Consider the following 57,671-nt stretch of genomic DNA (forward strand, 5'->3'; position numbering starts at 1 on the left):
GCTCTTTCTATACTTTTTGGATAGGTTTCCGCAATTCATTCAACCAGATTGGCTGGCTTTAAGTGTTTATATTGATGATTGATTATCCTCATTTTTATCTAACAATAGCTGAAATACATAATTAAAAAATGAATAGCCTAATGAAATTAAAAATAGGTGAATGGGCTTGATCCTCTTTAATTTATACAAATGGATTTTTTCAAAAAACTTATTCAACGGATAGGCAAGTGTATAATCGAGAACTAAGTTGATTAATGTGTAAAGCCAAAATTTTTTGTATGTTAAATGAAATATCCAGAGGTTGCCAACGAAATATGGGCCAAATATAAAGGTTAGCCCATTATTGACGATTGTTTTTATGCCGCCCTTTGCTTTCCACCAGTTATGAGGTATACCAAACAAATATTCCGTTAAGAGAACCGAAGTTGATAGAAGGGTAACAGGTAGGTATTTAAAAAAGGATTTTTTCGGAAGGAACTTTACAGTGAACCATGATATTAATATTAAACTAATTCGAATAAAGGCTAAAAACATCATTTTTCACTCCTTGTTTTCCTTTATTATTATCTGAAGAGGCAGTAATTATGCAAAACAGCATGACCTTATGAATAGAGGTATTTTTTTGTTTAGTCATTTCCGCTAGATAATTCAAATATGAGAAGGTGGCAGTATGATTAACTTTTTAGGAACACCGAAATTAGATACTAAGCGATTAATTCTTAGAAGGTTTGAACTGAAAGATGTTCAAAGTGTTTTTAATCATTGGATTTCAGACGAAAGAGTAACAGATAATCGTATCAATGCTGCACATAAAGAGGTTTCGGAAACATATGAAAGAGTGGCTAAGATTGTAAAAGATTATAGCAGTGATGATTTTTGCTACTGGGCGATTGAGATGAAAGATAGCAATAATCTAATCGGAGAAATCGATTTATATAATTTTGATAATAATACCGGCAACTGTGAGGTAAGCTATTCTCTTGGATATAACTGGTGGAATCACGGCTATGGGACTGAAGCGTTAAAAGCAGTTGTAGAGTTTGGTTTTGGACAGATGAATGTTCATAAAATATCCGCAGCTCATAACATAGACAACCCAGCTTCCGGTAAGATCATGATGAAAGCTAGAATGGCACAAGAGGGAACGGTTAGGCATATGATTCGCAATACGAAGGGCAAATATAAGGATTGCGCTCTATATGGAATTCTCCAAAAAGATTATAATGAGTCTAAATCTATACTTAAGCAGGAGATAACAGTTTTTGTTAATAAAGACAAAAGGGAGTAGCCGGATGGATAAAGTACAGCGTTTTTGGCGTGAGTTTTGTAGATTAAACAATAAGAAAGGAATCGAATTTAAAGATGCTTTTCAATTTGGAGCATCTGCTGATTGGTTAGCCAATTTAGTTGTTGAGGGGAAGAAAACAGCTACCACTTCAGGTTTTGAGTTTTATGAGCTGGAAAATGAAGCAATTCCTCAAGCAGGTGAATATTATATTGTTTTAAATAGTCAGGAAGAGCCAGTCGCAGTTATACGCATTGAATCCGTTGAAGTTGTTCCGATGAATGAAGTAACAGAAGATTTTGCTTTAGCTGAAGGTGTAGGAGATTACCATTTTTGGTGGGATGCACACGAGCAGTTCTTCACGAAGCTATTAAAAGATTATCATAAAGAATTTTTACCAAATATGTTAGTAGTTTGCGAACGTTTTAAAAAAGTATATCCCCGAAATTAACTAATGAACATTTAAGGAGCCTTCTGGATGTATAACGAGGAAGGCTCTATCTATTAAGAATGATCGCCGATAGAGCTTTTTGGAGCTTCCCTACTTAAAATTTTGATTCTCTTCCTCCTGAAAATCAAAATTAATTGCGCCTTTCGCAATAATACCAATCATTGCATTACCCGAACGCCAACGATTAAAAACATCATCGTAAATACCTTCCGTAAGTTTATGACAGGAGTAAATCCTGTTTCCACACTAGTACGAATAAGATTTACAACCGAAAAATATATGGCATCTAAAGCTGTCTATCCTTCTACATTTGTATAAAAAAAGGACCTGCCTACGAGTTCGATTAAAAGAAAGCACCGGATTCTCATCAAGAAGCCCGCTTCCGGAGTCAGGTTAATTAAGAAAACCTAATGGGCTTTATGGTGAATGCTTAACTACCGTTTGCAACTGTTAATCTAACGAAGAATGAAATACTGGAAGGTGATTTTTTTCAATACAAGTTGATTGCTGGACAAGAATATAACTTTTAATAGTTCGAACCAAATAACTAGGAAGGATTTTATTAATTCAGTAAAGAATTGTAATTAGTGGTAACTACCGCAGATAGGGGGAGTCATGCAAAAGGTACAACAATATATAAAGTGGTGTGAATGAAGAGGAAGAGGTTCTTTGAAAATATTATATTGATGTTCCAAATCAAGCGAAGCTTTTTTGCGGCGTGTAAATGAAATGAAATCAGTTTCCAATAAAAAATAATGAGGTGCATAGTCATGAGTATTAGAGCCGATAGAACTTATATTAATTTACCTGTAAAAAATTTAAAAAAATCAGTAGACTTTTTTACTAAGGTTGGGTTTGAATTTGACGCTAATTTTACAGATGAAAATGCTACTTGTATGGTGATTAATGATCATACATTTATCATGTTGTTGGTTGAGGATTTCTTTAAAACTTTTACAAAAAAACAAATTTCCGATTCTGCTAAAAATACAGAAGTAATTGTAGCATTGTCAGCAGAAAGCAGGGATAAAGTGGATGAGATTGTTAATAAAGCGCTGGCAGCAGGAGGGAAGACATCTAATGAACCGATAGATCACGGCTTTATGTACGGCTGGAGTTTCGAGGATATAGATGGGCACCTTTGGGAGGTTGTTTATACAGCGGAAAATGGAGAATAATTTGTATTGTTCAGCTTGAAATATTGCAGACTTTCTAGGTAGTGTTCTGCTGGTGTTTGCTATAAACTTTAATGTATTTTTAAATATGTGCTTGACATAAACTGTATTCAGCGTTAATATTTCTAACGTGAATAAAAAATATATTACAAAACCTTCGTGGATTTTGTGGACTTTTCAAGAGAGGCATACTCTCTTTTTTCGCCACACATTTATGTTCTCATAAGTGTGTGGCTTTTTTATTTTGTTGCAAGGGAATTCCGAGCCTAAGGAATAAAACTTCCTGAGGAGGAATCATTAGCAAATTGAATGTTTTAAAAGGGAGAGATTTGTATGAATCAGTGGATTTATCCATTGGCTGTTTTTTTAGGAGGCGCCTGCTTTGGAGTGTTGTCTACCTTTGTAAAATTGGCGTATGGGGAAGGATTCGTTTTAGCTGAAGTTTCAGGCAGCCAGTTTATAGCTGGTACCTTATTGATTTGGCTGCTTTTACTTTTTACTAAAAAGAAAAAAATAAGTGTAAAAAGGTTTCTTTTTATCGCATTAAGCGGTATACCTATGGGCTTGACTGGGATTTTTTACTATCAATCATTACAAACGTTAGAAGCTTCACTGGCAATTATTTTCTTATTTCAATTTGTATGGATAGGTACATTGCTAGAGTATTTAATTGATCATAAAAAGCCTACAAATCAAAAATTAATCGCTATTTTTATCTTACTAATCGGTTCAATATTAGCTGCTGGGGTTTTAACAAATGGCTTTAGCAATCTTTCTTTATCAGGTGTGGCATGGGGCTTACTTTCTGCTTGTTCATTTTCTGCCTTCGCTTATATTAGCGGAACAGTTGGGAGAGAGCTGCCGCCGATCCAGCGCAGTGCGATATTCGCGCTTGGAGGATTATTGATTACGATGGTTATTTTTCCGCCAGTCTTTTTATTTGATTTACAAACTGTAACGGCGATTGCTCCTTATGGTCTGTTTCTAGGGCTTTTTGGTGTCATGCTGCCGCCATTGCTATTTGCAATTGGAATGCCTCACGTAGGAGCAGGGCTTGGTACTATATTAACTTCATCAGAATTGCCAGTTGCATTATTTATGTCGCTAGTCTTTTTAGGAGAAAATTTACAGCTGGTTCAGTGGATCGGGGTTTGCATTATAATAGTTGGAATTATATTCGGTAATTTTCCAGTGTCAAAGCGTAAAGAAAGGTCCATTACTGAAACAAGCGAAAAACTAAATGCTAGTTAATAGCTTTTGAAGAAACTCCATTCGTTTTATGACGAATGGAGTTTTTTATTTTTTCCTTAGAGGGTCAGAGAGTAAAAAAAACTTGAAATATAGAAAAAAACTTTGTTATAGTATTAAACAGACCGGTTGGTATGGTGGAGGTGTACTACGGGAATGGAAACAAAATCGCTGATAATCGACATCGCGACTACACTTTTCCAGCAAAAGGGGTTTATTGGTGTAGGCATCAACGAAATTTTGAACGCATGCAATCTTTCGAGAGCTTCGTTTTATCATCATTTTCCTAAAGGGAAAGAAAAAATAACCAAGATTTCTTACAACCATAGAAGCCACACGGGCAATGGTTTGGGAGGGACAATAACTGGCTGTTTAACAGCACAGTCAGTGAAATAGACAGTTCTAAATGCCTGCTTATCATTATGATTGTGTATACAAGTATATATGCGAACAAATTTATAACTGATGAGCTTCAGAAAGTAACTGCTCATTCAATTGCAGTGTTGATGACGGCTTTTATTGAAGAAATACTTAATTATAGAAGGAGCATTAATAAATGTATCAACAAGTTCAATCAGATTCAAAAATGAAAAAACAAATTAAAACAGGACCAATAATGGCTGCGCTATTAGTAGCGGGTTTTGTTGGACTATTTAGTGAAACATCGCTAAATATCGCTTTAGGAGAATTAAGCCAAATCTTCGATGTAAATGTTACGACCATTCAATGGCTGGCGACAGGCTATTTTCTTACTTTAGGTATATTCGTGCCGGTAACAGGAATTTTGATGCAAAAATTTACAACACGTCAAATGTTCATCGCTTCAATCTCCCTTTCCATTATCGGAACAATTTTAGCAGCAGTAGCGCCAGCTTTTGGCTTGCTATTAGCGGGACGAATTATCCAAGCGGCAGGCTTAGCAATCAATTTGCCTTTAACGCAAAATGTTATTTTTACCATCTTCCCACCTAATAAGCGAGGTGGAGCGATGGGTATCATGGGCTTAGTCATGTTGGCCGGGCCCGCATTAGGCCCAACATTAGCTGGCCTAATTTTAGATACGATGTCATGGCATTGGATTTTCTGGGTGACAATTCCTTTCTTGCTTTTCTCATTTATTTTCGGATATGTTTATTTACCAAATGTAAATGAAATTCGCAAAGTGTCAATTGATGTATTATCTGTTATTCTTTCAACGATTGGATTCGGTGGAATTGTTTACGGAGTAAGTGTCGCCGGAGATTTCGGATGGTCAAGTCCAGCAGTTTATGGAACAATAATCATTGGACTTATTGCACTGATTATTTTTGGGATTCGTCAAACGACAATGGAAAATCCAATGCTGAATCTAAAGGCATTTAAATATCCACTTTTCGTACTTGGCGTTATCATGAGCTTTATTACATTCTTTAATATGTTATCAATGCTAGTTATCCTACCAATGTATATGCAGATGGCATTATTAGTAACTGCTTTTACAGCTGGTCTTATTCTACTGCCTGGCAGCTTACTTAACTGTTTACTAGCTCCAATTATTGGCCGTCTATTTGATAAGTATGGTCCAAGAGCAATTATTACACCAGGTACTATTTTAGTTGCCGCTGGTTATGCATTCTATTCTCAATTTGGTACTGATACTGCAATATGGATGGTTGTAGTCACTCACATTGTTATGATGCTAGGAATAGGAGCAGTGCTTGCTTCAGTTCAAACAAACACGTTAAACTCTCTTCCGAAACAATATTATCCAGATGGAATAGCTATTACGCAAACAATCCAACAAGTTGCGGGAGCAATTGGTATTGCCATTATGGTTTCCATTTTAACTTCAAAACAAAGCAGCTACTTAGCTACAGTTTCGAATGATCTTACACAAGCTGCAGCATCGGGAACCTCACTAGTGTTTACAGTTGGTTTTATATTAGCGATAATTAATTTTGTATTGTCTCTTTTCTTGAAAAAGCCAAATCATTAAACACAAAATTTCGGCATTTAAATATGGGGAGAAATTACTTTCAGATAAAAAATCTCGAAAAATCCGGTTTTCATATGAAACCGGATTTTGTTTTTAAACACTTTTAAGAGTGTAGACAAAGTTCAATCCAACACGCTGCATAAAAATTTTGTCTACAGCCTCAAAAGAGAAATTGAAAACACAAAACCTTGGAATATAGAAAAAATATTTGTTAGAGTAATAATCAGGTGTACAGTATGAAGGAGTTGTGTGATGGGGATGGATACAAAAACGTTGATAATAGACAAAGCGACTGCACTATTCCAGCAAAAAGGATATATAGGCGTGGGATTAAACGAAATTTTGAAAGCGTGTAACATTTCAAAAGGCTCGTTTTATCATCACTTTCCACTTGGAAAAGAAGATTTATTAATTACTTGCCTCCAAGACATGAATGAAATAATCACACAAGATATTAAAGGTATTTTCGAGCATTATTCTTCTACTCAAGAAGCCACACAATCAATGATAGAACAGTTAGTGGCAGATTTTAAACGAGAAGGTACGATCACTGGATATACGTTCAGCAGTATTGTCAGCGAAATGGCATTATTAAGTGAACCTGTCCGAAATGCTTGCTCTTCCTTATATTTGAATATGCAAGGAATATATGCCAATAAGTTAATGTCCGATGGTTTTTCAAAAGAAAGCGCCAGTTCCATAGCTCTTATGATGACTGCTTCAATAGAAGGCGGGATCATGCTATGTTTAACACAAAAATCAAGTAGACCACTAGAGGTTATTTCTCTAACATTACCAAAATTAATCACAAAAATTTAACGATACAGTTGGCGTTGGCGTTCTCTATATGGTATACAGTACTGCCAATATAGGCAGTGAGTTAGGGAAGTGGGATAACAACATGTCTCTTGAAAAATACATACATGTAAAATTAACTGATTATTTATTCTTATATACTTTAAGTAAAACCGGCTACTTTTTAATGTAGCTGGTTTTTATTATGAGCTAAATATTGGTGAAAATATCTAGAATTAATAAAAGGGAAATATGAACCTTCAACTATCAATAAATAAACGCTTTGTTATATTATATGGGATTATGCAGAGAATAAATAACAATAATATTTATTCTCTGGAGGGTACCTAATGACCGAACATAACACAAAACTAACTTCTGCTGAAATCGCTTGTATTTGGACTGCATATATGAATGACAGCATGTCAAAATGTATACTAGGCTATTTTCTTAAAGATGTAGAAGATACGGGAATTCGTCCAATCATCCAATATGCTTACGATCTTTCATTTACTCACATAGAAAAGCTTACTGAAATATTTCAAAAGGAACAACTGCCATTACCTAATGGATTCTCTAGTGATGATGTGAATATGGAAGCGCCTCGTCTATATACGGATACTTTTATGCTTGAATATATCGGACATATCTCCAGGGCGGGTTTAATTGCCTATGGCGGATTCATTTCCATGAGTGCAAGGGAAGATATTAGAGCGTATTTTACAGAAGGACTAAAGGAAGTATCGAGTTTATACAACAAAGGTGCCAATGTATCACTATCTAAAGGTCTTTTTGTAAGAGCGCCATATATTTCTTATGGGTCTGAAACAGATTACGTAGATAGTAAAAAATATTTAAGCGGATTAAATCCTTTTAGCCACAAAAGGCCTTTAAACGCTGTAGAAATAAGTTATTTACATATGAATACGCAAACAAATATTATCGGCGGAAGTATGGCACTTAGTTTTGCCCAAACCTCACCAACTAAAGATATTCAGAAATGGATGTTAAGGGGCAGAGATATTTCAAAAAAACATATCAAAATTTATACAAATATACTGGCAGATAATGATTTGCAGCCGTCTATTTCATCTGAAGTAGCGATAACTGATTCGACTGTTCCCACATTTTCTGATAAATTAATGCTGTTCCATATGGGTATATTAAGCGCCGTAGGAACTGGAAACTATGCTACAGCAGCATCTGCTAGCCAAAGAAGTGACCTTATCCTTAATTACGAACGTCTGTCAGTAGAAATTGCCCAGTATGCAAAGGATGGGGCAGATATTATGATAAAAAATAACTGGCTTGAACAACCGCCTGGCACTTTCGACAAAGAAAAGCTAGCAAAAAATAAAAACCAGAAAAGCTAAAGTTTTACTCGGGAAGAAATTGTAGTTTTATCGATAATCGAATGGAATAAGGCTGTGTTGATAAAGATGATCATGATTATCCTTGCCTTATTCTACTTTGGTTAATAATAATCTGTTTACATAAGTATAGTCTTCAAAGCTTTGAGGAATTGTATTGGATGCAATAGGAGGAGAGGAACAAAACTTAGAAAACTAAAAAAGGTGAGTATGAATACCCACCTTAGAATGAACACTATTTGTCATTTTCGTCCTTAATATTAGAGCCGGCTATATCTGGTTCTTCCCCAAACTCAGTAGAATAGTTTAGGTTTCTGCTTCCTTGGATGTCCTCAGTGCTCTCTGCCTCTTCATCCATTGGTGCAAATAATAGAGTTAAACAAACTAAACCGCTAATCCCTACGAGCGTATAAATAAGTCTGGCTAATCCGGAATCTTGCCCTCCGAATAATGAGGCAACTAAGTCAAATTGAAAAAGTCCAATCAAGCCCCAGTTGATCGCTCCAATGATTACTAGTGCTAATGCAATGCGCTGAATTATTTTCATGTATTTTACTCCTTATTTATTAAGATTTATCATGATTATATTTCCTAGTTAGAATAGAAAATATACAGCAATGTAAAAATTGGATAATACGTAGTAAGATATAGAACTAAAAAAGGCAAGGTGCTGCTCTTTTATTGGTAGAGGTGAAAAGATTGTATAAAAAAGAGCGGAAATTTTAAAATATTGGGAGGTCATTATTGTCAGAAGAGAAATTACAAAGAATTGGATAAATATGTAATAAGTGTTTGTTTTTTTATGTATAATCAGAACATATGTTTGTTTTTAGATATACAAAGGAAAAGAAGCTTTACTGTCAGAGCACGGCTAAGTAAAGCATAATCGCATCTGACTAGATAGCAATTATGCTTTAGGCTCCTGACATGAAAAACAATATAATAATCCATTAACAACGGTCCCATGTAAAAATCCATCCATACAATAAACATCTTTCTTACAGTTGCAGCAGTTACCAACTAATTCTTTCACTTATTTTCCTCCTCAGAATTGTTGTACAGTTTTGAACTCCAAACAAAAGTGGATTTTGTTGGTTTTCTATATATACTATTTTTCAATAAGAAGAAAGTAAAATCCTTTAAGTTTGTAAACAATGTTGATCAGGGTGTTGAGAAAGTGAATATTAGGAAATTTAGTTAGATTTGGAGAGGTGTCCACTCGACCGATGCAAGAGATGCAAGATAGTGGAGACACGATAGGCCTGCGACGAAACTCCACGACTCTCGCCCACGGAAAAAGGAGCGGCAAGCCTCGGAAATCCAAACTCTTTGACTGCGGTTTCTCTAAAAGCTGAGTCCCCTATAATAGGGGACCGTTATTTATTTTGCCTGCATGTCTGCTTCGTGCAGCAATAATAATTTATTAAATTGAGTCGTGCCAATCAGTTTTTTTATTTCAGCCAGCTTCTTTTCAGATGCATTCATTGGCACCATATGTAGCTGTACGAGTTCGACTACCTTTTGGATGAAATCCTGGTTGTAACCTAATAAATATAAACTAGATGAAGCAAGCTGAGAAGAAACAAATTCATGCCCGATGAAATTTGCATACTTCGTTTCTTCACCTTTGAAATTTGCAAAAGATTTACAAAAAGCCTTTCCAGTATCATGATACAAAGCCGCCCATAGCATCATCAGCTTGTCATCCTCAATGTAATGCTCCAATAAATAATGATAAACATGATAGGTATGCCTGCTTACAGAAAATGAATGATAGCTGGAATCTTGCGGAAGGTTTAAAATACCTTTAAACTCGTGCAAATGGAATGATAATCGATCAAATAAGTGGTCATGGCCAAGGTCATTGAGTAACAATGATTCCATTTCTAATCGAAAATTTTCTCTAAATGATTTCTTTTCGCCAATATAATGGACTTCATCCCAGCCTTCGCCCTTAACAGGGAGATGGACAGTTTTATACATCTTTTTGATAATCGCTTCATCAACTAGACGAGTGCGCATTTTATTTCGTTCAAAAATCAAATCAAAAGCTGTATTCATATAGAAAACAATCTTTCTATCGGCTTTTGCAATATGGTTCACAAGATGCATTCTACGTTTACGATTTAAATTTGTCGCATCATAGAGGACATTTCTCCCATCCAAAAGCAATGCTTTTGTTCTCCTTTCCATTTCTTTAAAAATAACATCGTTGCTGTCCTGATTACGCTCATCTCCTAATAATTCCTGACGGAGAAGGTCGGAGGAAAGAATAGCTGCATCGTATTTTTTTGCTAGCTCAACAGCCATTGATGATTTACCGCTAGCGGGCAAGCCGACCATTAAGATAAATAGACTCATTTTTACCTCCTAAATATATTCACTGTAGTTTTTATAAATATGTTCTTTTATATCTTTACTGGTCAATCGATTATCAAAAGCTTTAAAGACTAAATACCGTACATCCCGAGGGATGTTTGCATTTAAGTAATGGGCGAATGATTTTCGGTCACATGTATACTTGAGAGCATCTTTATATAAATTGGTTACTTTATTGCTTAGATTGTCAGCATGTTGATCTAATTTAAGTTGCATAGCCTCAATTTCAGCGCTAAATTCTTCAGGAACTTTTAATATGAGATTCTGTATCTCACCATTCTTCCAAAACTCTACTTTAAGTTTTGCAGATAAACCGTAGGCAAGCTTGTGCACTTCTAAATATTGATGACCCTTAATTTTTAGACGTCTTCCGTTAGCCCAGCGAAGGACCCAGCCTTCATTACTGCTGTCTATTGTGCTTTGTAATGCTACTGCTTCATCTAATGTAAGCTTCATCCTTTCGGTTACTCTCATTCCAAGAGCTTCACCTAGCTGCATTAAATCTTTAAAAGATAAGTCATCACCTGTGAAACGGTTAATAGCACCAATGATGATTAAATCTGATATCCCTTGATAATCTATGACAACTTTTGTAAGTGGATCAATAATCTCAGTAAGCAAGGTGATTTCATCGGGTATTTCTACGTTTGCATATTTTTTATCCCATATTCGTTGAGCAGCTTTAGCTTGCTCTGATTCAAATGAACCTCTTGTTGCCCAGTAGGTTTTCCCATTAAGTTTATAGCTGATGCCGAGGGAGCCATCTTGTTTGATCGTCACTTCAGGCGCTTCATCGAAAGGTATTTCACTCTCTAAATCAGGCATTTCTCCTAGATTGAAAAATTTAGGGAACGGCCGGGCGACGACTTCTTCAGTTTTTTCATTTATTATTAACCCTCTGCACGCAAGTGTAACTTCATTCCAGCGTTTATCATACGTTGCATTTTCTGTATAATTTAATATCACTAAATGAGGATTAGATGGATGGATTTTCCTGGAAATATATTTATTTTCAACCTCTGCCATATAAGCTTCTTTAGTAAACAACACTTCACATCCTTTATTAAAAACGCATACTCCTATATGAACCTTTCAGAACTCATACGTAAATAGATTAATTTGACCGGTTTTCTAATCTTTCTATTTCCTCTTTAATTTTCCCTATGTCAATTCGTTCAAATAATGGTGAAACAGTGAATAACTGTAAGTTGTCAATAGCCGTTTCTACCCATCTGAAATGATTCAGCCCGAGCATTTTTTTTACCTTTCCACTTGAAAATGGAAGGAATGGTTCAAGTAATACAGCAAAGTTTGCGATTAGATAAACACAAGTTCTCATCGTATCTTTGCAATCAGCAGGCGATTCTTTCACTTGAATCCAAGGTTGTTTTTTATCAAAATATTGATTCGCTTGTCTAATGAATGCAAATATTTCTTCTAGAGCCTTTTTTAATTGGGTTTGCTCGATAAGCGAGGCTGCTTTTTCGAATAATGCTGGTATCTCTTTTTTAATTTGAGTATCTACTTTTCCGCTTGGAATCTCCCCGTCTAAATATTTTTCAATAAACTTTAATGTTCGATTGACAAAGTTACCATATGCGCCTAGCAGTTCGCTGTTGTGGCTGTATATGAATTCTCGCCACGAAAAGTCGCAATCCCGTTCTTCAGGTGCATTAATTGTTAAAAAGTAGCGGATTGAATCAGGATCATAGTCCTTTAATATTTCAGGTACCCAAACGGCCCAATTTTTGCTTGTAGACAGCTTTCTTTTTTCGACAGTTAAGTATTCGTTTGAAACAATATGGGTAGGGAGCGGCTGTATCCCTGTACCTAATAGTATAGATGGCCAAATGATAGAGTGGAATGGGATATTATCTTTTCCATGAACATAAAATGATGTTGACCCTTCGTCCCAGAAATCAGATGCATTTCCGCCGTTCAATTTCTCCCATTGCTTGCTGGCAGAATAGTAGCCAGAAACAGCTTCAATCCATACATATATTTTTTTATCCTCGTACCCCTTAACAGGCAAGGTTACACCAATGGGCAAGTCTCGCGAAACTGCTCTGTCACGGAGACCGTCATTTAAGTACCTCTCAGAAAGTTTTATCGCATTATCTCGCCAAAGCAACTGCTCCTTTGCATTTCTTACATAGCTTTCAAGCTGACTTTGGAAGGCACTTAATTCAAAATAAAAGTGATCAGTTTCTTTAGTGATAGGTGTATCTCCACAGTTTCTGCAAGCCTTGTCAATTAATTCAAGCGGATCAAGGATCGTGGAACATTCATCACATTGATCTCCGCGGGCTGCGTTACCGCAATGAGGACATTTACCTTCAACATAGCGGTCAGGTAAGAACTGATTACAGGATAGGCAAAAAGCCTGCTCAACTTTTTTCTTATAGATTCTTCCTGCGTCTAATAAGCTGAGAAAGATCTCTTGAACAACCTGATGATGAAACGGTTCATCTGTTCTTGTATAAAAATCGTAAGTGAAGCCAAGTTGGTTAAAGTTCTCTCGAAATTCTGCATGATAATAATCTGCAATCTCCTTCGCTGACTTACCTTCTTGTTTCGCTCTTATGCTGATCGGTGTGCCATTGCAATCGCTTCCAGACAAATATAATACATTCTCACCCTTTGCCCGGTAATATCTTGCCAAAATATCACCAGGTAATAGACTGGAAATATGACCTAAATGAAGGGAACCGTTCGCATATGGCCAGGCGCCTCCGATAAATATTGACATCATTCATCATCTCCTTAAATATTAAGCGAATTTAAAGCTAAATGTGAAAAAAAATAAAAAACCCCGCCCTTAGACAAATACAAAATTTGTCAAAGGACGAGGTTTGAATTTCCCGTGTTACCACCTTTGTTCACCCAACACTTACATGATAGGCCTCAACAAGTACGGAGCGGATTTACGCTCTTATACCCAGACATTTATAACGAGTGCCAAATCTCGTCATCACCTAAAGGAAAACCATTCGGAAATGCAGCTCAGAGGACCATCTTCCATTGATATTTCTTTGCTTCTTTTCACCAACCGAAGCTCTCTGTATAAGAACGAATCAATGTACTCTTCCCATCAACGCTTTTATTTTTTAATTATTATGCCATGTCAAAAAGATTGGTGCAAGTGAAAAATACATCCTCATGAATCAAAAAGAGAAAAACTGGGGAAAAAGATAGTAAATGATAATGTTAGGGGCCTTTTATGAATCAAAATGCAGGCAAATTATTTTGGCCAAATACGTATAAAGCGATAGCAGATTTTCCTCAATTGGATGAAAATATGGAATGCGATGTTTGTATCATAGGTTCAGGCTCGACCGGTGCTTTTTTAGCCTACCATTTTGCGCAAGATGATCTAAAGACTGTATTAGTTGAAAGAGGTAATATTGGCTACGGCAGTAGCATAGCCAGCACCGGTTTACTTCAATATAGCAATGATAAATTATTTACATCATACATTCATTCTTTTGGTGAGGAAGTGGCCTATAATCATTTGAAAAATTGTTATCATGCAATCGCCCATTACAAATATGAAATTTTACCTAAGCTGGATGAAAATCCTGATTTTATTGAAAGAAAAAGTTTTTATTATGCTTCAAAACAAGAAGATGAGCGTGTGCTTGAAGAGGAGTTCAAAAATTTATCAAGCTTTAAATTTCCCGTTCACTACTGGCGGGCCGAAAAAATAAAACAGCATTTTCCTTTTCAAAAAAATGCAGCACTTATTACTGAAGGGGACGCGGAAATTAATCCTTATAAAAATATTCATTTATTATATGATTATGCAGTAAAACACGGGGTAAAGATCTTTCAGAACACAGAGATTGTCGGGAATCGTTTTGACCATAAAGAAGCCACGCTTTATACGAAAGATAAACATTCCATACGTACCAAATATGTTATTTATGCTACAGGATATGAAGCACAGCAGGCTGTCGTGGATTCAAATGCACAAATTGTCAGCTCATATGCTATCGCAACAAATTCAATTGAATATTTCAATGACTGGTCAGATAACATGTTAATTTGGGAAACAGCTAGGCCGTATATTTATGCCAGAACATCCATTGATCAGCGCATAATTATTGGTGGATTAGACGAGGGGACGATCGATCGAAATAAAAGAGAGAGCATGCTCTTCCATAAGCGAGATTTACTCTTAAAGATTTTAGTTGATCTGTTCCCTGAATTATCAGGCAAAATTCAAGCTGAATATTATTGGACAGGCTTTCTTGGCGAAACCCATAATGGCTTGCCAATGATTAAACAGCATCCGAATTATGAAAATGGCTACTATCTCCTTCCCTATGGAGGAAATGGAACAGTATACAGCATGATACTATCCAAAATATTAAAAGATTTTATTCTTCATGGGCACCATGATGATTTTTCTTTATATTATAAGCAATAGTGTTATTTATATATTCCAGCACTTACCTAAATTTAAACACAATCCCGAAAAAATAGTAATAAATTATGGAATGAAAGCAAAATTTAAGGTGCACCCGGAATAAGTAGTATCAAATCCGAGGAAAGAGTGTGCGACAGCGTAATAAATCGAGTTTCTTCGTCTGAAGAGTGTCAAGTCCATTATTTTGTTATGCTTCGAAAGCTAGCATGAATGCTTATGAAAGACATTAGTCGTTTACATGATTTTTTTCTTGCACGCCCATAATCAAAAAGCTATTCTACGTGATTTCTATTTCGTACCCATACGTCAACTGCCTCAGGATAGGCTGACCACTGTTAGCTGAATCACGCAAATTCAAATCGGAATCCATAACAATTTCTACCAATTGGTCAAGATTTGGGTTAAACTGTAAATGAGTCATGATTAATTCCTCCACATTGTTTTCGTCGCTGATTACAATTGTAGCTTATAGGAATGAACTGGGCTCTTTCTTTTTTCAAAATAATAAGGGCGTAGCCAAAAGAAGCCACAAAGGAAATCCCTGCCAACTAAATGAAAAATAAACCCTAAATCATCATTGACCCGCCAATATTCAATATTGATCATATTGAATAAAAGTGTATGGAGAGGAGCTTCGCCATGATTATAAGAAAAGCTGCACTTAAAGATGCAGCAGGGATAGCCAAGGTTCATGTGGAGAGCTGGCAAACGACATATAAAGGGATTATTCCTAATACATACTTGCAACAGCTTAATGAACATAATCGTGAAAAGCTTTGGCAGCGAAATATCCCAGAACAGATTGTATACGTGGCAGAAAATAACCAAAGAGATATCATCGGTTTTTCGAGTGGAGGTATGGAGCGATCAGGAAAATATCCTCCATACAAGGGAGAACTTTATGCTGTTTACATACTGAAAGAATATCAAAGGAGAGGAATAGGGCAGGCGCTGTTGACACCGCTTGTAAATGAATTAATTGCAAGGCAATTACATGCTATGGTTGTAATTGTACTTGCTGATAATCCTTCACGTTTTTTTTATGAGAAGCTGGGAGGGGAGCGTATAGATACACTAGTCACTTCAATTGCAGATAAGCAATTAAGAGAGGTTGTATATGGATGGAAGGATATTCATATACTGAAAAAAATTATGTGAAAATTCTTATAGTTTCATTAATATTCACATTTATTGTAATCACCCCTGCTGTTTTGTATAATTCACAGAGGGTGTTTTTTAAATACTGAATGAATGAGATGGAATCATTGGGCACCTATCACTATTGAACCAATAAAAAAGAATGACTTAAATACATGAGAGAAGGGAAGCAAATCATGGCTAAACAACAAATCGGTGTTATCGGTTTAGCAGTAATGGGTAAGAACCTTGCGTTAAATATTGAGAGCAGAGGTTATTCAGTCGCTGTATTTAACCGTTCGTATGAAAAAACAGAAGAATTTTTAAAAAATGAAGCAGAAGGCAAAAACTTTGTTGGTGCAAAAACAGTGGAGGAGTTTGTCCAATCACTTGAAACACCGCGAAAAATTTTGTTAATGGTTAAAGCTGGCGCAGCAACAGATGCGACCATTGAATCTTTAAAACCTCATCTAGAAGAAGGCGATATTCTTATTGACGGTGGAAATACATATTTTGAAGATACAATCCGCCGTAATAATGAACTAGCGACGGCTGGTTTTCATTTTATCGGAACGGGTGTGTCTGGCGGTGAAGAAGGCGCGCTTAAAGGTCCTTCCATTATGCCTGGGGGTAAACGGGAAGCTTATGAGCTTGTTCAGCCTATTTTCGAAGCGATTTCTGCAAAGGTAGACGGCGATCCATGCTGTACATATATAGGTCCAGATGGTGCCGGGCATTATGTGAAAATGGTTCATAATGGAATTGAGTATGGAGACATGCAATTGATTTCTGAAGCTTATTTCATTTTGAAGCATGTATTAGGTTTAGAAGCAGACGAGCTTCATAAAATATTTGCTGAATGGAATAAAGGCGAACTCGATAGTTATTTAATTGAAATAACAGCAGATATTTTCACTAAGAAAGATGAAGACACAGGTAAGCCGCTTGTCGATGTAATTCTTGATACTGCAGGACAAAAAGGGACAGGAAAATGGACAAGCCAAAATGCATTAGACCTTGGTGTGCCGCTTCCAATCATCACTGAATCTGTATTTGCAAGATTTATTTCTGCTATGAAAGATGAGCGTGTGAAAGCAAGTCAAATGTTAAATGGACCAGAAGTAAAGGCCTACGGTGGCAACAAAGAAGAACTGATTGAAGCCGTTCGGAAAGCGCTGTATATGAGTAAAATTGTTTCATATGCACAAGGTTTTGCGCAAATGCGTGCAATGTCCGAAGAGAAAAACTGGGATCTTCGCTATGGCGATATAGCAATGATTTTCCGTGGAGGCTGCATTATCCGTGCACAATTCCTGCAAAAAATCAAAGATGCCTATGACCGCGATTCTGGGCTGAAGAATCTTCTGTTAGATCCATATTTCAAAGACATTGTAGAAAATTATCAACAAGCATTGCGTAAAGTACTTGGTGTGGCAATTGAGCGTGGAATTCCTGTGCCATCCTTCTCTAGCGCAATTGCTTATTATGACAGTTATCGTACAGAGACTTTACCGGCAAACCTTCTTCAGGCGCAACGTGATTATTTTGGTGCGCACACATATAAACGTGTCGATAAAGAAGGAGTTTTCCATACAAATTGGATGGAATAAATGATATACAAAAAAAGAAATACTGAGTTCAGTATTTCTTTTTAATTTGATAATAATACTGTGATATAAGCCGTGCATCTAGCTAGTTTAGAGCAAGGAGCCATAAGCTTCAACTGGTTCTGGCTAGGTGTACTTGCATATGTAGTAGTTAGTTATTAAAGGTAGATTGGCAAATCGCCATTTGATTAGCATTTGAGCTTGTCTATGAAAGAACGCAAGTGTTATTATAATTATTCACACATATGTAAAATTTTTAAAGGTTTTTAAGCTTTTCATACCTAATTGATTGTCCTTTATCTGCAATAGATGTAGTATGGAAAAATAAGAGGAAATTGAATACTATGTTATAATAGTTTTCAAATACTCGTTAATTAAGAGGAGAGGTATTTTAAATGAAATTCTTTATTGATACTGCTAACCTGGAAGATATTAAAAAAGCGCATAAAATTGGCGTTTTAGCTGGGGTAACTACAAACCCTTCACTTGTTGCCAAAGAGGGCGTCAAGTTTGAGGATCGTATAGAGGAAATTTTAAAAACAGTTCCTGATGTTGAGTCTGTTTCAGCTGAAGTTACACCAAATGCACTTACTGCAGAAGAAATGATAGCTGAAGCAAACGAATTAATTAAAATCAACGGTGGCGACAAAAATATTACAATTAAATTGCCAATGACTATTGATGGGCTGGAAGCAACACGCTATTTAGCTAAAAAAGGCGTAAAAACAAATGTTACCCTTATTTTCACTGTCAATCAGGCATTGCTAGCTGCTAGAGCAGGCGCAACGTATGTTTCTCCATTCTTAGGCAGACTAGATGATATTTCAGAGGATGGGGTGCTGCTTGTATCGAAAATAGCTGAGCTCTTCCGTATTCACAATCTTGATGCACAAATTATTGCCGCATCTGTTCGCCATCCGGATCATGTAACGAGAGTAGCAATGGCGGGTGCACATATTGCGACGATTCCTTATAAAGTAATCGAACAGCTTACAAAGCATCCACTTACTGATCAAGGCATTGAGAAATTTGCTGCTGATTGGAAAACTGTTTAATAAGCGAAAGGAAGTCCAGCATTTGCTGGGATTCTCATTAGGTCAAAAGAGCGTGTCTTACATACCGAATATTTCGGGCGTGTAAGACACGCTCTTTTTGTCTCAACAGTCGTTAAAAGAAACTAAAGTATTGCTTGCAAGATATTTAATGCGGTTTCCAGTCTTCATAAAGACCTGAGCCTTCACAACCTGGACAACGGAAGTGATCGGAATGAAAGGAATAGACATTGGCAGGATAAACAATAAATCCCCGACCGTAGCAATCGGGACATTTATTCTCCACCTTCATTTTTGATACATGTTCCTCAAAACGTTCATTGCGCCATTTGTTGAACAATTTAATCAAATGCATCATTTCCACCTTCTCTCTTCTTCCTTTTGTAAATTTCTTTGATTTATTATATTAGAAATCTTTTTTTTTGCTTATACTTTTATATAGAAAGAAAAGAGAATATTTGTTTAGTAATACTAAAGGTTAGGTAATCTAAATATTTTTTGATATAATAAAAAGGTTCTATACAATTTATATTAAAGGGGTCTTCTTAATGGACATTGTTAATCAGCTGCTCTCTACATATGCTTCTTTTTTTGATTGGGCAATGTGGAAAGAGGTGCTTACAGATCCAGTTTCATGGGGATATATTGGCACGCTCGTAGTTTTAGAAGGATTGCTATCGGCTGATAATGCACTCGTATTAGCAGTAATGGTTAAACATTTACCAAAAGATCAACAAAAAAAGGCATTAACATACGGCTTATTTGGCGCTTATTTCTTTAGATTTTTATTTATTGGACTAGGCATGTGGCTTATTAAATTTTGGTGGATAAAAGTATTAGGGGCAGCATACTTAGCGTGGCTCGTCATTAAGCAATTTTGGTTGAAATCACCTGAAGACGATTTAAATGGTGTAAAAAAAGACGGGCTTCTTATCCGAACGTTTGGTGTGTTTTGGGGAACGGTCATTTCGGTGGAATTGATGGATCTTGCCTTTTCAGTCGATAGCATCCTGGCGGCATTTGCTGTTTCTGACAAAGTGTGGATACTGCTCATTGGCGGAATGCTGGGAATCTTAATGATGAGGACCGTTGCTAAGCTATTCCTCGTTTTAATTGAAAAGATTCCGGAATTAGAATCGACAGCGTTTATTCTAATTGGAATTATCGCTATAAAGATGTTCTTAAGCGTACTTGGAATTGAAATAGGTCATGTGCTGTTCTTTAGCATTATCGTTCTTGCCTTTGTGATCACATTCATTGTTCACTATTACCATAATAAACAAAGCGGGCATGACCATGTCGCTTAAATACAGTTAATATCATTAAAAAACAGCAACTGATGAATCAGTTGCTGTTTTTATCTATTATAGCATCGCCAATGCTCAAAATAAGGGGGTAATGAGTTAGGCGTACTTCATGTGATCCAATTATTCTGTAATACTTTCAAGCACATCATCAATAATTTGGCTATTGGCAATTGTGCCGGTATATAGCCAGCTGGAATCGCGGGAAAATTCATAAAGGTTGCCGTTTTTTACTGCAGGGATGTTAGCCCATAGCGGATCTTTAAGCATTTCAGATCCAGTTTCTTTATCGCTATTAATCAAGAATAAGTGATCAGCATCTAATTCAGCGAGTTTCTCTAACGAAACAGCTGACCAGTTGCCGGTAGCGGATGCAGAAACCTCTTTTACGACATCCGGAACAGCCATTCCTAAATCACCATATAAAACGGCACCGGATGAAAGGTTTTCACTTACCATAAATAAACTGTTATTCACTAACCAAACTGCAGCAGCTGATTCGCCTTTGTGTGATTCCTGCAGTTGTTTCTTTGCAGCTTCAGCTTTTGTCTCGTATTCATCGAGTACTTTTTCAGCTTCAGCTTCCTTGCCGAAAATTTCTCCAATTTGTTTTAGCTCTTCGCGCCAATCATTATTTTCTTCTTCGCCAATAACATAGGTTGGAGCTATTTTAGAATATTGATTATATTTGCCACCTTCAACCATAGCGGCTGAATCCATAATTAATAAATCTGGTTTAAAGCTTGATACTGCTTCTAAAGGCAGGTCATGTGCAATGGTAGGAACATCTTTTAAGTATTCCTGCAAGTATTCTTGCTTGCCATTAGCAACAGTCCATTGCGCGACAGGTGTGATGCCAAGTGCAACTAAGTTATCCTCTAAGTATGTAGCTATAACTCTCTCCGGTTTAGCTGGAATCGTCACTTCATTTCCCAATGCATCAGTTAGGACTCGATCTTCTGTTTCCTGTGATGTATTTGCATTACTGTCCTTGTTGTTCGTTTGATCTGTATCACTGCTGCAAGCAAATAGAGCGAGAGAAGAACTTAATAGCGCAGTTAACAGAAGGTTTTTTGTATTCAATAGTTAACCTCCTAGAGTATTTGTGATATAATTTCTAAACAAATGATAACAATTATCATTATCGATGACAACATTTTTTTTAGAAAGAGGATACATAATGGCTTTATTACAATTTAAAGCATCTGCTAGAAATAAAGTTATCGCTATGATAATTATTATTTTTGGTACAGCATTATTAGTGTTATCCATGGCAATTTCAATTGCTTTTGGGGCAGCCAATATTGATGTTGGCACCGTTTGGCAGAGTATAGTTTCATTTGACCCGGCAAGAACTGAACATCAAATTATACAGCGATTGAGGCTGCCGCGGGCATTAGCTGCAGCTTTAGTTGGTGCGGCTTTAGCAGTTTCAGGTGCCATTATGCAAGGGATGACACGCAACCCTTTAGCTTCACCCTCAATTATGGGTGTCACTGCCGGTTCCACCTTTATGATTGCTGTAGCCCTTGCTTTTGCGAGCGTATCATCTTCAATTGGCTTAATGGCGGCAGCTTTTATCGGCGCAGGACTTGGTGCTGGATTGGTCTTTGGAATCGGCAGTCTTTCGAAAAATGGCTTAACCCCTGTCAAGCTTGCCTTAGCAGGCTCAGCGATTACTGCGTTATTAAGTTCGATTTCATCTGCCATTGCGATTCATTTTGATGTGGCAAAGGATTTAAGCTTTTGGTATGCAGGTGGGGTAGCAGGTCTTCAATGGGAAAATATCATTACTGCGTTGCCGGTTTTCGTTATCGGCCTTTTAATAGCAGTTATGATCAGCGGTTCGATCACTGTGATGAGTTTGGGCGATGAAGTAGCTACTGGATTAGGGCAAAGGACGGGAATAGTAAGAGCGCTAGGATTTGTAACGGTTTTGCTTCTAACTGGTGCAGCTGTATCCATTTCGGGCACGATTGGATTCGTAGGGCTAGTGATCCCACATATCACCAGATTTCTCGTAGGAAGCGATTACCGGCTGATTATACCATGTTCAGCTGTATTGGGTGGAGTACTATTAGTGCTAGCTGATGTGGGGGCAAGATTGATTAATCCGCCTTTTGAAACCCCTGTAGGAGCTGTCACGGCTCTTATTGGTGTGCCATTTTTCCTTTACCTTGCACGTCGTGAAGGGAGAGGAATGCTATGAAAGCAAAGAAATCAAAATCCATAAAAGTAGCTATCCTCTTAATAGCAGCGATAATCATAACATTTTTCCTTAGCTTAAGCTTTGGATCTAGTTTTATTCCGCCGATAGAGGTGGCTAAAACGTTATTTGGTAATGGGACTGGCGAGTATGATTTAATCCTGTTTGATTTTCGGTTGCCGAGAATGGTGATTGCCATTTTAATCGGTGCTGGAATGGCCGTTTCCGGGGCGATATTACAAAGTGCAACCCAAAATGGTCTTGCTGACCCCGGTATATTAGGTATTAATTCAGGAGCAGGATTTGCAGTCATTATCTATATCTTTTTCACACAGGGAATGAGTTTTGCTTCACCTTTTTTATCCATATTTATCATGCCGTTATTTGCTTTAATTGGAGCAATCGCTGCCGCTTGTTTAATTTATCTTTTTTCATGGAAAAAAACAGGTGTGACTCCGATACGGCTTATTCTAGTTGGAATCGGCATTAATGCCGCTTTTTCGGCGCTTATTATCATCTTCCAGCTTAAAATGGACCCAAGGACGTTCACGCAAGCGACAGTATGGCTTTCAGGAAATATTTCTGGTGTTGATTGGAGCTATGTATTATCGCTGCTTCCGTGGATACTCATTTTCATTCCAGCTGCGATTTATAAATCTAGGTATTTAAATGTGCTTGGGCTAGGGGACACCGCTTCTATCGGTTTAGGTGTGAATGTCAATCGCGAAAGAAGATGGCTGCTTTTTATATCGGTAACCTTAGCAGGAACAAGTGTAGCCGTTGGTGGTGGAATCGCATTTCTAGGCCTTGTAGCTCCGCAACTGGCTAAAAAGCTCGTCGGGCCAAGGAACGAAATTTTAATACCTGTATCAGCTTTAGTCGGCGCTTTTCTCTTATTGCTATCTGATTTAATTTCAAGAACAATTTTGGCGCCTTCGGAAATTCCTGTCGGTTTAGTAGTATCTGCAATTGGCGCTCCATACTTTATCTATTTATTAATTAAAAGCTAAAAGGGTCATACTATGGCTATCTTCGTTGTTAAAGGAGGGCCACTAATATGGCTAAAAAGGCTGAAGAGGTAATCGATACCGCTGAATTAAAAGCAGAAAACGAACATCTGAATTATATGCTTGCATCAGTTGTTACATACTTGGCAGATGAAGAAGTAGAAGAAATAGATCTTGAATATCTTTTAGTTCATACAGAAGGATTACGAGAATGGTGGGACAAATACCGCGAACGCAATAAGAAAAAAATAGAAGAGGAAATCAAAAGCTCTTTAAGTAACTTATCATTAGAAGAGCTTGAAAGTATTCGAGAAAAGATTAAAGAAAAAAATAACTAAAGTGGCCATTCCTACCTTCATTCTAAAAATATGATGGTTTACCGCTCTAGCGGTTTGCGACCAGCCTAGTTACTCTCCGCAGGAGTCGAGCGGACATAATCGTCTAAACTCACTTAAAACCCCTAAAAAGGGGTTTTTCCTGTTTAACAGGAATTAGAAGCAAAGTGTAGAAGAATGATTGTAATGAAAAAAGGAGGATTTGAAATTAGGTGACAAGAATACTCTCAAAAGGGTGCAAAGGAGAATGATTCATGTTTTCTTATAAAGTAGATAAAGATATATCAATTGAAATGTTTCAGCAACACCATAAGGAAGAATTTTATTCTTTTATTGACGAAAACCGCAGCCATTTAAGGCAATGGCTGTTATGGGTAGATAAAAGGAAAAGTCCGGATGATATGAAACCTGTAATTGAAGCCTTTATTCAAAAATATGCAGAAAATAACGGTTTCGATGCGGGTATTCGCTGCAAAGGTAAATTAGTAGGGATGATCGGATTGCATGCTATTGATTGGAAAAACCGAACGACAAGTATCGGTTATTTACTTGGAGAAAAGATACAAGGAAAAGGGATTATTACGAAAACTGTATCTGCTGCCTTAATTTCATACATATTTACTGAGCTGGAACTAAATCGCATTGAAATTCAATGTGCAGCAAGCAACTATAAGAGTATAGCGATTCCAGAAAGGTTAGGATTTACGAAGGAAGGAATTCAAAGAGAAGGACAATGGCTTTATGATCATTATGAAGACATTATTACCTATAGTATGTTAAGGAGAGAATGGACATGTAACAACACCAATGACGAGAAAAATGAGAATTTGCTGCAGGATAAATAAAAAGATGTAAAAGACCAATCATTTGCTACTAATGGTTGGTTTTTTTTATGGTGGTATTCCTGTCATTATTATACATTAGATAATATTCATCTTTCTTTCTGTTATATTTATATAATTATTTGCACAATCTAAACTTTGCTAAATTCTGCAAATATGTTCCAAAAAATAGTTGGTAATGTATGCGTTTACAAGTCGAAAAATAATAAAATATGAAATAATTACGAGTTATCTATTTTCAAATTAGGCAAATTCCAGTAAAGTTATAAGAGTTATCCTAGAAAAATGAAAAGAAGGTGAGGAAAATGCCGAAAGAAAAGGATAAAAAAGCGTATTCACGCGGAAATCTCATTGGCCTAATTCTAGGTCCTGTCTTAGCACTGCTAGTGTTCTTTTTGTTACCTAACGATATGATTGGGTATGAAGGAAGAGTCGTTATCGCAAGTATTGCAATGATAGGAACGTACTGGGTAACTGAAGCAGTGCCGATGGCTGTTGCATCATTACTTCCATTGATCATCATTCCATTATTCGGTGGTGCACCAATAGATGTTGTGTCTCGTTCTTACGGGGAATCTGTCATTTTTATGTATATGGGTGGTTTTATTCTAGCAATTGCCATTGAGAAATGGAATTTACATAGAAGAATTGCCTTAAACATCATTGATTGGATTGGTACGGAGAGTCATAAAATTATTCTCGGTATTATGATCGCTACTGGATTACTGACGATGTTCATTTCCAATGCTGCAACAGCGTTAATGATGCTTCCGGTTGCATTAGCATTAATCTCTGAGGTTAGAGAAAAGAAAATACTAGAAGACCAAAATTTGAAGTTTTTTGCGAAATCCATTTTGTTAGCGGTTGCATATACGGCAACAATCGGAGGACTTGCTACTCTGGTTGCCGCTGTGCCAAATGCTGCGCTTGCTGGTATTGCAAAAATTCAATTTGATGTTGAAGTTACTTTTGTCCAGTGGTTCATTTTTGCTGCCCCAATAGCATTAATCATGTTTGTTTTCTTATATTTCTATTTAACAAAAATGAAGTTCAAGGTAAAATCTGAAAACGAGGGCAAAGTTTCTTTTATTAAGGAAGAAAAGAAGGGCTTAGGTAAAGTAAAGACTGAGGAATGGATTGTTATCGCCGTTTTCCTTTTGACTGTTTCATTATGGGTAGGAAAACCAGCTATTTCATGGGTGGCAGATCATGTAGGCTTTCTCTCATTTTTAAGCAGGCTTGGTTCATTGCCAGATGCGAGTATTTCAATGATGGGAGCCGTATTACTATTCTTCTTACCAAGTACGAAAAAAGGTGAAAGAATTCTTGAATGGGAAGACTTAGTTAAGTTGCCATGGGGTGTACTAGTACTTTTCGGAGGAGGACTTGCCCTCGCAGCGAGCTTGGAACATTCAGGCGTAAATGAATGGATTGCTGTTGCACTTCAAGGTCTACAAGCATATACACCATTCATTATTATTTTATTGCTAGTAGTTATTGTGTTAGGCATGACAGAAATCTTATCAAATACCGCTGTGGCAAACTTAGTTTTGCCGATATCAGCAGGTCTAGGGGTAGCTATCGGAATTGATCCACTGATTATGATGGCTGCGGTTGCTCTAGCTGCAGGTTCATGTTATATGCTTCCTGTTGCCACACCTCCAAATACGGCAGTATTTAGCGCGGGTGAGTTGGAGGTTTCTGATATGGCTAAAGCCGGTGTATGGCTAAACTTAGTGAGTGTAATCGTGATTACATTAGCCGTCTACTACTGGATGCCAATTGTTTTTGGAATAACTATCTAGCGTAAAAAGGGGTGTCCATAGAGGCACCCTTTTTGAAATAAAATGAGTATGAAGTACAAACTTTGTAAGAGGGAAAAAGTATGTGTATGGAGGTTCAAATAGGTGTGTAGAGGAGTCGACCTCGATTCCTGAGGGAGAGAAGCAAGTCAGTCGAGAGACTAAGGGAGAGAAGCGGAAAAGCTTCTCGACGTACGAACCGCGCAGGAGGAGATTCGTAAGCCTTGAGAAGGATATAGCTTTAAGGAAGTGTATGTAATATAAGTTCTTTTATAAAATTTTTATTGAATGGTTCATAATGTACATATAAGCAAGATGTTTGACTCTTTTAGATTATCATTTATTATTATTAGTTAGTATGTTGCGTTTAAAGGGAGTTGTTACATGGTCACAATATTAGCTGGGTTAGCCTTTTTGTCGGTCTATGCACTCATTTGTTTATACATTGGTGTGAACTTTTGGAGCTGGTTAAAAACGACATTTTCGTTTAAATATAAGAAGACATATATAATAATTGTATCATTATTATCACTTGCTTTTTTTGGTGGGTATAGCATCCCATCTCCGCTTTTAGAAATGATCGGTGGTTATTGGCTTGTTGTTATTGGTTACAGTATCCTCATTCTCCCCATCATTAATATCATTTATTTTATATTGAAGAAAAACAGAAAATGGAAAATAGGATTAGGCTGGGTTACAGTTGCATTTTTTGCATTCGTGTTTATTTATGGAAGCTACAATGCGTGGACGCCGGTAGTCAGGGAGTACGATGTCTCTATAGATAAAACAATTGCGAATGATAAGAAGGAACTAAAGATACTTATGGCAGCTGACCTGCATCTAGGGACAGTAATTGGGAATAATCATTTGGATAAGCTAGTAAAGATTGTAAATGATGTTAAACCAGACATTATTTTTCTCCCGGGAGATATTATTAATGATGATATTACTCCATATGTAGAGCAGGAAATGAGAACAACAATGGAGAAAATACAAGCACCACTTGGCGTTTTCGCGGTTCCAGGAAATCATGATTATTACGGCGGTCATAATGAAAAACTTAAGAAAGAGCTTGAAGAGATTGATATAAGGTTTTTAATGGATGAAGCGGTAGAGGTGGCAGGTGATTTCCTTGTGTTAGGAAGAGATGATTTCACGAATCCTAACAGAAAGACCTTGGATGAGTTAATAAATAAGTTGGATAAATCGAAGCCTATTTTTGTACTTGACCACCAGCCAAGAGAAATAATTGAGGCACAAGCAGAAGGTGCGGACATGATTTTTTCTGGACACACACATCGCGGCCAGCTGGCACCGGCACATTTAATCACAGAAAGAATGTATGATAATGATTGGGGATATTTAAATATTCAACAATTACATTCCTTTACAACCTCAGGGTTTGGTCTTTGGGGACCAGCATTAAGAATTGGTTCACAATCTGAAGTGATGGTGATTGACGTCACGTTTAACTAAAACTCAACGTTGCTGTTGAGTTTTTATTATTCTATTTGATTGCTTTCCCAAACTGAGAAAAGTCCGCTGCCTTCACAACTTGCACAATGGTAAGCATCATCATCCAAAAACATATATTCATGCCCTGCATAATATTGCATTCCTCTACCACGGCAATCAGGACATTTATCTAACCCTCTCATCTTTTCTACGTGGTTATCATATCTTGACTCTCTCCATTGATTAATGGCATTAAATAGTCCCATAGCTAATCCTCCTTACGTTTTGTACATAGTTTGGATTACTAAGATAGGAAATATACATAATCACCTGTAATAATATTAAATGCTTGTCGAAAGATGTGGGTGCCGCTCACCAACATTTTTCGACAAGCACCATATTTACAACAAAACATTAATCCAAAACAAAAGCCCAAGCCTTCAGCTGAAGACTTGAGATTTGCTGCTCACAAGTTGTGGGTTTTGTCGAATTTTGTAGGTGACAGGTACCCTGATTTGCTGTTCCCGACTAAGATAAGGAGGGCGGGCAGCATGAATCCTCTGATGATGAAGGTGTCTAGGAGGATTCTTAGTGCCATGGTGAAGCCGAATAGGAATAGTTCCTGGAGCGGCTGGGTGATGAGGACAGCGAAGGTGGCTGCCAGTATGACACCTGCCGACGATATAACACCGCCAGTTAATGATACCCCATCCCTTACTGCTTCATTCCATGAGACATGCTTTGCCCGTTCTCGTATTCTCGATACAAGCATAATATTATAATCGATTCCTAAAGCAACCATAAAGACGAAGGTGTAAACTGGAATCCTGTAGCTAATGGCATCATAGCCCATCATGTTTTCGAATATCCACCAGCTAAATCCTAAAGATGCGAAATACGACAATAATATGGTAGACATCATAATGATAGGCAGGATAAATGACTTTGTCTGGAAGCCAAGCATCGTTGTTAACAGGATGGTAACAACAGATAATAAAATAATCATGTCTCTGCTATTCATTGTCTGCACATCTAGCTGCTGGGCTGTTTGACCAGCGAATTGTAAAGAGGTCTCAATTGATGAGAATCCAGCCTCGTCTAAAATCTTTTTCTCTTTTTCTCTTAATTGTTCAACTGTACGGAGTGCCTGTTCATCATAAGGATTGTCATCGAGGACAACCTGCAAACGAAAACTTCGCTTTGACTCAGATAAGAAGTTTTGGGGCAATTCCTCATTTCCGAGCAACATATCTTTTGTTAAATCGGGAGATACCGCCGCAACGCCTGGTTGATCTGCCAATCCGTCAGCAACTTTTTGAACATTTGCTAATCCTTCTTCATCAGCGGATAATGGAGACTTTCCATAAAGCAAGACTGTGACCGGAGACAATTGACCTGGCGGATAATTCTCCTCTAATAATTCAAACCCTTGTCTGGAAGAAATATTGTCTGGAAAGGACTTCAAAAGGTTAAATGAGTAGTTCATCGTACTGACATTAAAAGCACCTAATAAAAATAAAATAAGTAATATTCCAGCAATCCAGCCCGGTTTTTTCGTAACTATGTGGCCGGCTCTTTGCCAAATCTTCCTTTTAGACTGTTGAGGCTGTTTTTCGTTTGCTGAAGGAACAAATGGCCAAAATGCTTTTCTGCCCAGTAAAACGAAAATACTTGGAATAAGCGTTAATCCGGCTAACAATATCACCACGACTGCTACTGAAAAGACAGGCGCAAAATGATTGTACGGCTCAAATACTGCCAGAAATAAAGTCAGCATCGCAAGCAAAACCGTCCCGCCGCTAAAGAGAATAGGCTCTGCCACATGATGCATCACTTCTTGCATAGAGCTATATTTAGAAGTGTTTTTACACAATTCTTCACGAAACCTGGAGAACACAAATAAGCTATAGTCAGTTAGCACAGCGAAAAGTAAAACAAGCATAATAGATACAGCAGACCCATCAACAGCAAACCATTCTTGTTTGCCAGCTATTCCAAGCAATCTATCAACGATGGCATAAACAATACCTGCAATAAACAAAGGAGTGATTGCAAGAATTGGCGACCGGTATATCAAGATTAATAAAATGAAAATAAGCACAATTGTTGCACTCATTAATATGAAATCAGCATTGCGAAAGATTGAAATGGTGTCAGCTGAGATACCAGCAGGACCAGTAATTTCAAATTGCATGTCTAATCCGAGGGAATCAACCGCCTCTCGCAATTGATTCAATGTTTCATTTGCTTCGTCTGAATCTAACCCTTCAATCAGAGCGGCATTAATAATTAATGTACTTTTATCTTCGGAAAACATCTCATCCTGTAAATGCTCTGGGAATAGATGGAATGGCAAGGAGCTCGCTAAATTATCCGGCTTTTTATCAGATGTCATCCATTTACTAAACTGTGATATTTTTTCACGGTCATATTGATCAATCGGTTCTTTTTTATGAAAAACCAGTAAAGCCGTTAAGCCCTCATCTGTTGGGAATTCTTCTTTCAATAAATTAGCAGCCGTTTCTGAAGGCATATCCTTTGTTACACTTTGTTCCTCACTTGTACCCGAATATTCTTTAGAGCCCGGTGCACCGACACTCAACATGATGGCAGCAATCACCCAAGCAAGTAACATAATTATAGAACCTGTCTTGCTGCTGGAAAACCTCACTAATTTTTGTATTGGTTTTAGCATTTCATTCATCTCCCTTTCATAAGTATCATAAAATTGTTATTTGAACTGAGGATGAACAGCGATTTACAATTTGTTTTTGATCAAAAATAGCAGCTGAAGTGCCTCATGTTCGACTTACCAAACAAAAATTAGCTTTAACAAAGACTTTTTATTATGTTAATCTTTTATTGTTGCAATTTTCTATTTTTAAATCTCGAATTTAGATTGGATATAAGTTAATGGAGATTGCCATTGTGGCTTTCGATGATTTTACTGATAAAGCTGTTTTCATGACGTGGGAAGCTTCAAGGATGGAATGGTTCAAATATAAGGAACCATCATAAGTAACAGGCATGAATGTTCAGTGCATATGCCAATCGACGAATTGAGAATGCAGATGCTGTCTTATACTCAAACAGACCAGGTACAAGACAATTATAAAGTGTGCAGGTTGTTACATCCGTATAGTGCAGGTTCTCTCCTATTAAGAGCCAAAGGAATATATCAGGAAAAAACGCAACAACCTATCCAACTGTAAAGGAAGAGCTTGCAAAATTCGAAGTAAATATGATCGATGACTCTCTCGGCATCTGAAGCAATATTGCTACTGCTGCAGATTGTCTTGCGAGGCGGGAGTTATCATTGTTGTGAATTATTGAAAGCTAACAAATAAAGCGATACGTGATGAATGTTGGCTCACGATTCAGCTAATTGATCAAACTTAACGCTATAAAAGGGGAAAATGAGATGCGTATAAAAAGAGAAAAAATATTTACAGGTTCACCTTGGGAATCAACGGTTGGCTATTGCAGAGCGATTAAAATAGGCGATAAAATTGAAATTGCTGGGACAACAGCAATGAAAGATGGAAAGGTTGTGGGTGTAGGCAGTTCATATGACCAAACAAAATTTATAATAGAACGGATAAAAGAGGCACTCGCTGAACTCGGAGCAGATTTAAGCGATGTTGTCCGGACACGCATGTTTGTCACTGATATTTCTAAATGGGAAGAAATTGGCCAGGCGCACGGTGAATTTTTTCATGCTGTTCAGCCTGTATCGACAATGGTTGAAGTAAAATCTCTCATTCATCCTCAATTATTAATTGAAATAGAAGCAGAGGCGATAATAGATAATAAAATCTGCTAAATACTGTGTAAGATCTCTTTACAAAGTAAATGCGTAAACTATATAAGCCGTGTATATTATAGATAGAATCCTAAGCCCCACTTGGAAGTAGCTCCAGTATGGATGAAAATTCATCACTGGGCTTTTTTTGTATAAAAATAAAGAGAAGGAAAAATTCCCCTCCTCAAAAAACAGCAAAATTAAGATTCACGTAACATTGAATCGATCTCCTTCAATACTTCACCTATTTTTCGCTTATGTATGACTAAATCTGCATAAATATCATAATCTGTCTGTTCTTCATTAATGATTACAAGCTTTGCACCGCTTTCCTTCGCGATAAGAGGAAACTGATTTGCGGGTGATACTGAAAGTGAAGAACCAAGAACGATAAAAAGTTCAGCCTTTTGTGCTTCTTCAAAAGCCATATTAAATGCATCTTCAGGAAGTGATTCTCCAAAAAGTATGATAGAAGGACGTAACATTCCTCCGCATTCACAAATAAAGTCTTCGTCAACATATTTTTCACTGCTGTATTTTTTGTTGCATAATTGACAATGTAGAGTCTGTAAAGTTCCATGCAGTTCAGCTACGCGTATAGAGCCTGCTTCAGTGTGAAAACCATCAACATTTTGCGTAATGATTGAATGTATAAGCTGTTTCTTCTCCCAGTCTGCTAAGATTTTATGCCCTTTGTGCGGACCATACTTTTTAATGCCAAGCACTCTGTCACGATAAAACTCAACAAACTCATGAACATTATGATTTAATGCTTCTGTAGTCGCGAGTTGACTAGGATCTTTTTTTCTCCACAGACCATTAGCGGAACGAAAATCAGGAAGTCCGCTCTCTGTAGACATGCCTGCGCCTGTAAAAATGACTGTATAATTTGAAGCTGCTAACCAATCTTGAAGCATTGCAATCACTCGCTTTTCCTTTTTTCTTCATTATAATCAAAAAACCTGCTCCAAAGATAGGAAGCAGGCATGAATCTATAAGGATTTATTTATTATCGTAATAATTTCCAGCTGTTTGTTCAGCATTAAATGTCCAGTTCACCCTAAGCTTGTCTCCTTGAAATTGGTTTTGATCCTGCCCATTATCAACAAATTCGAATAGGACAAACATCTTTTCCTTTCCGCCAGCAGGAATGCCGTCTGGAATTTGCTCATTTCCTACAAATGTATCAATTGCTGTAATATCCGGCTGTTGTGATTGCAATTCAGCTAATGTCGTTTCAACAACAGGAACAGTTGCACTGCTGGTGTTATACATGATGGTCACTTTAATATGCTCAGCAAAGTCGTCTGAATTATCGCCTTTTGCATCCTCTATAACATATTGAGTATGAAGAAGAACCTTGTGAATATCAAGTGTACCGTTATTTTCTAATGTGAATTCACGGTAAATTTCATCACCGGGTTTGATGTTATCAATATTAACGACAAAATCAGGATTCACTGCCAAATCCAAAGTTCCTGCTGCGAACGTATTTTGGGTGGCAAAGCTATCGCTAAAGTAAGCGTATGTACCTCCACTAATTAATGAAATACCAAGAGCAGCAGTCATTAAGTTTCTTTTTGTAAATTTAAATTTCCATTTCATATATAAACCCTCCTAATAAAAATATGTATTCACTCCACAATGGGAGAAATAGCTTAATTCAAAACTTCTTTTGTTTGTGGCAACGGAGTACTTCTAAAGCTTGTTACTAAAAAATACAGTCCTGGAATAATCATTATTAATGCGGTGCCTTCTTTGGATTGTGCAGCGCTAAGCAGGTACCCTAAGTAGGGAATGGAAAACCCGGTATATTCTCCAACAATGTCAAAGGCGGGCACAGTCCATAAATCAGCACCATTGTTATTATCACCCTTTGTTTTATAAACCGTTGTACCATTTTGGGTAGAAACTTCTTCAATTCTATGAGTCACCAAATAGTTGTCTATTTTAAAAGTAATAATGTCACCAGTTTGGTAGCTATCAGCATCCTTTTGAGTGTTTATAGTAATAACAGAACCTGTTTTAAAGGTTGGCTCCATCGAACCGGATAAAACCGTTTTCATTTGATAGCCAAACAATGCAGGCTCGCTACCGGATAGTCTTGAAGATACAACGATAAAGAGAAAGATGCATAGCAGTACAAACAAAAGATTGCTGAATGTGGTCATGATCAATTTGCCTATTTTCCTCAATTTTCATCAGCTCCTTGCTTAAGCATGGCGTTTCTATCAATCCATAACATTACTATAACTGAATTTTCGAAAAAATAAATTGGGTTAATTTTATCCGATAAAAGGACTGCTTTTATCCAGCAGAAGAACATTTCTATGCGATTGCAGGGCAAAAAGTCCTTTGAAAATAACCCAATCGGAAACTATTGACGAATCAAATAATATTCAGAATAATTATAATTGTTTTATGAATATAGAAAATTGAAGAGGTGAGTTGAGTGAAGAAAGCGAACAAAAAACAAAAAGGAAATAAATTTGCCAAAAAGGTTGTCATTCCTGCAGCGCTTGCATTATCAGTTACATTTACGGGATTTGCACCTTTATCTACTTATGCAGCCATCCAAGAGGAAACGAACCAAATTATTTGGAATGCACCTGCTGGATTAAGTAAGGAGGAAGTAGTAAAAGCTTATTTAAAATCACAAGTTGCAGCGCCAAAATCATTCGGTGCTTCATCATCGAATGAACAATTTAAAGTAATCGATGAAATGACTGACAAATCAACCGGTACATATCATCTGAAAACAGTTGAACAAGTAAAGGGAATTCCGGTGTATGGGACAGGCCAGTCTGTTGCATTAGATGATGAATTTAACGTTATCGCTTCTTTTGGTGAAGTATCGCAGAAATTAGCTGGTGCCAATATTACGACGAAAGCATCGTTATCAGAAGATGAAGCAATTACGATAACTAAATCAGAAGTAGAGACAGAAATTGGTGAAGTGAAAGATTATGATGGGATAGAATCAGAATTAACAATCCTTCCATTAGATGGAAAATACTATTTAACTTATTTAGTAAAAGCTTCTACTTCACAGCCTTCACCAGGATATTTCCACTATTTTATCGATGCAAATTCCGGTGAAGTTGTTCATCGCTTTAACGCTATGCATGGAGCGGACACAGAAGTCGTTAACGCACGCGGGCTTGATTTATTTGGTAAAATGCAAACCTTTAAAGCAACCAAAAATTTAGAAACTAATAAAACGCATTTACATTCGGTAGAAACGATAAAAGGCAACGCTGTCAACATTCATACTTATGATGCTAGAAGGATGCCTGAAACATCTTTTATATTATTATCTGCTCTACTAGGTTTTACTGGTTTTGAAGTTGAAACAAATTCAAGCTTTTTCTATGATCCTGCAGCAATTTCTGCTCAGTCAAACTCATTGAAAATTAACAACTATTATCAAAATGTCCATAGCCGAAATAGTTTAGATGGCAATGGAATGAAGATTATAAGCACAGTTCACATTGGTGACAAGTGGAATAATGCCGGCTGGAATGGCAAGCAAATGTTATATGGCGATGGTGATGGAGCTTATTTTAGTTCATTGGCAGGTGCACTTGATGTTGCTGGTCATGAAATGACACATGGTGTGATAACAAATACAGCGAACTTAACTTATTCTGGTGAATCTGGAGCGATTAATGAATCAATCGCAGATATTTTAGGCGTTTTGGCAGAGAACCATTTTAAACCTGCTGATCAAAAGAATTGGGATATAGGGGAGGATGTATATACACCTAACATTCCTGGAGATGGTGGTCTTCGTTCACTGGAGGATCCTAAAACAAGATCATTATCACCAGCATATGGTTTAAAGGATAATCGTTACCCTGATCATTATGATGATCGCTATATCGGTGAACTGGATAATGGCGGCGTTCATATTAATAGCAGTATTAATAACAAAGCAGCCTATCTAATTTCTCAAGGTGGCGAACACTACGGTGTTGAGGTTAATGGAATTGGTGAAGCGAAACTAGGAAAAATTTTATATCGTGCGTTAACTGTCTATTTAGTTGCCTCATCCGGATTTGCTGAAACAAGGGATGCAATGGTTCAAGCCGCCAGGGACTTACACCCTGATATAAACAGTCAACCTTCAGCTGAAACACAAGCAGTGATGGCAGCATACGAAGCAGTAGGTGTCACTGAGGGAGAATAAACAAAATCACTCGAAAGCATGAACAATAAAGTTCATGCTTTTCCCTTTTCCATCTATAGGTCAATCATTCACAAAACATTTATAAATAATATCTGTACATTTTCAGAATAATCGATAAAATAATGATTAATATGACATGTTACATTAAACAACTAAGAAGAGCAGACCTGGGGGGAGTGCAATTGTCTGTTGGACAAATCATTAAATTTTATCGAGAAAGAGAAGGCATGACTCAGGCGCAGTTAGGGGAAGGGATTTGCACAGCTACCCATATAAGTAAAATTGAAAATGGTAAGACAGATTATTCTCCGGAAATCATCTCATTATTTTCACAACGTCTCAATATTAATATACATAAAGAAATTGAAGCCTTTGATAAAATAGAATTCATGCTCCATTGTTTCCATGAAGCGATGATTATGAATCAAACAAAGCAAATGGAGAATTACCGCAAAAGCCTGGAGGCTATTCCATATATCACGTCAACTAAATATTCGTATTTTTTCCAGCTGTTAATGGGAAGGTATTGGCTGATGAAGCTGGACAAGGATAAGGTGGATTATTTGTTAAAGAAAATCGAACCCGTATTGGCAACGATTTATCCATATGAACAGAACCTTTTCCTTCATTTAAAAGGTATATATTATATCAAATATTCAACGAGAAAGAGCGATCATTTCAAAGCAATTGCTGTACTAAATAAAATAAACATCAAATATTATCCAAATCCAGAATACTATTATCATTTAGCTTTGGCATACGAATATGTAGGCTCCAGAGTAATTTCCTATTTTTATGCGGAGAAAGCTCTCTCCTATTTCAAGGAAACGAATAATTATTTGCAAGCTATCAAAGCGGAATCATTAATCCTGTTACAAATGTCAGACGATGAGTTTATCGAGGTTGAAGAAAAATACAAAAGACTCATACATGCCTGTGATTTAATAGGAGCAATAGACAAGAAAGGGATGCTCCTTAATAATCTAGGGATTTCTTTTCTAAAACGAAAACAATTCAATGAGGCTTACGATTGCTTAAATGAATCATTAAAGCTGACAGTAAAGCAAGGTGCAACATATATTAACCGGTTAGCAAATTATATTGAAATTTGTATAGAGGGGAATTTGAACCAAAGGAAAATATTGATAAAAAAGGTTGAGGATGGCTATACGATTGCAAAAAAAGAGAAAAACTATTTGTTTGTTCATCTTTTTCAACTTTATATTTTTGTTTTATCTAAGGAGACTAAAGCCTATTTTATGTATTTGGAAGAAAAAGCTTATCCTTACTTTCGCGAGAATCAACATTTACTGTTAATGAAGAAATATTCGCGGCAACTATTAAGCTATTATCATGAAACGAATCAAATAGAGAAAAGAGCAAACTTAGCATGTGAAATATTAGAAGAAGTACTGAGATAGGAGTTCATGCAATGAATGCGCCGGACTATTTATTAAATGTATGGAAAAGGTTCGATGGTTTTCCAATGGAAACTTTAACAAAGGTATGGGCAAAAAAACAAAGAAGTGTATCGCAAATGCGCGAAGATCAAATCCACTACGGTATAACAGGTAATTGCTTTGACTTATCCATTTGGTTATTGAATGAATTTAAAGAAAAAGGCATCAAAGCGTATCCGATTGGTCATCATTTACATTCAAAGCATGCTCATGCAGCTATCATCGCCGAGGATGAACGGGGGCGCCGGTTTTTATGTGATTTAGGAGATCAATGGTTAAAGCCGATATTAATAGATGTAAAGGATCAAGAATACACCAATGAAAAGTTGGGCGGATTTTTTCCAGCTGCTGATATTAGAGTCTCTCAAGTAGAAAATAACTTACAGATTGAGTATTTTAGACCTAGCGGGAAAGTGTCGCGGCAGATTTATGACGCAAGTAGGATGGAAGAATCTTCTTTTTATTCTGCAGCAGAGTATTCATCCTATCCCGCTATTGGAATGCAGATGTCCTTACAAAAATGAAATTGCACATTGGGAATTTTATGGCTGGAAGAGCTTTTTGAGTACGACAGAAGGTTTAATTGATGATCCAGATTTACACTCCGTCCAGGAATGGACTGCCAGAATCAATAAGAAAACTGGGTATAATACTGTATTTTTGAATGAGGTATTAGAAATCTATAAGAATAAAATCTTTGACTAGGGCAGTTTCTAAAGACTGTTGAGATCAAGGTGAGCGCTTTGAAAAATGCGCAACGAATAATGTAGGAAATGCCCATTTAAAAAAGAGGTGTATTTTTTGGACAAAAAAAGAGCACTTTTGCTTGTGTTTGAAGGGTATTGTGAATTTGAAATAGCTCCAGCAATCTCTATGATCAGCAATCGTTATGAACTTTTTACAATATCAAATAACAGGGAAGCTGTAAGGTCTGAGGCTGGACTGCTGACAGTGCCGACGATCACGTTTTCTGAAGCGAATGTTGAAGACTATGAGCTGTTGATTATACCTGGCGGGGATATGCTGCCGATAGTAAACGATGAAAAATACTATCAATGGGTACATGATTTTTGTGGAAAGAAAAGGGTGATTGCTGCGATATGCAGTGGTCCTTATGTGCTTGCAAGGTCGAATCTATTAGAAAGCATTCCATATACAGTAACTTTATCGAAGGAGCAAAGGAAGTTTCTCGGCGTATTTAAAGAAGCGTATTTTACATATGAACCGATAGTAAGATCATCTCCATATATTTTAACAGCACAAGGTCATGCATATGTTGAGTTTGCTATTGAATTAAATAAAATGATTAATAATGTAAGTGAGGCGGCAGTAGATTTTTATCGTGGCAACAAAAATCATTTTATGGAGTAAACTTATTATTCAACAAGAGTGCAGCCAAAGTGAACCTTAAGATGGATTTGGACCGTTCGGTTCATGAAGAAGAAGGTAGGTGGTACAGACATTATAGGCACAATTGCGATGTTGACTCTTTTTCCGGCTTTAGCGAAGTAGTGCACTCAAAGTTCGAACCACTCAGGAAGAGAGCGGTAAACCTCTCAAAATCACACCTCTCTTTATAAGAATGCGTTTGTCTACAGTCTCCAACCCTCTACAAAGGTTTTTTTTCTTTGAATGACTAATTCACCTAGAAACAACGTAGACTAAAGAGACTTATTTTTTGAAGGGTAGATGATCATATGCGCGCTAAGCTGTTAAAAATCCCTCTTGCTATTCTCTTCCTATATTTCATTTTTATATTGATTGCGACCACGCTTCTTATTAAATCGCCCGTCAAGAATGAAGTGAATTTAAACCAAATCCCCTCCTATGCAATAAAAGAGCAACATTTTGATCAGGCGCAATTGCTAGAAGATGGTTTTACTTCCGGACAGGCAAGATTAAAAATCATCGAAGAAGCAAAGAAAACCATCCATATAGCTTACTATAAATTCTATGAAGAGGAAACAACTGATTTAATGATAGGCGCAATGTTTAAAGCTGCCGACCGTGGTGTGAATGTAAGGTTTATGTTAGATGCAATGACAAATTATTTAAATAGAGACTTGAAGAGAGCGCTCGCTGCGCATCCTAATATTGAACTAAAAGTGTATGAACCATTTCAACCTCTCAGACCTGGCACATGGCAAAATCGGCTGCATGATAAACTTCTCATTGTTGACGAGCAATTTGTGATTACAGGCGGAAGAAACTTGGGTGATAAATATTTAGCTGAAAGTAAAATGGATAATTTCGTTCTTGACCGGGATGTTCTTTTATATCGTCCTAATATTGAAGATAGCAGTGTGATTCAGCATATTGATCAATACTTTCTTACATTATGGGATAGTCCATTTTCTAAACAATATAAACCAAAATTGTCAGAGAATGATAAAACGAAAGAACCAAAGAGAGAGTATATGACTTATTATGATGAAATGAACACATTTCAGACCGTTTTTTCCAATCCGGAGTTTGATTGGGACAAATATACAATAAAAGTAGATCAGACGAGATTTCTAGCAAATCCAATTGAAAGAGGAAAGAAAGAGCCGATAATATTTACTGGCTTAAACGAACTTTTTAAACAAGCTCAATCATCTATCCAAATTCAAACACCTTATGTGATCCCGACAAAGGAAATGAAAAGCCATACCGCTATATTACCTAATTCAGAGGTAGAAACAGACATCATTACAAACTCTCTCAACTCTACTCCTAACATGCTTGCGTTCTCAGGTTATTTAAATAAAAAGGGTGAGCTTATAAAGGAAGCAAATAGAGTATATGAATATGAGGGGGCTTTCTCAGTACATGGCAAATCCATTTTGATTGATGACTATACAAGTGTGATTGGTTCCTTCAATTTTGATTCAAGGTCAACCTTTATTAATACTGAATCAATTGTAATTATAGAGGGAAAAGAGTTTGCCGAAATGTTACAGCTGGCATTTGATGATATTATTAAAGAAAGCCACCTTGTTTCTGAAAATGGTATTATGAAGCAACCAGCTCCGACTAAGTCAGCCGGAAAGGAATTATTCCTGAATATTTTATCCAAGCTGACTGTGCCAATTCAATCGCTGTTATAGAGGATATATATTTTTAATAAAAAAAAGAGCCATTAAGGCTCAAAAAAGCAAACTGGTAAAGTCAGCGAAAATAATTTAATACATTGTTATCATATGCGCTCAGGACAAGGCTGTGCTATATATAATGAAAATATAATTTTTAGTGGCCTAATGTCTAATTATAAAGGGACTGAACCATTGGGCTCAGTCCCTATATAAAAAGGGGGGGATCTTGTTTATGTCCTAGCTGTAATTATAGTATAGACAACAAATGTTAAGAACATATGAACATGAGATGACTAAATGATTAAATAAAATGGAATTATGGTGATGAAAAGGAAAGGAAGAGAATGCATATGACAATGATTTGTCTAATTAGGCACGGAGAGACAGATTGGAACGCACAAAACAGAATTCAAGGAAGAACGGATATCCCATTAAATGAAAAAGGCAAACAACAGGCCATTCAATGCGGAAAATATTTAGCGCTAAACGATTGGGATGTCATCATATCGAGCCCGTTAAAAAGAGCGAGGCAAACCGCAGAGTTGATAAATGAAAATACAAATCTTCCGATAACAATAATGGATGATTTTATCGAGAGATGTTTTGGAGATGGAGAAGGGTTAACTTTTTCTGAACGGCAAGAGAGATTTCCAGATGGTGTGATTCCTGGTTATGAATCTACTGAAACATTAATCTTGCGAATCATGTCAGGAATAGAAAAAATAAACGAGCAATACCCAAAGAAGAAAGTGTTGCTAGTGGCCCATGGCGCTGTTATTAGCAGCATTCTTTCACATTTATCCAATGGAGAAATCGGTTCTGGTAAAACACGATTATTAAATGCTTGCATCAGCAATCTTCAATTTACGGAAAATAAATGGATGATTCAGAACTATAATCAAGTTGATCATTTAGAAAAATAATAGTTAAGCATGCTTTATATCCTAAAAAAATGAAGAATTTTTTAAAAAATGGAGGAATTCTCTCAATTGTCATCGAAATTAGTGTATTATCGGAATTAATAAGGATTTTTTCCTTAAATAATCCGTTGATAGGGGAGAGTCTATCTATGTCATTCACATTAAAAGGAAAAGCAAACAAAATCTTAGAAGAGATTATTGCATTTCGTAGAGAGCTTCATCAAAATCCCGAATTAAGTGGGGAAGAGTTTGAAACATCCTTAAGAATCCAAGAGAAATTACAAATGCATGCTATTCCGTTTAAAGCAGGCTATGCCAAAACAGGCATATTGGGAATCATTAGAGGAAGCAAACGAGGTGGAACAGTCGCATTACGGGCTGATATTGATGCTTTGCCAATTACCGAACAAACCGGGTTGGAATTTGCTTCAAAAAGTGAAGGGATAATGCACGCATGTGGTCATGATAGCCATACTGCCATGCTTCTCGGTGCAGGAATGCTGTTAAATGAAATGAAGGAAGAATTGGAAGGCACCATTCTATTAGTATTTCAACCAGCAGAAGAAAAATCTCCTGTAGGCGGGGCTAGTGCGATGATGGCTGATGGCGTTTTTGATGAAATAAAGCCTGATGTCATCATTGGCCAGCACGTATGGCCTGATTTGGAACCGGGAATGGTTGGTGTACGACCTGGATCAATGATGGGGAACTCAGATCGGTTTAAATTGATTATTAAAGGCTCAGGCGGTCATGCTAGTATGCCTCATACGACTGTCGATGCCATAGTAGTAGCAAATCAAGTGATTACGATGCTGCAAACGATTGTCAGCAGAAATATCGATCCGATCAAGTCAGCGGTAGTTACAGTCGGAAAAATAACTGGTGGAGTCGCACATAACGTAATTGCCGATGAGGTTGTGATAGAAGGAACCATCCGCACGCTTTCAGATGAAGTAAAAGCGCAAGTGAAGAATCGCTTTATTGAAGTTGTTGAAGGCACAGTATCATCTATGAGCGGAACCGTTGAAATTGATTATTTGGACGGTTATCCAGCAACAGTTAACTCTGAAAAGTGGGCAAGGAGAGTGAAGGAAACAGCCATTAGCATGTTTGGTCAAAATCGAGTACCAGAGGTCGCTCCTTCTATGGCGGGAGAGGACTTCGGAAGGTTTCTTCAAGCATATCCAGGTGTGTATTATTGGCTCGGCTGCTCTATAGGCGAAGGTCAGAAGCCGCTTCATAACCCTTCCTTTATGCTGGATGAGGCTATTTTTTCGGATGGCATTGAACTGATGTCGCAGCTAGCAATGGATGCTTTATCTCAAATAAAGACTGGAGGCATGAACGATTAACATGGAAATGAATGAATTCATCAAGAAGCTGACACCATATTTAATAAAAATGCGCAGACACTTTCATCAATACCCGGAAGCTGCATGGACAGAATATGTCACGACAGCTTCTATTGCTGAAGAATTAAAACAGCTGGACTTTAATCTTTATATGGGAAAGGAAATATTAAAAGCAGAAGCGCGAATGGGAATGCCGTCAAATCAAGAAATCGCTGACAATGAAAAGCGTGCGATTGCAGAAGGTGTTTCAGCTGAATGGATGGAGAAGATGGCAGGTGCATTCACCGGCATCGTGGCCGCGTATGATACAGGCAGGCCAGGCAGCCATATAGCGATACGTTTTGATATCGACGCATTGCCGATTAAGGAATCGGCTGAAGCTGGACATTTTCCGGCAGATGAAGGGTTTATTTCTAAGCGTGAAGGCTTTATGCATGCGTGTGGTCACGATGGCCATGCTGCAATTGGATTGGGAGTTGCCCGCTTTATTCATGAATTTAAGCAACGATTATACGGACGGTTCACATTGCTATTTCAGCCGGGGGAAGAGGGCGGCAGAGGAGCTAAGCCGATGGTTGAACAAGGCCTGCTCGATAGCGCGGATTATTTTATAGGCGGACATATTGGAATACATTCCTTGAAAGTGGGAGAAATTGCTGCTACAGCTACGAAATTTTTAGCTAGCACAAAAATAAATGCCTCTTTCTATGGGAAGTCTGCACATGCGGGCCTTTCCCCTAATGAAGGCAGAAACGCGCTGCTAGCGGCCGCCGCTGCATCGCTTCATTTAAATGGAATTACCCGCCATGCAGACGGTCATACAAGAATTAATGTTGGCAAGCTTGAAGCGGGAAGCGGTAGAAATATCGTAGCTGATTTTGCACGAATGGAAATTGAAACCCGAGGTGAATCAACCGAGTTAAACGAAAATTATATGGTTCCTGAAGCAAGGAGAATCATCGAGGCAAGTGCGGCACTTTATGATGTAAAAGCGGAAATAGAAATGGTTGGCACAGCCCCAAGCGAGGAGTGCAGCAAAGAATGGGTAGAACGAATACAAGAGTCAGTAGATGAAAGCACAGCCATCCACCGGGTTATACCTGAATTAACAATGGGAGCCTCTGAGGATGCGACATATATGATGCAGCGTGTAAAACAACAGGGCGGATCTGCAACATATATGATTTTTGGAACGCCATTATCAGCGGGTCATCATCACCCGCGATTTGACTATGATGAAGCTGTACTTCCGATTGCGGTAGAAACAATTGGACGCGCTGTGTTAAAGCTGCAGCAATAGGTATATTCGATACACGCTGCCGTGTTAAAATAAAGGTACAAATCTATTTTACGCTGGAAGCAGGTGTTAGAAGATGAAAATAAGAGTAGGTGTGGTGGGACCTTCAGATTCAGTCAAACAGATGATGAAGGTGGGGGAGTCCTATCCAGACCTGAATTTCATCCCTTTTGTTTATGAAAATACAGAGGAAACAGAGCAAATTATCTTAAAAAATAAGGAATGGGTCGATCAATGGCTGTTCTCTGGTCAGGCACCCTATTATTTTGCTTTGTCAAAAGAGCTAATATGTGAGGATGAGGCAACATTTACACCACTGAACGGTGCAAGTTTGCTCGCTGTCCTATTGCAGGCATTTTTAGATGAAGGTCACATTTTGAAACGTTTTAGCCTGGATACCATTCAGGAAGAAGAAATTGAAAAAGGATTGGATTCTCTCGTCAACCATAATATTATTTTTCATCTTAATGCTTATGAAGGATATATGCCATCAAATGAAATTATCCACTTTCATAAAAAACTATATGAAGCAGGAAAGATTGAAGCAGCAATCACTTGCTTAAACAATGTATACCAAGAGCTGACTGCCATGAAAATACCAGTATACCGTTTAGTGCAATCCGAATTAACATTAAGGAGATCTTTGGAGCATATAAGAGAAAAAGGGCATGTCAATTGGTATAAAAAATCGCAGTTAGTCATTATTGGGATAGACATAATCCGCTCATCTCTTTCCAATGAAGAAAGGCATCTGTCTTATAAGCTTAAACACCAAGAACTGGAACTTAAAAAAGTGCTTTTACAAGTCGCTGAAAAAATGAACGCATCTATCGTACAAATAGGAGATGGCCTCCATTATATATATACTACTCGTGGTGAGCTTGATTTATATATGAGCAGTCAGTCAATTCTTTCCATGCGTGATGAAATATATATACATAGTAAACTGTATGTAAGAATTGGTGTAGGATATGGGTTAACCGTGCTGGATGCCGAGGAAAGCGTTGGTATTGCCTTTGAACATGCCAGAGAATATAAAGGTCCTGTCGTGATTACAGTTAATGAAGAAAAAGATGTAAAGGTGCTCATGGAAGACGGAGATGAAATTAGCTATCACACAAGAAATATCGGAAATGAATGGGAAAAATTCTTTAAAGATGCTGGTATTAGTTTAAAAATAGTTTCCAAAATAGATTCCTTATCGGCGCATTATCAAAAAACAGCGATTACCTCACAGGATTTGGCTCATTGGTTAAAGAGCACAGATCGAAATGCTCGCAGAATCCTCATGGAGATGGAAAAAATCGGGTTAGCAAAAGTGGTCGGTGAGGAATCAGGACATAGGGGAAGACCGCGTAAAATATATGAACTTCAGTTAGAGTCTTTTGAAAAATAGCTTAAAAAACTGTGTATAGAAGTGAATCTATACGCAGTTTTTTTGCATAAAAATAACTATCTATATGTTTATATGTAAATGAACACCTTTGTTTATGCAATTATGTGATTATTTTGAATGAAAATTATTAGAAAGTTAATAAAAAATTAAATTTTTTCAAAAAAAGCCTATTCTCTTTTTTAATAGGATGATATAATAACGGAAATGTTATGGACTAATTCCGTTATTAAGGAGAGTGAATCATTTGCAAGTAGAAGTCAATAAACAAGAAAAAGGCTTAATGTCCAAATTCCTGACTGGTATTGAGAAGATAGGAAATAAACTGCCAGATCCTTTCTTTATATTTGTTTATTTAGCAGCTTTTGTCATGGTACTTACATTCATAGTAAACATGTTTGATGTGACTGTTGAGCATCCAGGCACAGGAGAAACACTGCCAATCAAAAGTTTGATTTCTGGTGAAGGTCTGCAATTTATTTTAGGAGAAATGCTGGCCAACTTTACTGGTTTTGCACCGTTAGGTCTTGTTTTGGCAATGATGCTAGGCGTTGGTCTTGCCGATAAAGTAGGGTTATTAGAAACGGCCATTAAAAAGTCCATCCTAAGCACACCAAAATCACTTGTTACATATGCGGTTTTCTTTGTAGGTATTTTAGGAAATATCGCTTCTGATGCAGCGTTTGTCCTTGTTCCACCTTTAGCTGCCATGGTTTTCTACACTGTTGGCCGCCATCCGTTAGCTGGCTTAGCAGCTGGATTCGCTGGTGTAGGTGCTGGTTTTTCTGCCAATATATTAATTGCTGGTACTGACGCTTTGCTAGCGGGAATTACAACTGAGGCAGCGAAAGCAATTGACTCTAGTTTTGTGGTTACGCCGGTAGACAACTGGTATTTCATGTCTGTATCCACAGTGTTCTTAACATTAATTGGCGGTTTTATTACTGAAAAAATCATTGAACCTCGGTTAGGCAAGTATGAAGGGGATCTTAAGAAAAATTTTGAACCTGTATCAGCAATTGAAGTAAGAGGTTTACGGAATAGTATCATCGCAGGGTCCATTTACGTCGGTTTACTATTGCTTATCATCTTCTGGCCGAATTCGCCGCTCAGAAATGAAGATGGCGGCATGATTCCATCCCCATTTTTAGATGGAATTATCCCAATAGTATTACTATTCTTTATTGTTATGGGCACCGCCTATGGGGTGACTGTTAAGAAAATTACTAAATTGGCTGATATCCCTAAATTTATGGGCGAGTCAATGAAGGATATGGCAGGCTATATCGTATTAATCTTTGCTGCTTCACAATTTATTGCCTACTTCAACTGGTCTAATCTAGGAACTTGGATTGCAGTAAATGGCGCTGAATTTTTAGCATCTATTAATCTAACTGGGCTTCCGGTTATTATTGGATTTATCTTATTCGTATCTGTTTTAAATCTATTAATCTTTAGTGGTTCTGCACAATGGGCATTATTGGCGCCTATTTTTATTCCGCTGTTCATGCTGCTTGATTATAATCCGGCATTTATACAGGCTGCTTACAGAATTGCAGATTCAACTACCAATATTATTACACCGCTAAACCCATATATTTTAGTCGTACTCGCCTTTATGCGCGAATATGATAAAAAGGCAGGATTAGGGACGCTCATATCGATGATGATTCCGTATTCAATTATTTTTCTTGTTTTTTGGGTTGTATTATTATTTATTTTTGGCTTGCTCGGTATTCCGCTTGGACCAGGAATCGAAATGTACCTATAAAAAAAACAACCCCCAATCTATTTTTGATAGGTTGGGGATTGTTTTTTTTGATAAGATTAAAGAAAGGATGTGTATAAAAATAGAGAATATTGAAGCAATTGTAAAGGTTTTGGATGGCGCATGATGACATGATTCTAAACAGGTATCTCAACGGTCGATGAATGCACTTGTTCATGCAGGTAAATAGGGCTGGAAATCATCATTGTAACAGCGGGAATGCCAAGAGTTGTGAAATGTTCCTGATGAGCTCAATTATATTTACACTAAAAATACGGTGAGTTAGCAAGTATACTTTAATTAGGTTAATTGGTTTCTAAAGCACTTGAAGATGTGCTTTGCGCGCTGTCGATACAAAAAGCGATGACCTCACATTGTTTGAATATTGCAGTTTTCCGGTTGTAATGAATAAAGCAATACAGCTATCCAAAAGAGTGACTTTCACAAAAAACAAAGATGGAGTGGGTCATATATTGGAAGAACTATTAGAAGGAGAAGTCATTCATGAAAAGAGCAACATTTAATGATATATATTATTTAGGAAGAACAATTGAAGAAAACAATCAATTAAGACATATTCATTATCCAGAAATGCTATCAAAATATGATGCAAACTTTATCCAATTTAAGAAAATGCCTTCCATTGAAGAATTCATCATAGCAGAAGAAAAGTTAATGCAGTTTCATGTGCAAAATAAGATGGAGCATGTGAAGTTTTATTTTCCGGCGGATAAGAATTTAAGTGACGGGCTATTATTATATTTAAAGCAAAACTTTTATGTTGTTGGATTTCTAGAGCTGTTTAGCATTCAGCCGAACAATTTTCCGCGAATTTCACATCATCCTGATACTGTTATTGAAATGGTTTCAGATGCAAACTTAAATGCCTTTCTTACTTTGCAAAAGGAGCTGGATAGGCAGTTTGGCGAGGAGTATGCAGAGGCAAATCAAAAGATTCACTTGAAGAATTACGATGACCCCTCAGTTGCTATGGCTGTTGCCTTTTATAAAGGAGAGGCTGCTGGTTCTGTCAATGTCTATCTTTCGGAGGAGACTGCAGAAATAGATAGTTTAAGTGTTCTAGAAAAGTTTAGAAATAAGAAGATTGCAAGCAGACTTCAGCAAGCAGTGATGCGGAGATTTACTGAAAAAACTTTTATCCTTGTTGCAGATGGGAACGATACACCAAGAGACATGTATATGAAACAAGGCTATGATTATCTGGGGGTTAGATATGAAGCGATGAAGCTGATTAAATAGTCGTAAGCAACATTGCCAATATTCCTAAACAGCGAGACTAATCGGAAACCATTAATTACTTTAATGTAAGAAGAGAATAGATATTCTCTTCTTACGTGTTATGATGGCAGCAAAGTCAATACAGCAAAGAAGTGCATAATTGAGCCTGCCAGCACAAAAACATGCCAGACCGCATGATGATATTTGAAAGCTCTCCATACATAAAATATAGCGCCAACAGTATAAAGCACACCGCCAATCGCTAAAAAGATGATTCCTTCCCGAGGTACATTAGCCATTAAATCTCCCCATACGAATACAATAAGCCAGCCCATTAAAACATAAAGTAATGTCGACATACCAACATATTTTTTTACATAAAAAGATTTAAATACAGTCCCGGCAATTGCAAGTCCCCAAACAACACCGAAAAGCGTCCATGCTAAAGCTCCATTTACTGCAATAAATAAAAAGGGAGTATATGTACCAGCAATGAAAAAGTAGATGGATGAATGATCTAAAATCTCAAAAACATCTTTCGCTCTGCCAGCAGGAAAGCTGTGCAATAGTGTGGAGGATGTATACAGCAGTACCATCGTTGTTCCGAACAGAACGAAGCTCACTACATGCCAGGCGTTCCCGTATAACGAAGAAAAGACGGTCAAGATAACCAGTGCAGCAATACTTAATAAAAAGCCAATTCCATGTATAATCGCATTTGCGATTTCTTCTCCCTTGGAAAATATATGTGTTTCCAATTGAATCATTCCTTCCAAGTGTCATAAGCCATCTTTCGCATTCTAATGTTAAGCATAACTTTAATTTTAGTACATATTAAAGGTAAAAGATATTTTTTTGATAAGCAAGTCGTTTGACCACTTGCAGGTTAAAGAATATGCTTAATTTAAATAATTAATTAGTCTGCTAATTGATTTGGAGCAAGGGGGATAAACCGAATGACGAATGAAAAACTGAAACTTTCAATATTGGATTTGGCGACATTAAATAATGGAGAAAATGCGGTAAAAGGGTTAAAGAATTCAACTGATCTTGTGATATTAGCGGATCGATTAGGCTATACAAGATATTGGTTTGCGGAGCATCATAATACAAAGCATCAAATGAGTACTTCTCCAGACCTATTAAGTGCGCATGCTGGTTCCATTACAAAAAATATTCGCATCGGATCTGGAGGGGTTATGCTTCCGAATCATAGTCCGCTAAAGGTAGCTGAAAATTTTTCGCTGCTTGAAGGATTATTTCCAGGAAGGGTGGATCTCGGAATTGGACGCGCGCCTGGAACGGATAGTTTAACTGCGCTTGCGTTAAGGCGGTCAAGAGATGCTGTTACTCGTTATGATTTTCCTGAACAGTTAAGCGAGCTTCTATCGTATTTTTCCAGGAATTTTGAAGGCAATCATCCGTTTAAAGACATCAGTCCTGCACCGGAACAGCTAATTCCAGATATGTTTATGCTTGGGTCGAGCGATGGCGGTATGCATTTCGCATCACAGAATGGACTAGGGTTTGTCTTTGCTGCGCATATATCGCCGCAATTAGCGATACCTATGCTTCGTGCATATAAAAAGAATTTTAGACCATCCGCCTACTTAGCAGAACCAAAAAGTATCCTAGCCATTATTGTTGTTGCAGCAGAAACAGACGAAGAAGCTAATTATTTGGCTGGTCCTGCAGAGCTTCAATGGGCAAGATGGGCTATAGGACAATTTCAATACGCACCACCGACTTTAGAGGAAGCGAGCAACCATGTATACTCACCTCAAGAAGAATTAGCACGCAAGGATAATAAGGGCAAGTTTGTAATCGGCAATATTGAATCAGTTAAAAATAAACTGCAAGACCTTGCAAATGCTGCTATGGTCGATGAAATCATGATACTAAATATGCTTACTGAAAAATCATCACGACATCGTTCATATGAATTATTAGCAGATGCCTTTCAATTAAACAAGGATTGAATGATAAAAGTGCCTAAACGATCACATCGTTTGTGACCATTCGGCACTTTTTTTTAGGTGGTGATATATAATTTTTACCTTGCTTACCATTTAATTAGCGTATAAAATGAACGAACTGTGGTTGGTTTGAAACAACAAACGTTGTGGTGAGTGCCCTAATTGTCACATTAAAAAGCATTTAAAATGATAAACGAAGCCTCCATGCTATCAATTGTCACAATAAACAGCATATAACAACGAACCTGTCCCCATCACCCACGAGTTCAGTGATTGACCAAATACAAAGGGTAAGCATTGCGTTTATGCGTTTTCCGGCAGATTTTATAGGTGTAATATAGCGCGGAAATATGGCAGAAAGCTAAGAAAGAGTTACATACATGCCGTGTCATGAGTTTCCTGCTCAGTCGGATGCCAAACACGCTGCAAATTTAGAAAAAGATGCTTTTAACAATGGACAAAGGAAATTAACGGCAAGTGTCGAGCCATTGAAACGATATGGAGGAGAAGAAGATTGACTAGAGAATTACTAGCATTAAATCACAGCCTAATGATTGAAATGATAAGAAAATGCGGAAAGTCAAATGATGAGATTATTAACGTATTAATGGAAGGAAACGCGGAGTCCTTCCAGCCATTCGGGGAAGGGATTCCTGATTGGGAAACCTTTATTCAGTATTATGAAAGCAACCCTATAAAAATGAAAAACGCTATATATCATGGATTTAAAGTCACTTTTTTAACAAAAGGTGCATTAAAGATGCTATTAAAAATTAAATTTAACCTCCATGAAGGGGAGGACTTCATCGATACGGGAGAAACTTTAGAAAATATGAAGCTATCTTTTGAAAGTCATAGAGAACTTCAAGAAATGATTTCCTCTAATTGGAGGATAATAGCGAAACAACAAACTTCATCCACAATTGCAATAAAAATTCAGCTTGCAAATCAGTCTTTATAATGGTTTAGGCTAATATAAGTAGCGAGAAGCCGGAGGCCATTCACCCTATATAAGATTGAATTACAAATTTGGATGTTGACAATTCAATGAACCATGTTAATATAATCCATGTAAACTAAATAGGAAACAATCCACTAGGGGAGCCTTTTATGAAGGCTGAGATTAGAGTGAAACTTTAAGACCCTTGGAACCTGATCTGGCTCATACCAGCGTAGGGAAGTGGTGTACGCATATAGATTTTAATAAACTTAAAATCATTGCTTTTTACACCACTTTTCTCATTGAAGAGTGGTTTTTATTTTGTCTTGAACAGGTGATTTCCTATATTTCAACAAAGGAGAGGATAAAAATGACAAAAACTTTTACTGAAGAACTAAGAATGCATGCAAATGTGATTTGGGAAGAAAATTTTCGCCATCCTTTTGTTAAAGGTATTGCTGAAGGGAATTTGCCTTTAGAAAACTTTCGGTTTTATGTTATGCAAGACTCCTATTATCTTTCTCACTTCGCAAGAGTTCAGGCTATTGGGGCAGCGAGAGCAGATGAATTACATACGACAGCAAGAATGGCGGCGCACGCACAAGGAACATATGAAGCTGAGCTTGGCCTGCATGAGAAGTTCATGAAGCTTCTCAATATAACTAATGCTGAACTTGATGCCTTTGAGCCCGCGCCAACGGCCTATGCATATACATCTCATTTATATAGAGTGGCAGATTCAGGCACCATCGGAGAAATAATAGCTGCGCTCTTGCCATGCTACTGGATTTATTATGATATTGGCCAAAGCTTTAAAGGAGCGGCACCTACTGAACCCATTTATCAAGAATGGATTGCGGCCTATGGAGGCGAATGGTTTGGAAAATTGGTCGTGGAGCAGATTGATAGATTAAATGAATTGGCAGAAAAAGCAACAGACCAAGAAAAAAACAAAATGAGGCAGCATTTTTTAATCAGCTGTCAGTATGAACTGCAATTTTGGGAAATGGCATATAAACTGGAAGACTGGTCAGTAAAAACAAATAAGTCAATCGTGATCTAATGGGGAAGCAATTGCATCTTATTTCTGATGGGAGGCTCACCCTTTCAGAATTTGCAAATATAGCCAGTAAAGTAGAACCATTTGTTGATTTTTTTCATTTGCGGGAAAAAAAGCGGTCTTCGCTGGAATTATACAATGGAGTCCAATTATTGGTGAACAAAGGGATTCCTTTGCGGAAAATTATCGTTAATGATCGGGTCGATGTTGCTTCTGTCTTTAGCATCGGTATTCAGCTTGCTTTTCATAGCTTGCCTGTAAGGATAGTTAAAAGTCATTTCCCAGGAATGCTAATCGGCCGCTCTATTCATTCCATTGAGGAAGCAATTGCTGCAGAAAAGGAAGGAGCAGATTTTGTTATCTATGGACATGTATATATGACTGATTCAAAACGAAATCTTCCGCCGAAAGGATTAAATGATTTACGATGCATAAAGGAAAAATCAGATATTCCAGTCATTGCAATTGGCGGCATCACCCCGGCAAATGTTGCAGAAGTCATTCAAAGCGGAACAGATGGGATTGCAGTCATGTCGGGAATCCTTTATGCGGATAACCCAGTTCAAGCAGCACAATGCTATGCGAAACAACTGAATTAAGGAGGAGAGACGACTGAGTAATGCTAGTGATGTGATTGTCGTTGGTGGAGGAATTAATGGCAGTTCAATTGCCTTTCAGCTGGCGAAAAGAGGATATAAAGTCACGGTAATTGAACAATCAAAAATTGCAGCCAAAGCATCTGGAGCTGCTGCTGGAATGTTAGGTGCACAAACCGAATTGATCGGGAACGGCCCGCTGTTTCGATTGGCGCTAAAAAGCCGCGCGATGTTTCCAGCCATTATAGCAGAACTGGAGGAACGATCAGGAATACAAATCGGTTATGAAACGAAAGGAATTTATAAGGTAGCTGTTTCAGAAAAACATGAGCAGGATCTTAAAGCGTTAATAAAGCTGCATAACACGGCTGGTGAAAAAGCAGAATGGCTGTCTAATGATGAATTAATCAAGCGTGAACCTGGGTTGGCTAAAAGCATGCTAGGTGCAATGTTCATTCCGGAGGATGGGCAAGTTCAAGCATATGAGCTGTCACTTGCATTTGCAAAGGCAGCCATCTCTTTAGGTGTGGAATATCATGATTTTACGACAATACATGATTTTATCATTAAAGATGGGAAAGTAACAGGCGTTCAAACGAGTCAAGGAGATTTACTATCCGATTCAGTAGTTGTAGCTGCTGGTGCTTGGAGCGGTTTGCTTCTAGAAAAAACGGGAATCACTCTACCTGTTTTTCCAGTTAAGGGGGAGTGCTATTCAGTTGTCTCTAATAGGAAGCTGTTGAACAGCACAATCTTTACGGAAGATTGCTATATTGTGCCAAAGAAGTCTGGAAGATACATTATCGGTGCGACAATGCGGGCGAATACATTTGACGAAAAAGTAACTGTTGGCGGAATCTCTTCATTAATGAATCAAGCGACAGCACTCTTGCCAGAAATAGCTAATGCAGAGTGGGAGAAAGCGTGGGCAGGTATAAGGCCAATAAGCGGTGACGGCCTTCCTTTTTTAGGTGAGCATCCTTATGTTAAGCAATTGTACATTGCCACAGGACATTACAGAAACGGGATTCTTTTGGCACCGGCAACAGGTGAACTAATGGCAGACTACTTAGATGGAAGAAGAGAGCCCTTCATGCCTTTTGGCCTGTCCCGATTAGATCCTAATCATTTGTTTAAAGGAGAAAGTAAATGCATCTAATCATCAATGGGAAAGAAATGCACACTCCAGATTCAATATCAGTCACGGAATTATTAACCCATTTACAATTGGAAGATAAGATGGCCATTGTCGAAATCAATGAATCTATTATTAATAAATCAAGTTATGAAGTAACAAAATTAGCTGATGGTGACCGCATTGAAATTGTTCACTTTGTAGGAGGAGGATAAAATGTTAACAATAGGTCCATATGAATTCAATTCCCGTTTGCTGCTTGGTACAGGCAAATATCCGAACATGGAAATTCAACAACATGCAGTTGAGGCTTCTGCTGCTGAAGTGCTGACATTTGCCGTCCGACGCATGAATATTTTTGCTGATGACCAGCCAAACTTTCTGGAAAATATTGATTTGACAAAATATAAGCTGCTCCCTAATACTGCTGGAGCTAAAACAGCCGATGAGGCGGTTAGGATTGCTAGGCTTTCGAGGGCTTCTGGGCTTTGTGATATGGTCAAGGTAGAAGTGATTGGCTGTGACAAAACGCTTCTTCCGGACCCGATTGAAACACTGAAGGCGTCGGAAACATTATTAGGTGAAGGGTTTATTGTTCTTCCATATACTTCAGATGATGTAGTTCTAGCAAGGAAGCTTGAGGAGCTGGGCTGCCATGCTGTGATGCCCTGCGCCTCTCCAATAGGTTCTGGCCAGGGGATAATAAATCCATTGAATTTGCAATTTATCATTGACCAAGCTTCTGTACCAATCATAGTTGATGCAGGTGTGGGAGGTCCGGCAGATGCTGCATTAGCAATGGAAATGGGAGCGGATGGTGTATTATTAAATACTGCTGTTTCTGCAGCAAAAGATCCTGTGAAAATGGCAATAGCAATGAAGCAGGCAGTAGAAGCAGGAAGGCTCGGCTATGAAGCAGGGAGAATAGAGAAGAAATATTTTGCGACAGCCAGCAGTCCATCGGAAGGAATGATATCTAGTTGAATAATCGCTATTCCAGGCAGGTGCTGTTTGCACCTATAGGCAGCGCAGGGCAAAAAAAACTGATGCTGAAGCATGTCCTCATTGTCGGTGCAGGAGCTTTGGGAGCAGCCAACGCGGAAATCCTTGCGAGGGCTGGAGTCGGCAATCTAACAATCGCTGATCGAGATTATGTAGAATGGAGCAATCTTCAGCGTCAGCAGCTTTATAGTGAAGAGGATGCAATGAAGAGAGTGCCTAAAGCTATTGCTGCTGCCAATCGGATAAATGCGATAAATTCAGAAGTGAAGATTCACCCGGTTATTATCGATGTTGGGGTACAAGAATTAGAAGAATTAACGATAGGAATTGATCTCATCATCGACGCTACAGACAACTTTGACATCCGGCGAATCATCAATGATGTTGCCCAAAAACGAGACATTCCGTGGATTTATGGAGGCTGTGTCGGCAGTTACGGTTTAAGCTTCACCGTCATTCCAGGCGTTTCACCGTGTTTGGCGTGCTTGATGGAGGCATTTCCGCTAGAAGGAATGACATGTGATACGGTTGGGGTGATACAGCCTGCTATTCAAATGGTGGTCTCACATCAATCATCAGAAGCGCTAAAAATATTATCGGAGGACTTACAATCGTTAAGAAAAACACTTGTGTCGTTTGATCTTTGGAAAAACCATTACAGCTCAATCGATGTTTCTTCCATGAAAAAACAAGAATGCCTATCTTGCGGCATAAATAAAACATATCCTAATCTGTCATACAATCAACAAACAAAAGCAGCAATTCTTTGCGGAAGAGATACCGTTCAAATAAGGCCACCAGAACCTAAGAATATGAATCTTAATCATTTAGCCCAAATGATTAGCGGACAAGGATTGAAAGTGGAGCAAAACCCATTTTTGCTTTCCGTTTCAATGGACAATTGCCGCCTAGTTATTTTTAAAGATGGCCGAGTCCTTGTCCATGGAGTCTCTGACATTGCGCAGGCGAAATCGATTTACCACCGATATTTAGGGTAGACATGCATGAAATATAATGCCCCTCAGAAGCGTGTGCCTTCTTCTGAGGGGTATTACAGTTTCTGGATAATATATAATTTAGCTGGATAATATTTTGTAACTTTCCTGCTGCTTTGCAGGAAGGCTACGAAACAAGTAAATGACAATGAAAGATAATGCACCAAGCAAGGCGAAAATATATCTAATATCAATGATAGCGGAGAGCATCCCAGTCATAAATCCTGACAGTGGCAAAGCGCATTGCATCAGCATAATCATGATGCCATTCACTCTCCCGAACATATATAAAGGAATAATCTTTTGCCTTAAAGTTCGGTTTAATACGTTGAACATAATTACAGGTGCACTTTGAATGGCTACTCCGATCAATAAGGTGAAAACATTCCAGCTTATAGAAATCCAAATAAATCCGAGTGAGCTGATAACTAAATTAATCATCATTAATTGTAAAGTGTTTTTCCCATTACTAAGAAAATTCACTAAAAAAATTGCAGCAATTTGTGCCGCAGCTGCCACGCCGTATACTAAGCCTAGTTGTTCGGAATTTAACAAAAGCTTGTCCCGCGAAAAATACACGAGCATACTGATTAATGCACCGTTTGCGATATTGACCATTAAAATTAATAGTGTAAGCGCACGTAATAGGGGGTGCTGAAATAGAAAGGAAACTCCTTCAAAAAAATGGTTAAGGGATAAGGCTTTTTTCTTTCTGTTAAGCACAATCTCATCATAAATTCTTAAAAATATAGTGGAAAAAATAATAGGGATAAAAGCTGAACCTGCCAAAAGTAGCACATAGTAAACACCTATTTTACTAATAAGAAATCCCCCTAAAATACTACCAAACAAGACTGAAGAAGTGTCTATAAATTGATAAAAGGAGTTGATTTTTAGTAGTTTATCTTTTCTAAATAAAAGTGGAATCATCGTGCTATTCACTACTGAAAACGAAGCATTAAAGCAGGCAATTAGAAAGCCTATCAAGTAAATATTCCAAATTTGCAGAGCATTAGTTATTGACAGAACAGGTATTAAGCTTACCAACCATCCTTGTATGATTGCACATAATATTAATAAAGTTTTTTGTGAGAAGTGATCAGCCAACCGCCCTGCTAGCGGAGAAATAAAGATATACGGCAAGGTTTGTAATAAAAACATTGTTCCCATACTGACTGATGATTGTGTAATCTCGTAAATCAGCCAAGGAATAGCAAGAACAAATATTTTATCTCCAAGTTTATAAGTGAATGTACCAGTAAGATATAAGATCGTATTTCTTTCCACCCATATAGAATTTTTCAAGTGAATCCTCCTCCCTATTGCTATTATTTACTTTTCCAAAAGTGGTAAAAAGGTTAAAATTAAGAAAATTTTGTCCCCTTTAATGAGGTGTTCTATGATGAATGAACGATATATCAGCTTGCGCACATTTCTTTATGAACGCGAACGAAATCTCGAATGTGAATGTAAAATAGAAGAGCTAGAACCAATTTGGTTTTGCACAAAGAAAAATGTAAAAAGAATACTGCATCAGTTGATGAATCGAAAATGTTTAATCTACATACCAGGCAGAGGAAGAGGAAACATCTCAAAAATCATATTTTCTCGACCGTTTA

57 protein-coding genes, 1 riboswitch and 1 other annotated feature (1 of these 59 running past the window's edge) are annotated in these 57,671 nt (G+C 37.5%); of the genes, 42 read left to right on the plus strand and 15 right to left on the minus strand.

Annotation, left to right across the window (positions count from 1 at the left end; translation table 11 throughout):
- Positions 1–66 precede the first annotated feature (66 nt).
- A complete protein-coding gene (locus tag CWS20_RS20430) occupies positions 67–537 on the minus strand; it encodes a hypothetical protein (protein ID WP_066199152.1) in 471 nt (156 codons plus the stop codon).
- A gap of 133 nt (positions 538–670) precedes the next feature.
- Here CWS20_RS20430 and CWS20_RS20435 point away from each other — a divergent pair, with 133 nt between their 5' ends.
- The 8 genes from CWS20_RS20435 to CWS20_RS20470 all read left to right on the plus strand — a co-directional run bounded on the left by CWS20_RS20435 (position 671) and on the right by CWS20_RS20470 (position 8,302).
- Positions 671–1,288, plus strand: a complete 618-nt coding sequence (locus CWS20_RS20435) for a GNAT family N-acetyltransferase (RefSeq protein ID WP_066199150.1) — start codon at positions 671–673, stop codon at positions 1,286–1,288.
- A gap of 4 nt (positions 1,289–1,292) precedes the next feature.
- Positions 1,293–1,736, plus strand: coding sequence for an ASCH domain-containing protein (locus CWS20_RS20440; RefSeq protein WP_066201734.1), 444 nt, complete (start codon positions 1,293–1,295; stop codon positions 1,734–1,736).
- Between the two features lie 770 nt (positions 1,737–2,506).
- The gene (locus CWS20_RS20445) at positions 2,507–2,914 is read left to right on the plus strand and encodes a VOC family protein (RefSeq protein WP_066199149.1); all 408 of its coding nucleotides are present in this window, start codon (positions 2,507–2,509) and stop codon (positions 2,912–2,914) included.
- Between the two features lie 330 nt (positions 2,915–3,244).
- A complete protein-coding gene (locus tag CWS20_RS20450; protein ID WP_066199144.1) occupies positions 3,245–4,162 on the plus strand; it encodes an EamA family transporter in 918 nt (305 codons plus the stop codon).
- Between the two features lie 153 nt (positions 4,163–4,315).
- Positions 4,316–4,555 carry a TetR/AcrR family transcriptional regulator gene (locus CWS20_RS20455; RefSeq protein ID WP_066199142.1) on the plus strand — a complete coding sequence of 80 codons (240 nt, stop codon included), beginning with the start codon at positions 4,316–4,318 and terminating at the stop codon, positions 4,553–4,555.
- Between the two features lie 160 nt (positions 4,556–4,715).
- Positions 4,716–6,134, plus strand: coding sequence for a DHA2 family efflux MFS transporter permease subunit (locus CWS20_RS20460; protein WP_066199140.1), 1,419 nt, complete (start codon positions 4,716–4,718; stop codon positions 6,132–6,134).
- A 252-nt stretch (positions 6,135–6,386) separates the two neighbouring features.
- Complete coding sequence (locus tag CWS20_RS20465; RefSeq protein WP_241198645.1) at positions 6,387–6,953, plus strand: TetR/AcrR family transcriptional regulator; 567 nt, start codon at positions 6,387–6,389, stop codon at positions 6,951–6,953.
- A 326-nt stretch (positions 6,954–7,279) separates the two neighbouring features.
- Complete coding sequence (locus CWS20_RS20470) at positions 7,280–8,302, plus strand: DUF3231 family protein (protein ID WP_066199138.1); 1,023 nt, start codon at positions 7,280–7,282, stop codon at positions 8,300–8,302.
- A 232-nt stretch (positions 8,303–8,534) separates the two neighbouring features.
- On the opposite strand, the gene CWS20_RS20475 is transcribed toward CWS20_RS20470, so the two are convergent.
- From CWS20_RS20475 to metG, 5 genes are all read right to left on the minus strand, one after another.
- Positions 8,535–8,846, minus strand: coding sequence for a DUF378 domain-containing protein (locus tag CWS20_RS20475; protein ID WP_066199135.1), 312 nt, complete (start codon positions 8,844–8,846; stop codon positions 8,535–8,537).
- A 360-nt stretch (positions 8,847–9,206) separates the two neighbouring features.
- Complete coding sequence (locus CWS20_RS29080; protein WP_276328329.1) at positions 9,207–9,332, minus strand: hypothetical protein; 126 nt, start codon at positions 9,330–9,332, stop codon at positions 9,207–9,209.
- Between the two features lie 347 nt (positions 9,333–9,679).
- Positions 9,680–10,660 carry an AAA family ATPase gene (locus CWS20_RS20480; RefSeq protein WP_066199132.1) on the minus strand — a complete coding sequence of 327 codons (981 nt, stop codon included), beginning with the start codon at positions 10,658–10,660 and terminating at the stop codon, positions 9,680–9,682.
- Between the two features lie 9 nt (positions 10,661–10,669).
- The gene (locus CWS20_RS20485; RefSeq protein WP_066199131.1) at positions 10,670–11,725 is read right to left on the minus strand and encodes an RNA ligase; all 1,056 of its coding nucleotides are present in this window, start codon (positions 11,723–11,725) and stop codon (positions 10,670–10,672) included.
- Between the two features lie 67 nt (positions 11,726–11,792).
- Positions 11,793–13,427, minus strand: coding sequence for a methionine--tRNA ligase (gene metG, locus CWS20_RS20490; protein ID WP_066201728.1), 1,635 nt, complete (start codon positions 13,425–13,427; stop codon positions 11,793–11,795).
- Between the two features lie 89 nt (positions 13,428–13,516).
- Positions 13,517–13,782: a binding site (T-box leader), on the minus strand.
- Positions 13,783–13,898: 116 nt separating this feature from the next.
- On the opposite strand from metG, the gene CWS20_RS20495 reads away from it, so the two are divergent.
- The 4 genes from CWS20_RS20495 to fsa all read left to right on the plus strand — a co-directional run bounded on the left by CWS20_RS20495 (position 13,899) and on the right by fsa (position 18,906).
- Positions 13,899–15,107 carry an NAD(P)/FAD-dependent oxidoreductase gene (locus CWS20_RS20495; protein ID WP_066199128.1) on the plus strand — a complete coding sequence of 403 codons (1,209 nt, stop codon included), beginning with the start codon at positions 13,899–13,901 and terminating at the stop codon, positions 15,105–15,107.
- Between the two features lie 639 nt (positions 15,108–15,746).
- Positions 15,747–16,265: a GNAT family N-acetyltransferase gene (locus tag CWS20_RS20500; RefSeq protein WP_066199126.1), complete on the plus strand. Its 519-nt coding sequence runs from the start codon at positions 15,747–15,749 to the stop codon at positions 16,263–16,265.
- A gap of 176 nt (positions 16,266–16,441) precedes the next feature.
- The gene (gene gnd, locus CWS20_RS20505; protein ID WP_066199124.1) at positions 16,442–17,854 is read left to right on the plus strand and encodes an NADP-dependent phosphogluconate dehydrogenase; all 1,413 of its coding nucleotides are present in this window, start codon (positions 16,442–16,444) and stop codon (positions 17,852–17,854) included.
- A 392-nt stretch (positions 17,855–18,246) separates the two neighbouring features.
- Positions 18,247–18,906 carry a fructose-6-phosphate aldolase gene (gene fsa / locus CWS20_RS20510; RefSeq protein ID WP_066199122.1) on the plus strand — a complete coding sequence of 220 codons (660 nt, stop codon included), beginning with the start codon at positions 18,247–18,249 and terminating at the stop codon, positions 18,904–18,906.
- Between the two features lie 145 nt (positions 18,907–19,051).
- Here the strand turns inward: fsa and CWS20_RS20515 are convergent, their stop codons facing one another.
- Positions 19,052–19,258, minus strand: coding sequence for a methionine aminopeptidase (locus tag CWS20_RS20515; RefSeq protein WP_066199119.1), 207 nt, complete (start codon positions 19,256–19,258; stop codon positions 19,052–19,054).
- A gap of 193 nt (positions 19,259–19,451) precedes the next feature.
- Here CWS20_RS20515 and CWS20_RS20520 point away from each other — a divergent pair, with 193 nt between their 5' ends.
- Positions 19,452–20,210, plus strand: a complete 759-nt coding sequence (locus tag CWS20_RS20520) for a TerC family protein (RefSeq protein ID WP_066199110.1) — start codon at positions 19,452–19,454, stop codon at positions 20,208–20,210.
- 120 nt (positions 20,211–20,330) lie between these two features.
- Here CWS20_RS20520 and CWS20_RS20525 read toward each other — a convergent pair whose 3' ends face one another.
- On the minus strand, positions 20,331–21,290 hold the full coding sequence (locus CWS20_RS20525; protein ID WP_066199109.1) for an iron-hydroxamate ABC transporter substrate-binding protein: 960 nt from the start codon (positions 21,288–21,290) through the stop codon (positions 20,331–20,333).
- A gap of 97 nt (positions 21,291–21,387) precedes the next feature.
- Between CWS20_RS20525 and CWS20_RS20530 the strand changes: the two genes are divergently transcribed.
- From CWS20_RS20530 to CWS20_RS20555, 6 genes are all read left to right on the plus strand, one after another.
- Entirely contained in the window at positions 21,388–22,416 is a 1,029-nt protein-coding gene (locus CWS20_RS20530; RefSeq protein WP_066199106.1) for a FecCD family ABC transporter permease, read from the plus strand.
- Positions 22,413–23,423, plus strand: coding sequence for a FecCD family ABC transporter permease (locus tag CWS20_RS20535; RefSeq protein WP_066199103.1), 1,011 nt, complete (start codon positions 22,413–22,415; stop codon positions 23,421–23,423). The genes CWS20_RS20530 and CWS20_RS20535 overlap by 4 nt, the downstream gene beginning before the upstream one ends.
- Before the next feature lie 47 nt (positions 23,424–23,470).
- A complete protein-coding gene (locus tag CWS20_RS20540) occupies positions 23,471–23,758 on the plus strand; it encodes a hypothetical protein (protein WP_066199100.1) in 288 nt (95 codons plus the stop codon).
- Positions 23,759–24,009: 251 nt separating this feature from the next.
- Complete coding sequence (locus tag CWS20_RS20545) at positions 24,010–24,600, plus strand: GNAT family N-acetyltransferase (protein ID WP_066199097.1); 591 nt, start codon at positions 24,010–24,012, stop codon at positions 24,598–24,600.
- Positions 24,601–24,902: 302 nt separating this feature from the next.
- Positions 24,903–26,402 (plus strand): SLC13 family permease, encoded by a 1,500-nt coding sequence (locus tag CWS20_RS20550; protein ID WP_066199094.1) that lies wholly within the window; start codon positions 24,903–24,905, stop codon positions 26,400–26,402.
- Between the two features lie 381 nt (positions 26,403–26,783).
- Positions 26,784–27,875: a metallophosphoesterase gene (locus tag CWS20_RS20555; protein ID WP_066199091.1), complete on the plus strand. Its 1,092-nt coding sequence runs from the start codon at positions 26,784–26,786 to the stop codon at positions 27,873–27,875.
- 26 nt (positions 27,876–27,901) lie between these two features.
- On the opposite strand, the gene CWS20_RS20560 is transcribed toward CWS20_RS20555, so the two are convergent.
- Together CWS20_RS20560 and CWS20_RS20565 are read right to left on the minus strand one after the other, a co-directional pair.
- Positions 27,902–28,120, minus strand: coding sequence for a methionine aminopeptidase (locus CWS20_RS20560; protein WP_066199088.1), 219 nt, complete (start codon positions 28,118–28,120; stop codon positions 27,902–27,904).
- Between the two features lie 200 nt (positions 28,121–28,320).
- A complete protein-coding gene (locus CWS20_RS20565) occupies positions 28,321–30,549 on the minus strand; it encodes an MMPL family transporter (RefSeq protein WP_066199085.1) in 2,229 nt (742 codons plus the stop codon).
- Positions 30,550–31,281: 732 nt separating this feature from the next.
- On the opposite strand from CWS20_RS20565, the gene CWS20_RS20570 reads away from it, so the two are divergent.
- Entirely contained in the window at positions 31,282–31,677 is a 396-nt protein-coding gene (locus CWS20_RS20570) for a RidA family protein (RefSeq protein WP_083957506.1), read from the plus strand.
- A 179-nt stretch (positions 31,678–31,856) separates the two neighbouring features.
- On the opposite strand, the gene CWS20_RS20575 is transcribed toward CWS20_RS20570, so the two are convergent.
- From CWS20_RS20575 to sipW, 3 genes are all read right to left on the minus strand, one after another.
- Complete coding sequence (locus CWS20_RS20575; protein ID WP_066201725.1) at positions 31,857–32,573, minus strand: NAD-dependent deacylase; 717 nt, start codon at positions 32,571–32,573, stop codon at positions 31,857–31,859.
- 85 nt (positions 32,574–32,658) lie between these two features.
- Entirely contained in the window at positions 32,659–33,261 is a 603-nt protein-coding gene (locus CWS20_RS20580; RefSeq protein WP_066199080.1) for a TasA family protein, read from the minus strand.
- A 53-nt stretch (positions 33,262–33,314) separates the two neighbouring features.
- Entirely contained in the window at positions 33,315–33,851 is a 537-nt protein-coding gene (gene sipW / locus CWS20_RS20585) for a signal peptidase I SipW (protein ID WP_241504227.1), read from the minus strand.
- 257 nt (positions 33,852–34,108) lie between these two features.
- Between sipW and CWS20_RS20590 the strand changes: the two genes are divergently transcribed.
- The 12 genes from CWS20_RS20590 (at position 34,109) to CWS20_RS20645 (ending at position 48,369) form a co-directional block, all read left to right on the plus strand.
- Positions 34,109–35,845 (plus strand): M4 family metallopeptidase, encoded by a 1,737-nt coding sequence (locus tag CWS20_RS20590; protein WP_066199078.1) that lies wholly within the window; start codon positions 34,109–34,111, stop codon positions 35,843–35,845.
- Positions 35,846–36,027: 182 nt separating this feature from the next.
- Positions 36,028–37,266: a helix-turn-helix domain-containing protein gene (locus CWS20_RS20595; RefSeq protein WP_158237021.1), complete on the plus strand. Its 1,239-nt coding sequence runs from the start codon at positions 36,028–36,030 to the stop codon at positions 37,264–37,266.
- A gap of 11 nt (positions 37,267–37,277) precedes the next feature.
- Positions 37,278–37,829, plus strand: a complete 552-nt coding sequence (locus CWS20_RS20600) for a hypothetical protein (protein WP_326134984.1) — start codon at positions 37,278–37,280, stop codon at positions 37,827–37,829.
- 37 nt (positions 37,830–37,866) lie between these two features.
- Positions 37,867–38,010 (plus strand): hypothetical protein, encoded by a 144-nt coding sequence (locus tag CWS20_RS29215; RefSeq protein WP_326134982.1) that lies wholly within the window; start codon positions 37,867–37,869, stop codon positions 38,008–38,010.
- A 96-nt stretch (positions 38,011–38,106) separates the two neighbouring features.
- A complete protein-coding gene (locus tag CWS20_RS20605; protein WP_158237022.1) occupies positions 38,107–38,676 on the plus strand; it encodes a DJ-1/PfpI family protein in 570 nt (189 codons plus the stop codon).
- A 326-nt stretch (positions 38,677–39,002) separates the two neighbouring features.
- A complete protein-coding gene (locus CWS20_RS20610; RefSeq protein ID WP_083957416.1) occupies positions 39,003–40,394 on the plus strand; it encodes a phospholipase D-like domain-containing protein in 1,392 nt (463 codons plus the stop codon).
- 335 nt (positions 40,395–40,729) lie between these two features.
- Complete coding sequence (locus CWS20_RS20615; protein ID WP_066199076.1) at positions 40,730–41,302, plus strand: histidine phosphatase family protein; 573 nt, start codon at positions 40,730–40,732, stop codon at positions 41,300–41,302.
- A 146-nt stretch (positions 41,303–41,448) separates the two neighbouring features.
- The gene (locus CWS20_RS20620; RefSeq protein ID WP_066199072.1) at positions 41,449–42,651 is read left to right on the plus strand and encodes a M20 metallopeptidase family protein; all 1,203 of its coding nucleotides are present in this window, start codon (positions 41,449–41,451) and stop codon (positions 42,649–42,651) included.
- A 1-nt stretch (position 42,652) separates the two neighbouring features.
- Positions 42,653–43,951 (plus strand): amidohydrolase, encoded by a 1,299-nt coding sequence (locus CWS20_RS20625; protein WP_066199070.1) that lies wholly within the window; start codon positions 42,653–42,655, stop codon positions 43,949–43,951.
- A gap of 73 nt (positions 43,952–44,024) precedes the next feature.
- The gene (locus tag CWS20_RS20630) at positions 44,025–45,344 is read left to right on the plus strand and encodes a hypothetical protein (RefSeq protein WP_066199067.1); all 1,320 of its coding nucleotides are present in this window, start codon (positions 44,025–44,027) and stop codon (positions 45,342–45,344) included.
- 280 nt (positions 45,345–45,624) lie between these two features.
- Positions 45,625–47,112, plus strand: coding sequence for an AbgT family transporter (locus CWS20_RS20635; RefSeq protein WP_066201714.1), 1,488 nt, complete (start codon positions 45,625–45,627; stop codon positions 47,110–47,112).
- A 501-nt stretch (positions 47,113–47,613) separates the two neighbouring features.
- The gene (locus CWS20_RS20645) at positions 47,614–48,369 is read left to right on the plus strand and encodes a GNAT family N-acetyltransferase (RefSeq protein ID WP_066199061.1); all 756 of its coding nucleotides are present in this window, start codon (positions 47,614–47,616) and stop codon (positions 48,367–48,369) included.
- A gap of 98 nt (positions 48,370–48,467) precedes the next feature.
- On the opposite strand, the gene trhA is transcribed toward CWS20_RS20645, so the two are convergent.
- Positions 48,468–49,106 carry a PAQR family membrane homeostasis protein TrhA gene (gene trhA, locus CWS20_RS20650; RefSeq protein WP_241504228.1) on the minus strand — a complete coding sequence of 213 codons (639 nt, stop codon included), beginning with the start codon at positions 49,104–49,106 and terminating at the stop codon, positions 48,468–48,470.
- A gap of 198 nt (positions 49,107–49,304) precedes the next feature.
- Between trhA and CWS20_RS20655 the strand changes: the two genes are divergently transcribed.
- The 9 genes from CWS20_RS20655 to CWS20_RS20690 all read left to right on the plus strand — a co-directional run bounded on the left by CWS20_RS20655 (position 49,305) and on the right by CWS20_RS20690 (position 56,055).
- Positions 49,305–50,327 (plus strand): LLM class flavin-dependent oxidoreductase, encoded by a 1,023-nt coding sequence (locus CWS20_RS20655; RefSeq protein ID WP_066199059.1) that lies wholly within the window; start codon positions 49,305–49,307, stop codon positions 50,325–50,327.
- 377 nt (positions 50,328–50,704) lie between these two features.
- A complete protein-coding gene (locus CWS20_RS28135) occupies positions 50,705–50,842 on the plus strand; it encodes a hypothetical protein (protein WP_157090546.1) in 138 nt (45 codons plus the stop codon).
- Positions 50,839–51,285 (plus strand): hypothetical protein, encoded by a 447-nt coding sequence (locus CWS20_RS20660; RefSeq protein WP_066199056.1) that lies wholly within the window; start codon positions 50,839–50,841, stop codon positions 51,283–51,285. The genes CWS20_RS28135 and CWS20_RS20660 overlap by 4 nt, the downstream gene beginning before the upstream one ends.
- 126 nt (positions 51,286–51,411) lie before the next feature.
- Positions 51,412–51,520, plus strand: a riboswitch (TPP riboswitch).
- Positions 51,521–51,634: 114 nt separating this feature from the next.
- Positions 51,635–52,327, plus strand: coding sequence for a thiaminase II (gene tenA, locus CWS20_RS20665; protein ID WP_066199054.1), 693 nt, complete (start codon positions 51,635–51,637; stop codon positions 52,325–52,327).
- An 11-nt stretch (positions 52,328–52,338) separates the two neighbouring features.
- Positions 52,339–52,923 (plus strand): thiazole tautomerase TenI, encoded by a 585-nt coding sequence (gene tenI / locus CWS20_RS20670; RefSeq protein WP_241504229.1) that lies wholly within the window; start codon positions 52,339–52,341, stop codon positions 52,921–52,923.
- A gap of 31 nt (positions 52,924–52,954) precedes the next feature.
- Entirely contained in the window at positions 52,955–54,079 is a 1,125-nt protein-coding gene (gene thiO, locus CWS20_RS20675; RefSeq protein ID WP_241504230.1) for a glycine oxidase ThiO, read from the plus strand.
- On the plus strand, positions 54,070–54,270 hold the full coding sequence (thiS, locus tag CWS20_RS20680; protein ID WP_066199047.1) for a sulfur carrier protein ThiS: 201 nt from the start codon (positions 54,070–54,072) through the stop codon (positions 54,268–54,270). Before thiO ends, thiS begins: the two co-directional genes overlap by 10 nt.
- Position 54,271: 1 nt before the next feature.
- A complete protein-coding gene (locus CWS20_RS20685) occupies positions 54,272–55,039 on the plus strand; it encodes a thiazole synthase (protein ID WP_066199044.1) in 768 nt (255 codons plus the stop codon).
- Positions 55,036–56,055 (plus strand): MoeB/ThiF family adenylyltransferase, encoded by a 1,020-nt coding sequence (locus tag CWS20_RS20690; protein WP_066199041.1) that lies wholly within the window; start codon positions 55,036–55,038, stop codon positions 56,053–56,055. Before CWS20_RS20685 ends, CWS20_RS20690 begins: the two co-directional genes overlap by 4 nt.
- Positions 56,056–56,133: 78 nt before the next feature.
- Here the strand turns inward: CWS20_RS20690 and CWS20_RS20695 are convergent, their stop codons facing one another.
- Positions 56,134–57,357, minus strand: a complete 1,224-nt coding sequence (locus CWS20_RS20695; protein ID WP_066199039.1) for an MFS transporter — start codon at positions 57,355–57,357, stop codon at positions 56,134–56,136.
- 94 nt (positions 57,358–57,451) lie between these two features.
- Here CWS20_RS20695 and CWS20_RS20700 point away from each other — a divergent pair, with 94 nt between their 5' ends.
- On the plus strand, positions 57,452–57,671 hold the 5' end (the start) of the coding sequence (locus tag CWS20_RS20700; protein WP_066199031.1) for an ABC transporter substrate-binding protein. The gene runs 1,505 nt beyond the window's last position; the window shows 220 of its 1,725 coding nt (coding positions 1–220); the start codon lies at positions 57,452–57,454; its stop codon lies beyond the right edge, outside the window.

The organism is Cytobacillus horneckiae, assembly GCF_002835735.1.
GTDB classification, from domain to species: Bacteria; Bacillota; Bacilli; order Bacillales; family Cytobacillaceae; genus Cytobacillus; species Cytobacillus horneckiae.

Bases quoted from the DNA above. Each gene is read 5' to 3' on its own strand.
- CWS20_RS20430 (WP_066199152.1), bottom strand. From the start codon at position 537: ATGATGTTTTTAGCCTTTATTCGAATTAGTTTAATATTAATATCATGG.
- CWS20_RS20435 (WP_066199150.1), top strand. From the start codon at position 671: ATGATTAACTTTTTAGGAACACCGAAATTAGATACTAAGCGATTAATT.
- CWS20_RS20440 (WP_066201734.1), top strand. From the start codon at position 1,293: ATGGATAAAGTACAGCGTTTTTGGCGTGAGTTTTGTAGATTAAACAAT.
- CWS20_RS20445 (WP_066199149.1), top strand. From the start codon at position 2,507: ATGAGTATTAGAGCCGATAGAACTTATATTAATTTACCTGTAAAAAAT.
- CWS20_RS20450 (WP_066199144.1), top strand. From the start codon at position 3,245: ATGAATCAGTGGATTTATCCATTGGCTGTTTTTTTAGGAGGCGCCTGC.
- CWS20_RS20455 (WP_066199142.1), top strand. From the start codon at position 4,316: ATGGAAACAAAATCGCTGATAATCGACATCGCGACTACACTTTTCCAG.
- CWS20_RS20460 (WP_066199140.1), top strand. From the start codon at position 4,716: ATGTATCAACAAGTTCAATCAGATTCAAAAATGAAAAAACAAATTAAA.
- CWS20_RS20465 (WP_241198645.1), top strand. From the start codon at position 6,387: ATGGGGATGGATACAAAAACGTTGATAATAGACAAAGCGACTGCACTA.
- CWS20_RS20470 (WP_066199138.1), top strand. From the start codon at position 7,280: ATGACCGAACATAACACAAAACTAACTTCTGCTGAAATCGCTTGTATT.
- CWS20_RS20475 (WP_066199135.1), bottom strand. From the start codon at position 8,846: ATGAAAATAATTCAGCGCATTGCATTAGCACTAGTAATCATTGGAGCG.
- CWS20_RS20480 (WP_066199132.1), bottom strand. From the start codon at position 10,660: ATGAGTCTATTTATCTTAATGGTCGGCTTGCCCGCTAGCGGTAAATCA.
- metG (WP_066201728.1), bottom strand. From the start codon at position 13,427: ATGTCAATATTTATCGGAGGCGCCTGGCCATATGCGAACGGTTCCCTT.
- CWS20_RS20495 (WP_066199128.1), top strand. From the start codon at position 13,899: ATGAATCAAAATGCAGGCAAATTATTTTGGCCAAATACGTATAAAGCG.
- CWS20_RS20500 (WP_066199126.1), top strand. From the start codon at position 15,747: ATGATTATAAGAAAAGCTGCACTTAAAGATGCAGCAGGGATAGCCAAG.
- gnd (WP_066199124.1), top strand. From the start codon at position 16,442: ATGGCTAAACAACAAATCGGTGTTATCGGTTTAGCAGTAATGGGTAAG.
- fsa (WP_066199122.1), top strand. From the start codon at position 18,247: ATGAAATTCTTTATTGATACTGCTAACCTGGAAGATATTAAAAAAGCG.
- CWS20_RS20515 (WP_066199119.1), bottom strand. From the start codon at position 19,258: ATGCATTTGATTAAATTGTTCAACAAATGGCGCAATGAACGTTTTGAG.
- CWS20_RS20520 (WP_066199110.1), top strand. From the start codon at position 19,452: ATGGACATTGTTAATCAGCTGCTCTCTACATATGCTTCTTTTTTTGAT.
- CWS20_RS20530 (WP_066199106.1), top strand. From the start codon at position 21,388: ATGGCTTTATTACAATTTAAAGCATCTGCTAGAAATAAAGTTATCGCT.
- CWS20_RS20535 (WP_066199103.1), top strand. From the start codon at position 22,413: ATGAAAGCAAAGAAATCAAAATCCATAAAAGTAGCTATCCTCTTAATA.
- CWS20_RS20540 (WP_066199100.1), top strand. From the start codon at position 23,471: ATGGCTAAAAAGGCTGAAGAGGTAATCGATACCGCTGAATTAAAAGCA.
- CWS20_RS20545 (WP_066199097.1), top strand. From the start codon at position 24,010: ATGTTTTCTTATAAAGTAGATAAAGATATATCAATTGAAATGTTTCAG.
- CWS20_RS20550 (WP_066199094.1), top strand. From the start codon at position 24,903: ATGCCGAAAGAAAAGGATAAAAAAGCGTATTCACGCGGAAATCTCATT.
- CWS20_RS20555 (WP_066199091.1), top strand. From the start codon at position 26,784: ATGGTCACAATATTAGCTGGGTTAGCCTTTTTGTCGGTCTATGCACTC.
- CWS20_RS20560 (WP_066199088.1), bottom strand. From the start codon at position 28,120: ATGGGACTATTTAATGCCATTAATCAATGGAGAGAGTCAAGATATGAT.
- CWS20_RS20565 (WP_066199085.1), bottom strand. From the start codon at position 30,549: ATGCTAAAACCAATACAAAAATTAGTGAGGTTTTCCAGCAGCAAGACA.
- CWS20_RS20575 (WP_066201725.1), bottom strand. From the start codon at position 32,573: ATGCTTCAAGATTGGTTAGCAGCTTCAAATTATACAGTCATTTTTACA.
- CWS20_RS20580 (WP_066199080.1), bottom strand. From the start codon at position 33,261: ATGAAATGGAAATTTAAATTTACAAAAAGAAACTTAATGACTGCTGCT.
- CWS20_RS20600 (WP_326134984.1), top strand. From the start codon at position 37,278: ATGAATGCGCCGGACTATTTATTAAATGTATGGAAAAGGTTCGATGGT.
- CWS20_RS20610 (WP_083957416.1), top strand. From the start codon at position 39,003: ATGCGCGCTAAGCTGTTAAAAATCCCTCTTGCTATTCTCTTCCTATAT.
- CWS20_RS20615 (WP_066199076.1), top strand. From the start codon at position 40,730: ATGACAATGATTTGTCTAATTAGGCACGGAGAGACAGATTGGAACGCA.
- CWS20_RS20620 (WP_066199072.1), top strand. From the start codon at position 41,449: ATGTCATTCACATTAAAAGGAAAAGCAAACAAAATCTTAGAAGAGATT.
- CWS20_RS20625 (WP_066199070.1), top strand. From the start codon at position 42,653: ATGGAAATGAATGAATTCATCAAGAAGCTGACACCATATTTAATAAAA.
- CWS20_RS20630 (WP_066199067.1), top strand. From the start codon at position 44,025: ATGAAAATAAGAGTAGGTGTGGTGGGACCTTCAGATTCAGTCAAACAG.
- CWS20_RS20635 (WP_066201714.1), top strand. From the start codon at position 45,625: ATGTCCAAATTCCTGACTGGTATTGAGAAGATAGGAAATAAACTGCCA.
- CWS20_RS20645 (WP_066199061.1), top strand. From the start codon at position 47,614: ATGAAAAGAGCAACATTTAATGATATATATTATTTAGGAAGAACAATT.
- CWS20_RS20655 (WP_066199059.1), top strand. From the start codon at position 49,305: ATGACGAATGAAAAACTGAAACTTTCAATATTGGATTTGGCGACATTA.
- CWS20_RS28135 (WP_157090546.1), top strand. From the start codon at position 50,705: ATGCCGTGTCATGAGTTTCCTGCTCAGTCGGATGCCAAACACGCTGCA.
- tenA (WP_066199054.1), top strand. From the start codon at position 51,635: ATGACAAAAACTTTTACTGAAGAACTAAGAATGCATGCAAATGTGATT.
- thiS (WP_066199047.1), top strand. From the start codon at position 54,070: ATGCATCTAATCATCAATGGGAAAGAAATGCACACTCCAGATTCAATA.
- CWS20_RS20685 (WP_066199044.1), top strand. From the start codon at position 54,272: ATGTTAACAATAGGTCCATATGAATTCAATTCCCGTTTGCTGCTTGGT.